The sequence below is a fragment of the Lactobacillus corticis genome, assembly GCF_018327645.1.
Classification (GTDB): domain Bacteria; phylum Bacillota; class Bacilli; order Lactobacillales; family Lactobacillaceae; genus Lactobacillus; species Lactobacillus corticis.
On the sequence record NZ_BMAY01000001.1, the window covers coordinates 1 to 57,671 of the forward strand.

A 57,671-nucleotide genomic window follows, 5' to 3' on the forward strand; every position below is an offset into this window, starting at 1 on the left:
AGTCCATTTGTGACCTCCAATAGATGTTTTTGTGGTCATTAACATTCTATCAAACAGGTCCAAATGGACTTTTTTATTTTTCTAAAGTGTTCAATTTGATTTTACAATCGGCGCAAATTTTTCTTTATTTCTATAAAAAGATCTTCCTGATTATAAATGCGCTTCTCTAATCCATCTTTACTCTTAGGCTTAGGCTTAGGCTTAGGCTTAGCATTAGACTTAAGCTTTGCGGGATTACGATATCTATTACGTACATATAAATCATATAGAGCCTGGAGTGCCTTAGCTTTTTCTCGATTTTTATGATTTCTAATTACTTTTTTTAATAACTTAAGGTCATCACCATGGTCATTATATTTTTCAACCATATATTCTGAAATTGATTTGCCACCAGGGACTATCTCGTCTAACACGATTGCACTATATAATCGCATTATTTCTTCTACAACCCTGCCTTGGCGAACTGACAAATTTAGATTATCAATCTTCTTATCAAAATCAGGGTCAGAAAAACGTATCTTTTGATCCTTGTCTGACAAATTTAGTAACTTACTTAAATTTGTCATGCGCCCCATGATAGCGTTTACAATTTGAGTAGACAGGTCTTTATTGGTCTTTTTTAACTCCTTATCCCCGTCTACTGATAGCAACTTAATAATTTCTTTTATCTTGTCAGCTTTTAGTGTAGCTTTATCTTTGATCACATCTTCAATTTCTTTTGAATGGTTAAGATTTATTTGAACACCATTATCAAAAATAAATTCTAACTGCGAAGAAATTTCTCTTAAAGTTTTTTCTACTTCGATCTTTCCACTCGAAAAGTTTTTAGCTGCGCCCTCGTGTAAGAAGTTTCCTCGGTATTTTACCATGTGATGAACTGCTAAATATATTTCTCTAAGATCGTGTTTTTGATTATCTGTCATCAATGCTTTGCGTAAATGATAGATAGTTGGATAGTTAGTATAAAAAGCATTTTCTTCTTCTTTGGTTGGAAATATAATATGCGAATATTTCTTACGGCTGTCTTTTGGAGAAAGATCTGATTCCTTCAGACAAGCAAAAAATGTAGGATCTATTTTTGATATTTCAGGATCAAAAATTTCCTCTAATAAACCTAGTCTCCATTTTCTTCTCTTGAGACGTCGCCTTTTCGTACGTAAATTGCGACGTTCAGCTGCAGTTTTGCCCTCATCAAATAAATATGCTCCAATAGCTGTCTTACCTTTAATCCTTAAAATACTATTGTCTTTGTCAGTAACAACCCACCCACAAGAGTTGGTACCAATGTCCAGTCCCACTATATATTCCACCATATTCTTGATTGCCCTCCTATAAAATGAATGTATATAATAATAGCGGTTTCATTGCTATACTACCGTAGGATTTATCCTTTTAAATCATAAAAGGTTGCTGTTTCAACTTTTGAGGATTAACAAGTCTCTAAAACCAAGGAACAGAGCCAACGGACTTACGTTTAGTTTCAACTTTTGAGGATTAACAAGTCTCTAAAACCGCCTAAATGATGCAACGTATGCACTAAAAGTTTCAACTTTTGAGGATTAACAAGTCTCTAAAACTATATATTTAGGCAACCCGTATATTTCTGTGTTTCAACTTTTGAGGATTAACAAGTCTCTAAAACCGACTATCTATAATGAATTTCTCAGTTTTAGAAACATTACAATACCTACAGATATTTTAGCATAATGTTTTTTCATTCACTGTCACTTAAAATAATTTACAGATATTCAGATATTGCCGTTTCCTTTTTGGAAGTTAGATGTTATACTTATTTGTGTGGTTAGCTACCACACATGAGGATTTATAACCCTTGTTTCAACTTTTGAGGGTTAACAAGCTTTAAATTTAAAATCAAACAAGGCTTTATGCCAAGTTTACATATCTGTAGCCGTTATCGGCTCTTTTTTTTACCAAAAAAGTGAGCGAATTTTCACGCTCACTTTTCTTTTTTCACTAAATAAAAAGCACCTGCCTAAATGGCAGATGCTTAAAGTCGATTTTTATAAGCCTAACAAGTCTTCAATTGCTTGGTGGTAAGCCTTAGCTTCGGCTTCAGCTGTTTGGTAATCCTTGTTGATGGTACCAACATAAGCTTTAATCACTGGTTCGGTACCTGATGGCCGCAATGCCAACCAAGTTTCGTCATCCAAGAAGTACTTCAAAACGTTGGACTTAGGGAAGCCCTTAAGTTCAGTCGTCTTGCCGTCTTCAACCGCTGTTTGCAGGTCAAAGTCTTCGGTCTTCACAACCTTGTGGCCACGAATTTCAGTTAAGTGATCATTACGCAGCTTGGTCATAACTTCAGCCATGCGCTTTTGACCATCAAGACCAGGCATTTCAATCGCCTTGGTAATTTCGCAGCTCGTACCGTACTTGTCCCAGATTTCGTGCAAACCATCAAAGACACTCATGCCGCGATCAGCATAGTAGGCAGCTACTTCAAAGAACATCAAAGCACCTTGCATTGCGTCCTTGTCCCGGTTGAAGGTCTTGAACAAGTAGCCGTAGCTTTCTTCAAAGCCCATCAAGAACTTGCCAGCATGTTCAGTTTGCAAACGGTCAATTTCTTCACCGATGTACTTAAAGCCAGTCAAAACATACTTGGTTTGGATGCCAAAGCTTTGAGCAATCTTGAATGGCAAAGCACTTGAAACGATTGACGTGATGATTTCATAGTCGCTTGACAATTGACCGGAATCCTTCAGGTTGGTCAACAAGTAGTTGCTGATCAAAGTTGCGATTTGGTTACCGGTCAAAACTTGGAATTCGCCATCAGGACGACGAACGGCAGCACCCAAACGGTCAGCATCAGGGTCGGTTGCAACAATAATGTCGGCCCCTTCTTGATCAGCGATCTTCACGCCTTCATCAAACACATCCCGGTATTCTGGGTTTGGCTTAACAGTAGTTGGAAATTCTGGGTCCAAGATCGCTTGCTTAGGCACAATTGTAAAGTTCTTAAAACCGCCTTGACGAAAGGCCCGGTCGTAGATCATCTTACCAGTACCATGAACCGGCGTGTAAACGATCTTCAACTTGTCAGCGGTTCTGGCAATCAGATCATGGTTGACGTTGATAGTCTTTAATTCCTTTAAGTAGGCTTGGTCAACATCTTCCCCAACTAATTGCAAAGTGTTGTTAGCCCGCAAGTCTTCAATGGCAGCAGTTGGAATGTTCAATTGGTCATCAACTGCTAAAGCTGCTTTTTCAACAATTGCTGCAGCTTCTGGCGGCATTTGACCACCATCAGCGCCGTAAATCTTGTAACCATTGTATTGCTTGGCATTGTGGGAAGCCGTAATCATAATTCCGGCGTAAGTGCCCAGGTAACGAATGGCAAATGACAACTCTGGCGTTGGACGCAAGCTATCAAACAAGTAAACCTTGATGCCGTGACGACCCAAAATTTGGGCAGCCAACTTGGCAAAATCTTCTGAGTGGTAACGGGAGTCAAAGGAAATAACAACCCCTTGCTTTTTAGCCTTGTCGCCTTCTTGCTCCATTAATTGAGCAAGTCCTTCAGTAACCCGGCCAACAGTTACCACATTGATCCGGTTAGTCCCTGGCTCAAGCAATCCGCGCATGCCGGCAGTACCAAAAGCAATGTTGGTACCAAAGGCATCATCAACCCACTTAGGGTCCTTACCCAACTTTACTAATTGATTATGCAAATATGGTGGTAATGATTCAGCATTTACCCATTTTGTATAGTTTTCTTGTGTTTCCATTTAGTTCCTCTACTTTATATTTCTATTCTTTCCTAGACTAAAAAATGCCTAGATCCTATTCTACACTTTTTCAGCATGAATTCGTATGAAAACGCTACAATTTTTGATTTTCAAAGAACTTTCATTGAAATCAGCTAAGCTGCGTTCAAAATTTTGATCGTACGTGCTATTATTAGTTTACATATATAAGGAAGTGATAATGATGACTAAATACGTAGTAACCTTAAGCGAAGAAGATCGCAAAATGATCATGGACTGCCACTCAAAGAATCCTTCAATTATGGCAGCCATGGAAAATGCTAAGAAAGCAGAAGACTAATTATCAAATGAAGCCAAGGATTACTTCCTTGGCCTTTTTTTATGCAAAAAATAAAATGTTGCCTCGCAAAAAAGGAAGCGTTTACATATAATTTCTGGAAGAATATAATTATTGACGTGAGTAGAAGTTATTAAACAAAAAAGAGGTAACATGATGTATCAAGAATCGTTTCAAGCAGCGGCCAATGCTGCGATCAAAAAAGTGAAGCTGTTAAAAAATAATCCAGTTGGCTACCTGCTGTTGGCCCTGTTAGCTGGGATGTATATCGGCTTTGGAATTTTGTTGGCATTTACCATTGGGGCACAATTAGGAAAAAATCCTGCTGCTAACTTAATTAAAGGGCTAGTCTTTGGGGTTGCTTTGAGTTTGGTCATAATCCCTGGAGCAGAGTTGTTTACTGGCAACAATTTTGTGATGGGAGCCGGCTTGTTGGAGAAAAAAATCAAGTTGGGTCAAGCCTTGCTGCTGTGGCTAGTTTGTTGGATCGGTAATTTGCTTGGGGCCGGTTTATTAGCTTGGATGTATGTCAAGTCAGGTCTTGACCTCCCAGCCATTGCTGGAGCTTTTACTAAAGCTGCGGCAGCAAAAATGGCGGCACCGGCTGGTCAGCTTTTCCTTCGAGGAATACTCTGTAATATTTTAGTTTGTTTGGCTGTATGGTCCGGTTTTCAAAGCAAAAACGACGCAGCTAAATTAATCATGGTTTTCTGGTGTTTGTTAGCCTTCTTCTCCACCGGCTTTGAACACAGTGTCGCCAACATGACCACACTTGTAGTAGCCCTTATGGCACCGGCTGGAAGAGGGGTTTCGCTTGGCGGACTGGGTTACAACTTGCTTTGGGTAACCTTAGGCAACATGGTTGGCGGAATTTGCTTCGTCGCTTTGCCGTACTGGTTGGCAGCTAGAGACAAGCAGTAGGAAAGCAAAATATAAATACCAAGTCCTTGTTTGACTATAGCTCAAACAAGGACTTTTTTTATGCAAAAAAACAGGCCTGATCGAGGATCTGGCCTGCCCTAACTCCGCATGCGCGGAGAACACTTAGTCTTATCATAACTTTTAGGATCACCCTCCGCTATTCGGAGGAACACTAATGGTAAGTTTACTACAAAAAGCAGCATATTTCACTGATCAATTTAGTTAAGGCGTTTTTCCCAGTCAATAATGCCATTTTTGTATGCTTCCGGTCGCAGCAATTGCGACAATTTAAATTGGTCCAGCTTTTGGTTAAAAGCGGCAAATCCCCGATCAAAGGCCGCCAAGATTAGTTGTTCGCTAGCCTGAACGTGTGCTGGGTCATCGGGGAAAACGCTATTGGCTAAATGACTCAATTCCGGAACCGTGGCCGGGTCAAGTGCTTCAACGACATCTTTTAAGCTAATGGCAGTAATTGGTCTAGCTAATTGATAGCCGCCATTTTTGCTGACATCAGAAGTAATGATGCCAGCATTTTTCATGGTCATTAAGAGCTTTTTCAAAAATGAGTCGGAAACGCCCAAAACACCGCTGAGCACCCGACTTTTTACCGGTCGGTGGTCTTTTTCCAAGGCCAAAATCAAGAGCACATAAATGCCCTGTTCAATACTTTTATTCAGCTTCATTTATCCAATAATTTCGTTAGTAATTCATCAGCCACGCTATCAGCAGTTACCGGACGGAATTTCTTTGAAAAGATCCCGAAGAACTTCAAGAGCGGTACCAGTTTGGTCATCGAATCATTACGCCCTGATCCATAAACCAACGTCGGATTTACCACTGCCGTTTTGATTCCGCTGGCTTCAAGTCTAGCGGCAATCTTAGCTTTGCCAGTTACAAAAGCCTTGTCGCCCAGAATTCCACCGATAAAGCCCATGGCCTTAACTTGATATTTTTGAGCTAATTTTAGCATAACTTCAGCTGGAAGGTCGTTTATTTGGTGAAAAGCTTGTGGATCTTTTTCAGGCCGACCAACAAAATCAATTATATAGTCGACCTGCTCAGGCAAAACCTGTTCAACTGCTGCATAGTCCGTCACATCAGCTTTTAAATTAATAATCCGGTCATTGATAAGTTGGTTTTTACCTGAACGCGAAACAACATAAAGTTCAATTGTTGGGTCTTGTTTGAGCCAATGGTCTGATACAACGCGTCCTAGATAACCGTTGCCCCCTAAGAGTACTGCTTTTGTCAATTTGCTTACCTGCTTTCTAATTCGTTTTAGGATATTTTATATCCTAGGATAATTTTTGTCAAAGAATAAAGCCTTAGGATTCATAAGCCCACGAAAATAAAACATTTTTTGCAAGTAAGTACTTGCATGCTTTTAAAATTGGTGCTAGTATTTGATCCCGAACAGCAAAAGGAGGCAATTATGAAATTAAAAAAGTATTTCACCAGTCGTGGGCCAATAATTGGAACTCTGTTGGCAATTATTTTTGGTATCCTCGTATTTCTAATTTATTTTGAAGGCTACAGTGGGATGCCCACCAAAATCGATCGACTGCCGGTAACCATTGTCAATGAAGATAAACAGGCAAAGAGCCTAAATAAGCAGCTGAAGACGGCTTTAAAGAAGGAATTCAAGCACGTCAAAACCACAACCAACCTAGCTAGTGCCAAAAGTGAACTCAATGGTCGGCAGACTTATTTGATCATTGACATCCCCAAAAATTTCACTAAAAAAGTCAGTCAAAACAAATCTACTGAATTGAATTTTTACATTAACAATTCCAACCAAAGCTCGGTTGTCTCGGGCATGAAACAGGTTGCGCTCACCATCGGCAATTCTGTATCGCAAAAGATTATCATCAAAAAAGGTCAGGCAATTTTGGCAACTTCAGCAAGCCAAAAACTAAAGAAGCAGTTGGCTAGTGCCAAAGCTAAGCTTGCCAAAGAAGTTGCCACCCTCGCCCAAACTTCGCCAACTGCCGCCAAAGCAGCCAAAGAAAGCGGCAGCAAAAAAATAGCCGCAGCTAAACAAAGTGGCGAAAAACAAATAAAGCAGCAAGTTGCCAAAGCCTACCAGAACATGGACGAGAGCGTCAAAGTAAAAATCCACAACGTCAATCATGTTCACCAAGGCATTAATTATGCAATGGCACCATTTTTTGCCAATTTAGCCTTATACCTAGGTACAGTTTTAGGCGCCATGGTAATGTACGGCACTTTTGCTAAATTTGCCAAGGAAGACGGCCGGATGATGGCATTTGGCAGCATGCAGTTGGTTTTTGTCTGCGTCTCAATCATCGCCAGCCTTATCGATGCTTGGGCAGTTAAAGCCCTTGTCGGCGTTGATTTGAACTTTAGCAAATTATGGTTGAATTTCGCCATGGTTCTCTTCAGCGGCTACGAGTTGAACTCGCTAGTCATGTACCTGATCGGGCAAATCGGTACCAGTCTCAACATTTTCCTGACAATGGTGCAGGTGGTTTCGGGCGCCGGGATGCTGCCGGTTATCACCATGAATTCATTTTTCCAAACTATTCACTATATCTCTCCCCTATATTACGCAACCCAGATCAACTTCAACTTAATGTACGGCGGCAGCGGCACCAATGCCCTCTTCCTGCAATATGCCGGTTTAATTCTGGCACTTATTGTTATAAACTCTTTAATAGTAAGCTTACAAAAGCACCAACGTTTGTTAGATCTAAGCAAGCTCAGTTAAGGAGTGAGGGCATATCGTCAAGACTGCAACTAATAAAAAAATACTCAATGCTTTTGAGCAGATTATCATTATTGATGGCTATGCCGGGGCAACCACCAAACGGATTGCCCAAGCAGCCGGAATCAACGAAAGTACCCTATTTCGTCACTATCCATCTAAGTCAGCCTTGCTGGATGCTTTATTGAAAAGCAATCAAGCTGATATTGAAAAAGCCGTCGCTGACTTCACCCCCAGCGGAAAACCAGTGGACGATTTGCTAACGGCCGCAAGGCAATATTTTGCATATGTTGAAAATCATAAAGCGGTCTTTTTACTAGGACTCCGCGATCCTGCTGCCTATCGAGCAGCACAAGAGGAGTATGCTCCCGCAGCAGAATTATTCAATCAATTATTGTATAAAAAGGTGCTCCAGGAGTATGCGATCAGGGATGAAACCAAAGTAAAGCTTAAGCTGCAGAATTTCTTCACTGTGTTGTATGGACGCGAAGCACTGAAGTTCAATTTTCCCCAATCGACCGACTTAAGCAAAAGCGATACCCAATTTATCAACGAAAATATGCGGCTATTAGCTGAAGAAGTTTTTGCAGATATGAATGGGTAAAAAATTGTTTTAGCAGAAATTGACCCATTAACAATTTTTGACTATTAAATAAACAGAAAATCCTACTATTTCCTGGTTTTAATACCAAGATTTAGTAGGATTTTTGTTTTGCGCCAAAGTCAGCTTTTCTATCAGGCCCCTTTGCCAATGAATGCTGCAATTACAAACATGAGCTCCCCTCCACTCACGTGGAGAACATTTGTCGCACCCTGCAGGAGGTACGTGGATTGAAAGAATCACCTCCGCTCACGCGGAGAACACAAGTCCCAAATATGACGGCGCGTGGTGGCTGAAGGATCACCTCCGCTTGCGCGGAGAACACCGCGCGGCCGCCCGGAGGCGTTTTCTATACGCGGGATCACCTCCGCATACGCGGAGAACACCAGCTCACGGTGCCAAAAAACGCTCGAAGCAAAGGATCACCTCCGCTTACGCGGAGAACACTTCAACTCCTTCAGCGACTTTAAGTCGTCCCAGGGATCACCTCCGCATACGCGGAGAACACCTTTTAGTAAGTAGTCACGGCCGCTTTTGTCGGGGATCACCTCCGCATACGCGGAGAACACTTTTCGGGTATATCAACCAAAGAATTACCGGTAGGATCACCTCCGCTTACGCGGAGAACACTCTTAGTTGAGTCAAGCACTAAGTCACGCGTAAGGATCACTTCCGCTTACGCGGAGAACACTTAATTGGTAAAACATTAACCATTTTGTGACTGGGATCACCTCCGCATACGCGGAGAACACTTTTGCATACTAATCACGTCAATTTTTTTCTGGGATCACCTCCGCATACGCGGAGAACACTTTTGCATACTAATCACGTCAATTTTTTTTCTGGGATCACCTCCGCATACGCGGAGAACACTTATCCACTTTGAGCTTGGAAGCATCTGGACTAGGATCACCTCCGCTCACGCGGAGAACACTCAAATATTGTTTGCAAAACGTTGGCTGGTCAAGGATCACCTCCGCATACGCGGAGAACACAGCTTCCGTTGAGGGTCACGATGATTTGACTGGGGATCACCTCCGCATACGCGGAGAACACCTGGCAACGCTGCCAAGACCTTGCTTAAGATCGGGATCACCTCCGCATACGCGGAGAACACCGATTTGACTACATGACTACACCTTTTCCAACAGGATCACCTCCGCATACGCGGAGAACACATAGTGCACGATTAGCTCGAAAGCTATGCTTAGGGATCACCTCCGCATACGCGGAGAACACACTAAAAGATCCCTTTATAATCAAGCTTCCTCAGGACGCCAAAGCAATAATTCCATTACTTTTGATTTTACGCTAGATTTTAAACCTTTACTAGTCGAATATTCCACAAAAAACACTATATTCGAAGATACCCCATATCTATCATTTTTTCAGCTAGTGCCATTGTTGCCCGGGCATCAGACAATGCATTATGGGGTTGTTGGTTTTCAATTCCATAATTCTGAAGAACTGTTTCTAAATGATAATTAGCTAAAAATATATCTTTCTTTTTTATTATTGGTAGCAAATCAATAAATCTATTTTTTAGCGCATCCCTGCCTGTTTTATGAAATGCATCATCTAAAAAATTACTGTCAAAAGCAATATTATAACCAACCAACGGTTCCTCACCAACAAAAGTTGCAAACTCTTCCAAAACGGTGTCCAGGTTTTCACCTTTCTCTTGCAGCACCGAATTGCTTATGCCTGTTAATTTCACAATCTTGTCTGGAATACTTGTCTGAATTTTGATCAACTTATAGAATGTATCCCGTTTTTCAGATTTAACCGCACCAATTGAAATAATATCTGAATTAGCAGGATATAGCCCTGTCGTTTCTAGATCAATTGAAACAAAGTTTGCTCTTTTTTTGCCCGTTACAGCTAAATGGGTGAATTTCCTAGCTTTTTGTCTTTTGGCTGCCAAACTAAAACCATAAGGAACTGCCAAATTCTCACTTTGAATTGACATCATCAAAGGAATTCCGTCAAAATCCACAACTTTATGATCTTTTCTAGTAGTTTTGAAATCATACCCTATTTCATTCCTGGCATTCCAGACTATTGTCGCTTCGCCATTTCCAATATTTTCTAGAATTCTTGACCACAAAAGTTCTCTGATTTTAACATTCACATTGCCAACGTAAACACCGGTTTGAATCTCTTGGCACCATTTAGTTAAATCTCCTCGCAAAGATGTAGGCACTTTGCTTAAAGTAATTACTATCATGATCCTTTATCCCCTGTCATGATACTGTACTCCAAATTTTTGCAGCCCAACCTTGTCGTCCCACAAGCTTAGTACTTCTGCTTCGGTATCATCGTCTATTTCCAGGAGATATTTTAGATCACTAACCATTTGCGGTAATATTTTTCTTTCAGCAAACAAGTCTCTCATAGCTTTTCTGACATGACGAGAAATATCTTGATTTCCATATTTTGCTGTTTGCTCAAAAGCAACTGGCACTGAATACTTTGTTTTATATAAATCAGCAAAATCATAGACAAAAGCCAAGTCATGCCCAGTATGAACAAAACCTAATCCAGGTGAGGCTCCTAAAGCCACAATTACACTATAGGCTAAACCATAGAGTGCTTGATGAGCGGAAGTCAGTGCTTTATTAATCGGAGTTCCACTTTCAAAATCATCTACTTTATATTCGCGTTTCGTCCATGCTACTCCGGTTCGCTTAGCTTCTTCCAAATAGATACGACGAACCCGAGCACCTTCTTTGCCTCTTAATTGCTGCATGGTAAGTTTGGAAACATCTTGGTCAGGAAAACGCAATAGATACATTTTTCTAGCGACGCGCAAGCGGCTTCGAGTGTTGGATACCAGTCGAGCTTGAGATTCTAAAAATCGAGATGAATGATTTAGCGATCTGCCATGGGCATACATGCGAACCCCTTGCTCACCTACCCACAGCACTGCCATTCCTGATTCTCCCATTAGTTCCATTGCGCGATGAGTTACATCAACTCCAGGGCCTAATAAAATAACGCTGATTAAGGCAGAAGGGACGTTAACCGTCCCTTCTGCTTCAACTATTCTTATGGCGCTATCTTGCCGGTCTATTTTTGCATGCTCCACATAAAGAAATGTGATGCGATCACTAGTTCTTACTAGCTCATTTATTTCCGGCTTTTTTGCACCAGATATTTTAGCCATAATTAGCCTCTATAAGGAATGACTGTTAATAATCCCATACCATAGCTTTTTTCTCGACCAATTCCATTGATCAAAGCTGCTTTGAATTTATTAAGATCAGTAATTTCTAGCATCCCTTCAAAGGAAACGCAGCTCAGTTTAACGGGCCTACTATTATGGTGTCTAAGCATGACCTTTTGCCGGTTTACAACATTAAATTCGTGCAGCTTAAAACCGTTTAATTCAGACCTGTCAGACAACCATTCCATTTGTTGGGCAACCGTTACATGAGGATAGGTTTTGCTGCGGCCACCATCTGCTGGGGCTACCCGATGGACAGGATTACCGGTAAATCTAAATTGGTAAGGCATTCCTGTAGTTAAATTATCCAAAAATTTACTGTAGTCTTTGGTCATCGCAGTGCCTGGAACACCGTATTTTTCCATTTGTCTCAAATCAGGTTTATTTTCGCTAAGCACTAGAAGATAACGTTCACCTGACAAGTAATCAATTCGCCATAAGTGCCGCAATCTTTTCTGCTGTTCAATTTCCTCTGGAAAACAATGTTCGACCCAGTTATGATAAGCGCCCGCATGATTTAAATCCTTTAGCAAGCGGCGATTTTGGTCATTGATTTTTACTCTCGATAAATACATTGTGCCACCTACCTTATAATGCAGACATAATATCATGATTTGAACTATTCTGTGGAACTGGCAAGCTAACGACAGTTTTGGCGATTGCTCGGTATCCATGCTGCCGATTCCGTTGATCGAAACTAATTGCCGCATCTTTCATAAATTCAGGTTTTACCCCTGGTAAAAGACTGGCATCGGCAATGATCCTTGCTCGATAGGTGTCAGAAGTTTGTTTCTTAATATACCAGTTCGCAGCTTGCCATGGACTATCTTTCAAAACGGTCAGCGGATCCAAATTATCATAGGCTTTAATTCGTAACACACCAGCTGGCGGATCAGAGCGTCTGCCTAAAAATAAAGCATATGCTGGATGCAGCAAAGCAAAATTAATGTTATCAATTAATTCTGAATCTTCGCTTCCCAAAGCTACAAGATAAACGGCATCTTGCACATAATCTCGATAAGACAGTTTTTTCGTACCCTTTGATTGATCGTATTCAACGATCTGAAAGTCGGTCATTGTTGATCCCAATTGGTCAACTCGAACAGCAAATTTTAACTGGTTCAGTGCTTCGATTCGCTTATCATCACGATCATATCCCAAAGCAGCTGCTACCATGCCAATAACGCTGCTTTTAGAAGGGTAAGGCCAGCTGGTTCTGCGATTAAAACTAGCTTCATTCCCAAATGACTGCAAAGGTGCAGTCAATTTAATCGTGATCGTTTTCATTGTTTAAGGTCTCCTCTACGGCACCGGCAGTTTGGTTGATCAAATCTGTCAGGTTTTCTGCAAGATCGCTCATCTTACTATCCTTAGTGGTTAAAACTACTGTCTTGACTGGCTGATCAACAAATTTCATTGTTTCGTTGTATTCGTTCTCTAATTTTTCAATCGATTCAGCAACATAACCATTCTTTCCCTTTACCGGATCTTCGAATGCAGATACTAAGTTTACAGGCGTATCAGTTCTGATCGTTGCCATCACATATTGTGGAACTGTCTTGTTTGCAAAAGTGTTTTGCTTACCATCAGGCATGCTCAGTACGAATTCTTTGATAAACAGCTTCAAGCCTTCGATAGTTAAATCCTTACCCACGTTCTTTTGCAAATCGTGCAGATTAATGTTTGCATACCGATAGAGAGTCGATGAATTATATTCGATTGTCCCAATCATTGCTGAGCCAGCTTCATCATCATTTTGGCAATCATCAAGTCCAGTAAAGTAGTCATATTCAGGAGTGATGGCATTAGTAGAAATTGCGTGCGCTACTTGAGCTGAAGCATCAACATTGAGGCTTGGGTCATCGGCAACCATCCGACCAAACAAAGCTAAATCTAATGATTGATCGCTATTTAATACGGCTTTCAATCTATTCTTTACTTCCTTGGCTTTCTTTTTATCATCTTTTTCAGCTAAGTCTTCTTCATGTTCCAAAGCGTATTGAGCCAGTTTAACTAATTGCCCCTTGCTTACAAAAAGCAAAGCTTTAGTCTCATTAGTCTTACTGTCTAACTTAATTCCAGCGGTGGTAAATATCTCAATTGACTTTTCCAAAGCAGCATCATCAGCTAAACTTGAATCTGCTTTTTGGATTTCTTTAGCTAAAAGTTCAACTGCTCTTTTTGTTCTATATGCGTCCAGCCAGTCAGCACCATCACTTTCATGCTTAAAACCTTGACGAATTGCACGTTTCCAGCTTTGAGATGAAACTCGTGAGCGAACTTTGCCACCATAAATAGCTGTTTTTGGTGAACCAGCGTCATCACGGTTAATGTTAGATGATGGGACAGTTTGTAGTACGTGTAAATCTAAGTAAACATTCTTCATTGTTCAATTCCTCCATTACTTGTTAGTTTCTTCTTTGGTTTCAACTTTCATTGAAAAGTATTGTTCGCCCCACTTTAGGCAAACTTGCCGGCTGGCAGCAGGACTAGTTTGATAATAGACGATATCTCTAGCAAAACGAGCAAAATTTATCGGTGGCAGACCAGCTGCTTTTCGATTGCTTTTAAGGATGCTAATTAAATGAATAACATCATTAATCACGCTATTAACTTGCATCTTTGACAATGTAGCCTGGACCCGCCGATCCAAGGCAACGCGTAATTTTTCATCTTTCCGCAGCTGACCAAGTGCTTGAAAAATTTCAAGACTGTCATCGCCAGTAGAAAAAACAAAATTATCAATTCCTTGCTGATAAATTGCATATCCTCTTAGGGCAGCAAAAACTGCAATTTCGCTATAAGTCGGCTTACCATTACTACTAAGTTGATCTGCATCCAATTCATCAAATAACAGCGGCCAGACAGTACTCATCTTATGATCATCAATTGAGCTAGCGTAGCGCAATGCTGCTAGCGATGCCTTATCACGATTACCGTCATTATTTAGCTTGTTAATAATTCTTGAGGTTACGCTCCCAATATTTGAACTCATAAAATCAACTCCTCCCTTAATTTGTTTTATACAGCTTGTTTAAGCCAATTCTGAAGCTTCTCTGAACAGTAAAAATATTTTGAATCTGATCATCGCCGGCCTTACCTTTGATGTCACTTGGTGTGGCAGTTGCCATCAAATCATCCCCAGCCTGCAAAACGATCTGCTTTAATTCATCCTTCCACTTTTTAATTTCAGGATCACGTTCTTCATCATTAGTCAGGCCTGACAACCAAGCTTCAAAAGGTTCATTCAGCCTTTCATACAAAGTCCCTGCCCAGTGGCTGGCGAATTCGGATGATGTATCAATTCCTCGAAGTTCAGCAATTCGACGAGCAAATCCCCAATAAATTGAGCCTGCTTTTTGAGTAAATTCAACAACATCCTCAATTCTTCCTGGCCAATAAGAAGCAGCTTCTGGGTCCTCATCAAAGATAACCCCTGCTCTGATTTCCATGTTGTCATAGAATTCGGCTGCCGGGCTTTGAGAAGTGGCGTTACCATCGCTAATCAGGCCAGCCGCCGTCAAATGAACCATATAGTCAAGCGGCAGCACTCCATGCGCCTTCAACTTGCGGAGCCAGGTAACAATACCAGGTTCATATTCCGCCCCATCACTGTTGACTTTGACGTAAGAACCAAAATTACGCCACATTGCTTTAGGATCTGCTTTTATCCAGCGCATTGCCGGTCTGATTTCTGGCTTTTTCTTGGTTCCAGCTATTTTCCAGGTAGTCATCGGTTCAATAAACGCTTCAATATTTTCCACCTTAGTCAGTCCTGCAGTGAAAATTACTGGCTTGCCATCCTGCCATTTAATGTGTAAAACCCGTGCCCAAAGCGTGTATAGCTCGGCTAGATTATCTGGCTGGACAGCTTTCATTCGCTTAACAATATATTCCTTTATATTGTCATACTCCCAAAATGGGTGCTGAACCCGGTATTCATCTTCACTGTTTGGCGTAAGCAAAGAAAGATTTAGCAATAGCGTTTCAAATAAATTTTTGCCTTCTGCGAAAACGGTATTCAGTCGGTATAACCAGCCTGGTTCAATAGAAAATTTACCTTTGGCATTTACTTTGGTCTTATCAGAAGTACCGGCGTAATTCTGGTAAGTAATGATCCATCTAGCCAACTCATCTAAACTAATATCATCTTTATATTCACCTGCTTTGGGTGAAAAGACGTCTGGTGTATGGGCACTTTCGGAAATCCTCCGATTTATTTGCCGAATTCCCACTGTTCCCTTGCCACTAGCTACACTATTTTTGGCTGGCACCAGACTGTCATAAATTGTTTCAGATACTTGCCAAAATGGTTCTTCCTGACTCAACAGGTCAAATTTATTTTCGTATTTGCTTAAATAATCAAACAAAATTGGCGAAAATCCATTTTGTTTTTTCAAATTTTTCCAGGTATTAAGTAGGTTGTTTTCATCATACTCATCCTGATCAACATCTTGGACCCGCATTTGATTATCAAGTTCAAGCCAGTCATAAGCTTCTCCACTAGCATCATAGCGAGAATAAACCGTAAGAAGCAGACTCAGCAAAAAGCGTAACACTGCTACATCTTGCGCTTTCATTTCTCCAGCAAGTTGAAGATATTCACTGGAATTTTCAAAAAGCTCTTTTAATGAAACTTTTTGAGTTTGATATTCCCGATTCAGGACTTGAATCCAAGGTTGAGTCACTAGATTGAAAGTTTCATCCATCTTCTTCCTCCTTTTCATAACTTAAACCCAATTTACTTGAGTAATTAATTTGCCACTTATCATTGAAGCAAGTTGCATTATTTTTATCTAACAGCAAGACTAAGCTTTGTCTTAGCCAGACACTGTTCTGCCATTCTGGGAATTCTCGATAGGTCAATTCCTCTAATTTGGGGATTACTTCCCTTAATGGTTCAGAAATTGCAACGGGCAGTCTGACCACCTGCTGTGAAATTTCTTTGTTAATTTTTTCGTTGGCAAAGTCTTTTATCGGCTGACCGTTTAGCATAAGATAGCCATCATCTGCTTTTTTAAGCAAAATAACCTCAACTGTTGGCGTAATATCGCGAACAGCAGCTTCTCCCATCTGGTCATCCTTGTCTACGCCAATTTTAGAATCCTTTAACCATCCATGAAGATCGCGCTTTGGTTTAGGCGGCTTTATCTGGAAAGTTTTGGCCTTGCGTTTTTCGACAGCTTGATGATCCTCAAATTCTTCCTTTGCAGTTGTGAGGTCTGCAAATTCAGCATCGGTCTTTGAACTATACACTTGCTGAACTAAATTTGAGATGTCAGTTGGCAAAGTAATAGTGTCAGGCAGAAAATGATCGGTTTTTTGTAAAAGATACTTACTGTAAATCAGTTCATTTGCCCTGCCATATCCATCAGGTTCAATTCCAGTGACAAACAGCTGAGCATTTTCTAAATCAAGCGGACGGTTTATTTTATGACGATGCAGCCTTCCAACCCGCTGCAACAGCAAATCCATTGGTGCAATATCGGTTATTAGAACATCAAAATCGATATCGAGGGACTGTTCCAAAACCTGGGTTCCAACCACGATGAGTTTATCCGGACGACGGCCTTTTTTACCAATTTTCTTGATCAGCTCTTGTTCTTTCTTAGTTCGATCTGTTGCCAGAAAACTGGAATGAAGAATCATGGTCGGGATATCATCGGGAATTTCTGCTGCAATCTTTTGCGCTCGCTTGACTGTGTTAACAATGATGCCGGCACAGCCGCCATGGCGGATCAAATTTACTGCTTTTTTAGCAATAGCTGCTTCATCACCGGCTAACCTGGTAACCGCAACTTTGGTCGTTTTATCAGGAACTGAAAAATCATCTACCTGTATTACTTTTTGTCCATCCAATAAGGTTAACAACGGATAACCTTGATTACTGCTCCAATCTGGATTTTCAGCTTGCAAATCGACTTTGCCATACTTACCACGTGCATAGGCTTCAAGCAACTGCTTACGTTCTTCAGTCGGCAACGTTGCAGATAAAGCAATTACTGGTACATGATAGGCACCAAGCCACTCAAGTGCTTTTTTCAAATAGCTTTGCATGTAAACGTCGTAGGCATGCACCTCGTCAATTACCACAATCTTGCCACTGAATCCGAGATGTTTCAGCACCAAATGCTTTTGCTTCAAACTCATTTGCAACAGGCCATCGATAGTACCTATTGAAAAATCTGCGAGAATCGATTTTTTCCCTGAAAACCAGCCATTTACAGTAACGGATCCACCTTCAGTAATATTTTGAGCCTTAGGCAACTTGGTGTAATTTTCATTAAATTGAGCTTTTCCATGCATCAATTTAATATTGGTCTTCAAGCCCTCTTCTTGAGAAATTGTTTGCAGCCACTCCGTTACCCGGTCAAACATTGCATTCGTGGTTGCCTGAGTTGGCAAGCCAACATACATGCCAGTGCGGCCAGTCTTAAAAGCTAATTGTTGAACAGCTGTTAGCGCTATTTCAGTTTTGCCGATACCCATTGGTGCTTCCACAATAGAAATACCTGGATTAACCATATGACCGATTGCTGAGGACATCTTTTCTTGCGTTGGTCGCGGATCGAAATCCCACATTTGTCGATAATAATCAGCTATATCTGTTATTTTTTCTGGGACCCATTGATCATTTTCAACCCAAGTACTAATAGCAGTACGAAAACGCTGAGTAGTATCGATGTCGTCAACGCCCTTATCAAGAGGAATAAGGGTAAACATTGGCTTGGATCCATCATCATTTAGATAAGTACATGAAGCCAACCAGTCGGCCATAATCAGCAGCCCCTCTAGCAAAACCGCTTGTGGCTGCGTAATTTCAGGTACCTCTTTGACATCGGAATAGCCAGAGCAGCTGAGGATAAAATCACGCAGTTCATCTTGAACTGTTTCCCACGGCTTTTGAATCTCAGCATTTCTGTCAGCTTGCTGATAATTAGCACGATACTCTATAAATTGTTGAATTGGCGGTAGATCACAAGGCTTTCCATGATGTCCTCCAACAAGCGAGGCAACCGAATCATTTAGCCCCCATCGTCTCATTAAAACTTCACCCGCAATTGAATGAGGTGATTTTCCGGGATTAGCCAAAGCTCCTTTGCTGAGCTCAGCAAACCCTTCACGATTGAGGCGTTCAATTAATTCATTGTCCAAACCTTCATTATGATCATACGAACTTTTGGTTTGAAACGCCGGCGTTGCCTTTCCTATATCATGAGCCATGCCTAAGAAACGGATCAGCTTTTGAATTTCGTCCTCTGGCAGGCTGCCTTGGATTATGCTTTTTTGGCCTTCATTCAGCCAATGGTTATAGAGCCAGCAGATAGTATTTCCCGTATCGACCAGGTGGATAACCAATGGCAGCCAAGACTCTTTCCCACTATTGTCTTTTTTACCCCACAACGATTTAGCTAATGGAGATAATTCACTTGCATTCATCTTGCTCCTTTCTAAATTTCATTCATATCTTTTGTTTACAAAAATAATATTACTCGTTTTGTTATAAAAAGCAACAGTTAATTTATTATTTTTTTCAAATTAAGTGGTCCCATTAATCGTAATCAGGTAGCCATTATTTTTCCAAATTTTGGGGTTCACATCAAAGGGAGCTAGTGACTTTTTCAATCCGAGATCATGTAGCACTTAACACCGGTAGTGCAATTGGGCGAATAACCTAAGCTTCAAAATTTTTCTCACCCCTTATATAATTGTAATCGGTTTCATTATTTCCGCTTATATTCTATACTAGAAGTGCTACAAGCAATGCTAATCATTCGAAACTCTTTTGAGGAGAAACACCATGAAAAAGCGAGATCTCAGCGATTTAAAACTTTTCTTTGCCCTATTGGGTTGGCTGATATTACCGACAATTTATACGACTGTTCGTACAGCCGTAGCCGGAAAAACGGGTGGGAACTTAGATATTTTTGGCAGTATGGAGTGGTTTGATCTGATCGACGAAACTATTCAAGCTTTTCTCCTGACGCCGCTTTATTTTCTGCTAAAAGATGTGGGCAAGAGAAAAAAGTTTGGAAAGTACGTAGCACTTTCAGCTTTGCTGGTTTACTGTGCATTCATGGTAATTACCGCCTTTAACATCAGCAAAATTTCGACATTTATGGGCCAAGCTAATGCTGCCTCTTACCTGACTCTCGAGTGCCTTGCCATGATTTTCGGCTTCATGGTTAGTTTGGGTATTTTATGGTGCACCATTTCAGGTTGGAAAAAAGCCATTATTTTTGCAACTATTGCTAAAACCTTTGGCTATGCCGTATCTGATTTAATCTTAATCCCGAAATTTGGTGATCTGGGCTCAGCTTGGGGAGACACCTTAGTAAATGCGGTAATGGCTGCGCTCCTAATCGGATTCTTTTTCACCGCGGAAAAGTCAGCTACAAGAAGACCCGTAAATTTAAACGATTTATGCCACTTCGGCCTTACTTGGGTACGACTGGGTCTCTTTAGCGGGATCAGCGTGCTATTAGATAATTTGGTTTATGCCCTGGCCGTTGTTAGAATAATCTCGCACGTTGGCAACATGGGTGCTTATTGGACCGCCAACAATATTATTTGGGGCTTTTTGCTTCAGCCAATACTGGCAATGGGATTAGTTATTCAGAAGAAAAAACTGACTAAGGTGCCAAAAGCAGCTTGGTTAGGCGTCACTTTAACCGTTATCTGCTGGCTAATCTCTTATCCTACTTGGCAACCCTTTGCCAAATATATCTTATCTTCGCCGACTGCAAGCCAGGTACAGGAAATTCTGACTGCAATTATGCCGTTTTATTTGTGCTATGCTATTTCAGCTATGATTGATGCTGTCTTTATTGCTAATGGAAAAACTTGGAACAGTTTAATAATTAGTCTTGTCGTGAATGTAGTTTACTATGGCATTGCTTATCTAGCTTTTGTTAAAGGCATTTTCTCAGCATCCCTCGGTAACATAATTTTGATGTTCGGGCTCGGCATGACCGTTCACATGTTAGTTTCAATTGCTCTCTACCTAAGGATGCAATACGTTATTAAAAAATCGACTATTAAGGAGGTAGCTTCATGAATCAAAAATTTGTTGCAATTTACCAGAAGAGCCCCAATAATCTCAGGCTCTGTTTTACAAAAGATGGAAAATGGACTGACATCGAGCAATTAGACGATAACCAGAAATTCATTTTCAATTCGAACAATGTCGACACTGTCATTGCGACAATCAAGGAACATTTTGGAATTAATCTTGCTTCGAAGGGCAGCCACCACAAAAAGAGAGAAAATTTATCCATGGTTGCCTTTTCTGGCACTCAGCCTAGCACTCAGCCTCGAAAATTGTATTACCACAAGCAAGATACGCTTACTTATGATTCGCTGATGCTTAAACAGCAATTGTTGCAGTCCCTTTTAGGCAAAAATCAAGTTGATCAAGAATCGCTGATTTCTGCTATCAATACTATAATGTCCTGTCTCGACTCAAATCTCTTGGACCGATATAAACACGCTCAAGACAAATTAGATGGAGTAGTTTTACAAGATTATTTGCACATCCTAGAGTTAGAAAAAGTTGATGGTTTAAGCGATAACCAAAAAAACCAATTGCTTGAACTTGGAAAAGCTGCTCGTGCTGCCCGGCGAGAGGTCAAAAACACTGTCAAACTGCTTGAGATGCTCAACAGGTGCCTAACCCCACAAACGTTAAACGATTTGCAAAACACTGATTTGTTAACAGAAAATCCAGATTATGGATTCCGTAGTGATTGGATGCTGCAGAAATACACCGATATTCTGAAACACCGCTTCGATATGTTGCCTGAACTAATTAAATAGCTTTTGGCTAAAGAAAAAAACGTCGCACTTGCGACGTTTTTGTTTACTAAAATTTTCTAACTCCGTGCTGATAAACTCAGCTCACTTTTCCTTATCAAAGCTGCAAGAGATTTTTGTTAAATATAATACTCACACAAATGATGCTTTGATAAAAATAATTCATTTTAGTAGTATTTTTCATTGTACTCGCATGATATAAAAATCGTTTACATGCATTCCTCACCCTAATGCTTTTCTTCATAAAAACGCCTAAGATTAACCTAGAAATACCAAGGAGGCAGGACGATGACAGATTTACTCGCAATTGACGTCGGCGGAACCAGCATCAAGTTTGCAATCTGGAAAAAGCAAGAATTGCTTGATTTTGGTTCAGTGCAAACGCCAAGGACACTTAACGATTTTTACCAAATCCTGACTGACAAAGCAGCCAGTGCCAAAGAAAAATATCCTACAATCAAGGGCATTGCGATCTCAACGCCTGGAGCTGTAAACAAAAAGACCGGCGTAATTGAAGGAGCCAGTGCCCTGCCCTACATCCACAACTTTAAGATTCAAGATGAACTTGAACAGCGCCTGGGTCTGCCGGTTACGTTAGAAAACGACGCAAATTGTGCCGGCTTGGCAGAACTCCGCTTCGGTGCAGGCAAAGGCTGCAATAGTTTAATTTTTCTAGTAATTGGAACCGGCGTTGGGGGATGCGTGATCATCAACCAGAAGATTTGGCATGGGGCTCACCTGTTTGGCGGCGAATTCGGCTTTATGCTAACCAGCGATGGACAAACGCTCAGTCAGGCAGCTGCCACTATCAGCATGGTCAAGCAGTACAATCAGCGGACTGGGCAAGAGCTCAACGGCAAAGAAATTTTTGACCTGGCTCATCAAGGCGATCAGATTGCTAAGGAGGAACGCGACAAGATGATCCACGCCCTGGCAGTGACCATTTATAACCTGCAGCATGCTTTTGATCCTGAAAAAATCATTATCGGTGGCGGGGTTTCCGCCAATCCTGAACTGCTGGGCCTAATTAAAGCCGAAATTGAAAAAATAAGATCCAGCGTTGATATCACCACACTGGATCCGGTAGTTGACGTATGCCAATATAAAAATCAAGCTAACCTGCTTGGCGCAATCGCAGATTTTGAAGCTAGCCGCTAATAATCCAAAAACAGCATCAGGTCATCCCTGGTGCTGTTATTAGTTATTGACTAGTATGTTATTTGCCTTTTTTATTTCAGAAAAACTGGAGACAACCGCTGTATTTGCCTCAATACCTGTTAACGCAGCTTCTCTGATACTACTTTTGGTCGAGGTTTTACTCCTCGTATCATCTAATAAATATACAAAGGTAGCATCTCTCACTGCTGAAGTTGCCTTTACATCAAAATTGAACACTTTGGCTAAATTTAGATCGTTTGGACGAGCAGATGTTTTTACGAGTTTTTCCTTGCCAGAATTGCTGGGAATCGAAAAGTCAAAGTGAGCTGAAATTCCATCCTGACTTGCGATTTCTATATTTGGGGTGTTATAAATGTTGTTCTCTGCTAAAAACTCAGAAACAATTTCAACAAATGCCTCAGTAATGTTCCCCTTGGTCATGTAAACTAGATCATTAATTCTCATGACACCTTGAAACAGGCGATTCTTGGCCTTAGGAAAGTTTTCCAACGTAGTTCTAATTACCAGAGCTTCATCATCTTGACTTATTCCAAAATTTTTCAAAGTATCATAAAATATCTGGCCTTTCTTTGAACGCTTATTAATTTTGATGCCGGAATCTTCCAGTAATGCTCTGGTGAAGCCAAAATCAGAAATTTCAATGTGTTGTTCATCGATGAATTTGGCATACAAGTTTATATTGTCAAAATTTGAATCAAAAAATGGTGTGCTAATTGCGACATAATTTTGGTTGGCATCTTCAAAAACCAGTTCTTTTTTCAACCATTTGTAGTATTCATTTTCAAGCAAACTTGCTTTAGTCATCGTCAGCACCTCCAATTTTAATATTTGTATATTTGATAAATTTGTTTACTACTTCTCTAATACGATAGAGATTTTTGAATTCCGAAAGATCTGCAATTGGTACTACATTTTTAGGCGAATACTTTCCTGAATCGCTATTGAAATGGGCATGGGAGCCAATTATTACGGTCTCTTGTTCTGTACCAATGTTATTTGTATGTCTAATGTTAGGACCAAAATCGAGCCTAACAAGATGCCGTTTATTTTCTTCAAACATTAAACCGACACTGAAAACAGTATCCAGCGGTGTTTCATGGACTTGTAAATCGTATAATATTTTTCTCTTCTTATCTACTACTTTACACCTGTAGCTATGTGAACTGAAAACCAAATTTTGGTTTACTTGGTCCAAAATGTCTTTGAAGTCTAAAATTGAATTTGGATTTTTTTCAGCCTCAATCAACTCATTAATTTCTTCCATAGTCAATTCGTCATTATTGTTATTCATTTTTACTTCCCCTCAAATATTATGTTTTATTATTATACCTATAAAATCCATCCAAAAACAGCATCAGGTCATCCCTGGTGCTGTTATTCTTTCCTTGCTGCTATCCAACCCTACTGGTCCCATCGGCGTAATTCAATTTCACGCCAGGTTGGACATTAAAGATATAAACATTAAAGTGAACGGTATTTGATCCGACTGATTGGGCTTCCATTTCTACGCCCCGTGCCAGCAATTCATTGCCTCTAAATACTGGCGTCACCCGGTAGCGGACATAATTGCTGCTGCTTTCCTTAATATAATCGGCAACCTCATCTTCATACCGCAGCATATCGGGGTCATTCAACTGTCTTGTACCAGTCATTAAGTTTTTCCAGTTGTTGTTCTGGCCCGTTAGCTGATAACCAATCAAGTGACAACGGTTATATAGCCAGCCACTAGCAATTCGTTTATTGTGCCAGCCCGTCGGATTAATTGTCAGTGGTTCACGCTGCGCCGTCGGCATCAAAGACTTATTAAGCAAAGCATTAGCAGCCGTTACCCGGTTCAGCGAATCCAGATTGCCATACTTTTGCCAAGCTCCGTGACTGGTAGTTAAATCAGCTTGCGTAAAGTTAGGATCGTTGTTATTAACCGTAATTACGTCCTGACCGGAGTAACTTAAACTTGCCAGCTTTTGCTCACTAACCGATTCAACGGCATGAGCCCCCGAATATTTCTTGAGCTTCAGTCGCAGCTTTTTAATCTTTTGATCAAGCTTGCGAATGTGCTGCTCCGTTTCCTTATTCTCCGCCTCGATGGACTTGGCCTTTTTTAACGGAGCCTTGTCGTACTTGATAACGGTCTTGATTTTGGCATCAACGACCTGGGTTAGATTGTAGGTATCGGAAAAAGTCGTCAAGGACAGCAGCACTAAAATGCTTGAAACGATAACTGAAAATTTTCTCTTCATTATCTTAACGCCTTTCTATAACCCGCAGCCTGGGCTTCCTTTTCACTATTGAAGTAGACGGCATTCTTGGAATTCATCCGGTAGCCCGATTGACCAGGCACGTGATAAATCTTGCTGCGAGAATTGCCGACAATCTTCTTACTGTCAGCGGTGTTCATGTTACCACGGTAGTTGTTTGAACGGCTTGTACGCTTGCTGTAAGTAGTATCTGCATTAGCTTTAACCGAACGGCTATAGGCAGCTGCCGCAGCTTTTTGCGATGATTCAGCCTTAGCTTGTTTTTTCTTAGCAGCGACCAAAGCAGCAGCCAGCTTGTCATATTCGCTTTGCTTCTTCGCTTCTTCTTTTTCCAATACTTTCTGCTGCGATTGGGCCTGGCTAAGCCGTTTTTGCCCAACCTTCTTGGTCACATAATGGACCTGGGGCTTGTGGCTGGTTTTGACAGCTTTTTCATCGGAATTGCCGCCGGAATTCCCACCAGAATTGCCCACTATTCCGATCATCATTAAAATGACAAACACAGAGAAAATTGACGACCACAGTACCTTGTGTTTGCTAGTCTTGAAGGCAATTTTCTTGAAGAAATAATATGGGATCAACCAATACCAAAATAGGACCCACTCTAATACCTTCAGGATAGTTTGCCAATTATGCGAATTTGGTTCCATAGCACTCCACCATTTCATTCATCGGTTTATTAGTATATGCATGAATATTATATAATAATGGATTGCTGATCTGAAAGATGGGTAATAACTAAATACATCTTGAGCCGAATTCCTCAAAAGAGTAAAATTTTATGCATGATCATTTTTTACTCAGCTAAAAAGATCATGTTGGAGGAGCTGCATCGACTATGTTGCAGCAAAAAGTAGTTTGTAATAGAAGATCGGGAGTAAGAATATGAAGAAGATCTTTGCGATATTTACCTCTGCCCTTATGCTTTTTTCAACAGGGGCATTTGTTTCGGGTCAAAACACTGACTCAATTGTTGAAGCTAAAGTCATAACTAAGAAAGCGAAAAAAACTAAGCTTTCTAAAAAGAAAAAGTCAACTAAAAAGACTGTAAGCAAGAAGAAGGCTAAGTCAACTAAGAAAGCCAAGAGCACTAAAAAGGTAATTAGCAAGAAAAAGGCTAAGTCTACTAAGAAGGCCAAGAGTGCTAAAAAGGTAACTAGCAAGAAGACTAAGTCAACCAAGAAGGCCAAGAGTGCTAAAAAAGTAACTAGCAAGAAGACTAAGTCAATCAAGAAAGCCAAGAGTGCTAAAAAAGTAAGTAACAAGAAAAAGGTTACGTCAGCCAAGAAGGCTAAGAGCACTAAAAAGGTAACTAGCAAGAAGAAGGCTAAGTCAACCAAGAAAGCTAAGAGTGCTAAAAAAGTAAGTAACAAGAAAACTACTAAGAAAAAGGTTGTTAAAAAGCCTGCCAAGAAAACGGCAGTTGTAAATAAGAAAACTGTAAACAACTCACAAACTAGCAGCACTAACCAAAGCTCAAACACTTCAAGTTCAAGCAAACAATCGTCAGCTGTTTCAAGTTCAGCTAGCTCAAAAAACAGCACTGAAAAGCCAAAGTACACTTCACAAGTTTCAGAAGATGGTACTACTAATTACTACAGCAGCGTCTTGCCTGATGAAGCTGGCATCCCCAATCCAAAAGAAGGCGACGTTTTATTCTATGAAGGTCCAAACAAATATAATGCAATCTACCATTACCAAGACGGAAAATGGAAAATGTCAGTAGATTCCAATTTCGGTAAAAAGGTTAAAGATAATGTTAATCAAGCTGTTAAAGAGTCGCAATCCTCTATCGATAAAGCCGAAGCTGAAGTAGATCAGGCTCAGAAAGATATTGACAAGGCTATGGCAAAAGCTCAACAGGAAGCTGATGAAATGAAGGCAAAGAGCGACAAAGAATTTGATACTTCAAATCCAAACAACTCAACTAATGCTGTATCAGATCATGGACAAACTAAATCAGATTTGACTAACATACAAAATTCAAACTTACCAACTGGCATTTACAGAAACCCGGATGGGGGTTTTACCAGTATTGTCCGTGGATCAGATGGAAGTTTTTCTAGTATTGTTTTTGGATAAAAAGAATATATGGATCAAAATCGGATTGAGTTAAATTTTGACTTCAATTCAAAGCAAAAATCCTATTAAATCAAGGTTTATCAATACCAAGATTTAATAGGATTTTGTTGTTTTGGCATTTTTTCAACTCTTCTTAGCGGTTAATCGCCATCAACAGGATTTGACATCTAAGGCTTTGGACTATTGTTATCTGTTCTTTTTCAGACGTAATATTTTTATTAGAAGACTTTCTTCGCCTTTTTATGCTCAAATTAGCTATTTATACGGTTAGGCCCATCACTATTGCCCCTAAAGTAATAAATATTAAGGCTAAAATCTTTCGTTTTATATCATCTTTATATCTGCTTTCTTTTAATATCATTAACCCGCCTAATGTGGAAATTACTACATTTAATTGTGAAAAGGTGTAACCCACTGCCACGCCATTCACTTCCATTGAAAGTAGAATACTCAAATTTCCTAATTCAAAAAATAAGCCTGTTACCATATTTTTTATTGTAAACCGAGAGAACAGAATATCTTTGTTTTTAAATAATGTGAAGAGCGTGATGAATAAAAATATTGAGACTCCTTGCGGAAAAATCATATCAGAAATATTTAACTTGAATACTGTAGGAATTATGGCATATCCAATAAGTCCCAAGGTCGAAACAAATAAATAAATTAATCCTTGCTTTAGCTCTTTACCAGAATGATTATTATTTTTCCTTTTAGAAATAGTCACTATTCCAATTGAAATTATTACTAATGAAAGAATTCCAAATATCCACTGTTTCCAAGTTGTCCATTCATGGAAGAATATTGCACTGATAATTGCAGTACCTAAGATTTGACCGCCTGTGCTAATAGGCATTGCAGTAGAAATACCTACAAGATCAAAACTTTTTACTTGTAGTAGCATCCCTATAGACCAGAATAATCCGCACAAACTGGAGCCAAATATTAGATTGAAAGAATAATTAGGGGAGTGAACAAACATAGATATGATTGATGCTAGTAAAACAGTCCAGGAAATACCTACAACTTTGTTTTCAAAGCTACCACCAAATATCTGCATCAGAATGGCCTGACTTCCCCAACCTATTGCAGGCAATAATGCAATTAAAAAATTGTTTATAAGCATTTTATTTAAAGAAATCTTTATTTAAGATCGTTAAAACATCATATGGAGAAATTGAACCACAATAATCTATTTGCTTCTCTAAGGCATTTACTGCAACTTGATTTTTATTCAATTTGAATGCAACTGATTTATCCGTCGGATTTTCAACTCTAATTACAAGCGCATTTTGTTCAAAGAATCCCTTATAACAGGCTGAAACAACAACGTTTTCTGGCAATTTAATCAATGACTTTTCAGTAGATAAGGCTTCCTTGTCAACTAAATCATCTTGAAGCTTATTATCTAACCTATTCAAGAACAAATTATATTTTTGTGACTGATAAGCAAGTGGTCTAAATTTCAATTGTTCTGCTATTTTAGCTATAGATTGTTGGTTTAATGTACTTGAAAATACAACAACAAAGTCATAAGTTAGTTTCTTAAGCAATTCCGCTTTAGGAGTAGAAATCATAGAATGTCCCACTTTAGTAGTGTCGCCTGAAGCTCTACCAGGTCTGTAATTCAGATTCGACTTACCTAGTTGACCTGTAGTAGCCAACAATGTAAATAACAATATCCCATCTTTTTGAGCATATTCTTTACATGTGTTTGAATAAACGGTCACGTATTTATTTTGTTTTCCAATGGTAACATTATTATCCAGAGGTGAAATATTTACCGGTTTTTCAGAGTAGTGATTCTGCCAATCATCTGGAATTTTTTGATTTTCTCTTTCTAAGAAACCAAATGGTACAGAAGCAATATTATTATTAAGTTCAGAAAAGCCACTATTTACACATAATCTTATCCTATGATCTAGGACTTTATTTTCAATTTCAATGTGAATATCCAATGTATTGTTAACTACTCTAAGGATTATCTTGATAGGTTCATATTGAGAAGTTATGCCTACTTCTCTCTCTTTCAGATTTTTAGGTAATTTATAATTACTAAAAATCTGCATTTCCTGATAATCATTACCTTTAAATACCTTAGCCTCTTGCATTTTAATAACTATTGGATCAGAACTTACAGGTGAGAAATCGTAGCAATCCCCCTCATTTCCGTCATCAACCAAACTTATCACTTGTTTGATATTTTTTTGCCCCCATTGAAGGTTTACTTGACCATTTTCAAAAGTGATTTTCCAACCTTCACCTTCAATAAAGTTATCTTGAGTTTTCTGTAGTAAAGGTATTTGTTTTGTTTCTTTAAAAGAAAGGACTTTGTAGCCCAAACTAGGTAATTTAGTCTTTACCACATATTCACTTATATAGTAACTAGGTTCTTCCACATCGTGATCACCATCAATTTGTTCCTTCAAAGCATGTGACCTCTTAGGAATATATTCCTGATTTATTAGTATCTGATTTTCAACATCATCAAATTTAACAAATTGTGATTGACTAATAATCTTTACTTTTACATTTGAATACTGCTCTTTAGACAAAGGATTGAAAACCAATACTTGTTTATCTGATAGATCCAATTTTAGCGAGAGCAACTTTTCAACCGTATTTATTATTCCATCGGCTAATTGATTTGCTTGTTTCAATCTATGCAATATATCATCATTTACTGAATCAACCACACTACCTGCAGTACTATCATGAGCTTGGCTTTCAAGCAACTTCTTCCAAGCTTGAATTAACAGACCATTGTCAATGTCTATACCGGTTGATTTTGCAATTGCCATTAATGGTTCAACAAGGTTGATCAATTTTTCTTCTAGTCTTGCCATGGATAATTTAGTATCCATTCGACTGGATCCACATGTCAAGTGAATTCTAGCTAAAATCGGACTTCTAAATTCTCCCTTGTAAGTATATAAATTTTTATAATTAACCTTATCAAAAAAGTCTTGAAAATTGCCAAGTTCATATTGATACATACCCATTTTATTAATTTTATCTATCTTTGAATTAATAGAACGGATAATGTTCATCTGATCATTCCCACTAGGAATTAAAATATTTTTTGGCTTTTCTGGAGAGTTATGCTCAATAAAGTCAATAGCTTTATCCAATCTGTTCTTAACATAGTCGTTAGTAGCATCAAGTTGTTTACCAGTAGAATAGCCTTGAGGCATGTTAGCAACTTCAACAGATGAAGCCCCGCCTAAGCTTTCCCAATTGAAATAAAAGCCATGTGTTTTTTTAAAATCGATACCTCTCCAAAAGATAAAGTTTTTTAATCCTAGTTGATTCAGAATAACTGGTAATTGGCTGTTAAACCCAAAAGTATCAGGTAAATATCCCACCTCCATTCTTTTGCCGATTCTATCGGAAAGAAGTTTACCAATTATTCCGTTTCTGAGTATTGATTCACCTTGTGTATGTAAAGCATCTGACTGAGTATACCAAGGACCGATTTGTAGTTGACCATTATTTACTAGCTTTTCAACCCGACTTTTCATGTCAGGTTCAACTGTTAAAAAATCTGTAAGAATTGAAATTTGTCCATCAAGAGTAAACGTTGCCTGGGGATGAGCCTCTAGTTCATTAATCACGTTTTTAAATAAAATAGCACTCAAAGTTATTGAATCTTGATCAGAAAAATACCATTCTCTATCCCAATGTGTATGATTTACGATTGTAACGTCTGCAACCATTTCTAATTCTCCCAATCATCTTCTGAGAAATAGTTATTATCAGTTTCTTGTTGATCCTCAACCTTATTGTTTTCGGTTTCATCAGAAACTGGCTGTCTAGTCAATAAAGTTAACCCGGTAACAACCAAAGTGCCTACAGCAATAGCAAAAATATACCACCACCAATTTTGAACGGCAAACCATCCGTAAAAGCCCGAGATTGGAGCACGGTTAACTGCACCAAGTCCAACGCCCAATGCAGAACCGATAGCACAACCAATAACGTTAATAGGAATAATTGTTAGAGGCTTTTCAACAGCGAAAGGTATCGCACCTTCACTAACACCAATTAACCCCATTACAAGTGAAGCTTGTCCAGCTTCTCTTAAATCCTTACTAAACTTTTTCTTTTGAATAAATGTAGCTAAACCTAATCCTAGTGGTGGAATGATAATTGAAATTTGAGCAGCAGTATTTGGATCATAGACACCGCTAGTTAATAATGCCATAGCCGTAGTAACGGCAGCCTTGTTAACAGGGCCACCCAAGTCGAAGCCGACCATTCCACCAATAATAGCGGCTAAAAGGATCTTGTTTGTACCAGTTAGGCCCTTTAACCAGTTTGACAAACCTACATTGATTTGAGCAAATGGCACACCAATGACATATTGAATTAACAATAATGTAACTAACGAGCCGACTACTGGCACAATAAAGATTGGTAATACTGACTTAGCAGCTTCCGGAAGATGAATGTATTTTACCAAAAGCTTAACAGTATAACCTGCAATCAAACCAGATGCTAGTGCTCCTAAGAAACCTGCATTCATGTTTGCAACCAAAAGACCACTGACTAAGCCAGGAACAATACCCCCTTTATCCGCAATTGAGTATGAAATATAGGCAGAAATTACTGGAAACATCATACCTAATGCTAGGCTACCCCACCCATCATCAGTATGCAGGAATTGCACAAACCAGTTGTTAGCGGTTGCCCATTTTGCATCCCAAATATTATTAATTCCAAAGAATGATGCTCCTACACGACTTATAGCCATCAAGACAGCACCAGTAATGATTAATGGAATCATATAAGAAATCCCTGTCATAATATGCTTTTCAAGAGTCTTACCTATTTTTTTTGCATCCATGATAATTCCTCTTTCTATTTTCCATCTACCATTGCTAAGGCTTTATTAATAACTTTTTTAGCATCTTTAATTGGATCACTAACGCCTACCTGTAAAATCTTCTTTCCTTTAAATCTATCTCTTTCTCTAACTTGTGTATCTGTGGCAAAAATCACTGCTTCACCAATTTGACAATCTTTAGGGGTTAATTTGTGTCCAATCCCAGTAGCTCCTTGAGTTTCAACTTTAATCAAAACTCCCATTTCTTTAGCTGCATTTATCAAAGCTTTTTCCGCCATGTATGTGTGTGCTACACCAGTTGTACAAGCCGTTACTGCAATTAATTTTCTAGCCATAATTCTTACTCCTTACTCTTTAATCAAACAAAGTTAATAAATCTTCAGCACTTTTTGCTTTTCGAAGTCGTTCTCTAACCTTGCCATCCATTAAATCTCCAGCTACCTCTGATAAAATTTTCAAATGTTCCTTACTCCCTCCTTCAGGTATTGCCAATAAGAAAACAAATTTTACTGGTTTGCCATCTAAAGAATTCCATTCTACAGAATGCCTTAGTTCCGCTATAGCTATTGAGGACTTCGTTACGGTATTCGTTTGTCCATGAGGAATTGCTATACCGTCTCCTACACCTGTTGTTCCTTGCATTTCTCTAAATTCGACAGAATCTAAATATTTGTTTTTATCTCTTACGATTCCTCTAGTGACGTATAAATCAGCTAATTGATTTATCACATCCTTTCTATCTTTAGCATCTAGATCAAACTTAATCAGTTTTTTGTCCAAATTAATTGCCATTTTTCACATACCTTTCTATTTCAGCGACTATGTCTGCTGAATTGTTTAATTGAACTAATTTTTTTAATTCACTTTCATTTGAAACAAGGTTATAAAACGCATCAAAAACATTTTCGATACTCTCCTGCTTTATTCGTTTGCTCATCGCTAAAAAGAAAACAATTGAAGTTAGACTCTGTCCCCAAACGATTGGCTTATCTAGAGTACAGATAGCAATAGCACTTTTTTTAACTAAAGACGGTGCAGCATGAGGGATTGCGTAATTTTTATAGCTTGTAAATGAAACTTTTTCTCGTTTCAATGAACTGGCAACGATCCCTTCATTAGCAAAGCCATGCAATATTAGCAAGTTTCCAAGTTGTTCAATAACTTGCTTCGGAGTTTCAGCATTAGAATGAGTAAGTATTATTTGAGGATTAATCAAACTTAAAAAGTCTCTATTCTTCTTTTCGTTATTGTCCCGTATATTGGAAATCTTCTTTTTAATTCGTCTTATATCCGAATCATCAATAATAGGGGGTACAACTACGATATTGACATCTTTTATCTCAATATTGATAGTTGAGATAATTAGATCAATATCCCTTAAATCTGCTTCTTCAACTTCTTCCGCGGAAAGAACTGCTTCAATTTTTATATCTGGGAATTTTTTTCTAAGTATTGCCGCTAACAATTGAGCGGAGCCTAACCCAGTTGTACAAACTATGATGACCTTTGTTTTACCTTTTAGTTGTCTTTGTCTTTCAATAAAGGCCTCAAAATGCAATGCAATATAAGCAACTTCATCTTGATTGAACTTTATTTTGTATTTCTTCTCGTAAAAATTACAGATTACTAACGCTTGTTCAAAAGCTCTCGGATAATTCTTCTTTATTTCCGCGGTGTAGGGATTATAAATTCCAACATGAACTTTTAGTCTTTTAATAGCCGAAGAAAGATGAACATGTAAACCTTCAAGCAAAGCACTGTCATAGCCAAAATCTTTTACTAGACTTTTTAACTCTTTAAATTGTGGATAATCAGAGCGGTTACTACTTAGCTTTATTCCAGTAGTCGAGGCCGCAATCAAATGCATTTGAATAAATTTGATTTCATCATGAGGAACCTTTACTCCGACACCCTTTTCAACTAGATTGGCGAGTGCCTTTGCTTGATCTAAATTTTTATTTCCAATTTTCTTCAAGAAACTGTCATGCTTGTCCTGAATATAGTGACCAGATTTGATTCTTTCAACTGCAATAACTAGGTGAACAAGTAGTGATTGAAAATTATAATAATTAAGCTTTAAACCATATTGCTGTTCAAATTCTTTCAGAGTAGAGTTAATCTGCACGACTAAGGAATAATCTATAAACTTGTTATTCAATAGTCTATTGTTAAATTCCCAGTTATCTAAAAAGGAATAACTATTATTTAAAGAGTTATTTATTAACTTAAATAGTTCTCTTCTTTTTGCAACCTCACTTCCTTTTATTCTGAGTCCTTTACTAGGAACTCGATCAACTTTCAGTCCTGACTCTTTCAACTTCATATCTATGGAATCTAAATTCCTTATTATGGTTTTGGGACTGATATACAATTCTGCTGCAATTTGGTCCACCGAAATAAATCCTTTTTCAGTAATAAGCTTTACTAGAATATATTGTTCCCTTTCATGATTATTATTTGGAATACTTGAGTTTTTTGAATTCAATCCTGTAAAGAATTTTTCGGTATCTAGACCATTAGCGTTAACTTTTATGCCTTTTCTAGGTTGGACTGAAATTGCTATATTATTTTGTTTTAGATATGGTTCTAGATGCTTAAGATCTTTATATATGGTCTTAGTAGAAACCGATAAACAGTCGGCTAACTTCTTGGCGGTGGTATTGGATGTTCCTAAAAGTAATTTTATTAATTGAATTTGTCTTGAATTAATATCCATCTATACACCTCCTATTCCTCTTACAATTCTTATCATAGGCAAACGTCCTTCCGATGACAACGCTTTCATTGTCTACATTATTGTGGAAATTTTAGGTATAACTCTTTTTACTACACCCATTAATGTTTTAATTTCTTTGATTTCTAATAACAAAACAATTGATATTGTATACGAATTTTGTCATTCTTGATCAAGCGCTCAAAAAAGTAATCAAAAAGGCATCCACACCTATGGTTTATTGAGGATACCTTTTCAATAATCTTTATTATTTAGTTGTGACTTTATAGTAAGAAATACAATCTTAATCATGATTTGCAAAAAGCCCAACTTCAAGACTTGCACTAGTAAGCTTGCCGATAACATCAGAATATATTTTCTCTATACGTACAGTTATCTTAGGAGGGGATGTATTAGCTTCAGATTTAAACTAAATTTCAAGTGGCTTCAGATTCATATTGTACTTTTCTTCTTGTTAATTTAGACCGATACTGTTCATACTGGCACTGCAATTGGTATTTTTAACTTTTAAGAGTTATCATGCTCAATCGTTTATTCGAATAGGTGTTACTTTTTTATTGTTAAATTCGCAACAATCGTTCCTAGAAATAGCCAAGTCGAACCCACTTAAGTGGGAACCAGACCATCAAGATCTCCTAAGAAGATGAATTTCACCTAGACTAAAATATCATCAAGGACAGAAAAATCGCATAGAGTTTTAGCTCTATACGATTCTTAGCGGTTAATCGCCATCAACAGGATTTGACAGTGAGCCACACTTATTCAGTAGGATGACGATCACCTAGTTGAAAATCTTTTTCATGTTCAAACATATATTTGACTGTTATTTGATGATGACCAGTCAATTTTACAAAGTCACTAACAGGGACATCTAAATACCCTTCTCTTACTGTTGTTCCAAAGGTAACCATACCTTCTGACGTTGCCTTAATAGGACTCTTAGAAAAGTCTCCATCAGTATTTCTTGGAACACCAATACTGTCAAAATATTCGTAAAGTTCATCGTCAGTCTTTCGCACATAGCTGATCTTGTTTCCAGTGACTTCATTTGCTACATCAAGAAAATCTTGGTAGGTAAAAGGTTCACATCCATTAATATTTAACACTGATCGGTGAAGTAAATCATTATTAAGTGCACATGCCGCACTTAAAGCAGCATCTCTACGAGAAATAAACCATACTCGTCCGTCTCCCATATTCTTTTCAATACTACTTTCATTACCTTCCACTGCTCTAAAGTAATCAGTAATAAAAGCTTCAGCAAACAGAGAGTTCCTTAAAATGATATAATCCAAATCAGTATTTTGAATGATTGCTTCAGTATAACCATGGTCAGCATTTTCAATACTTGGATTAAACGGATTTCCTGCAGATAAAACTGATGTATAAATTACTTGTCCAACATGAGCTTTAACACATGCGTCAACAAAGTTCTTGTGTGCACGTCTTCTTTTTTCGCCAACAAAAGGCATCGATATCAATAAAACTTTATCGGCATTTTGATAAATATCCACCAGATTTTTTGGTGAGTTAAAATCTGCTACTGCTGTCTCAATACCCATTCTTTTGTATTTTTCAAGACGATCAGCTCGTGGAGCCGTGAATATCAATTCTTCTTTTGGAACTAACTTTAAAACGTTCTCGACAACAAGTTTTCCAAAATTACCATCAACACCGTTTACTACAATTTTCTTCATAATCCTATTTCCTTATTCATCTAAAGAATGGCGATCACCAATTTGATAATCTTCACTATGTTCAAACATATATTCAACAGAAATTGGTTCTGAACCGGTCAGTTTCTTAAAATCTTCAGTATGCATACTCATCTTATTTTCTCTTATTGCTTGTCCAAAAGTAACCATGCCTTCTGAACTAAAAGGAGCTTCTGAGTGTTTTTGAAATTTTCCTTCTGTCGTTCTTGGTACACCCATCTTATCAAAAATTGCGTAGTCTTCTTCATCAGTTACTTCTTTGTAAGTGACATGATTACCAGTAGCCTTATTACCGATTTCAATAAATTGAGAAATAGTCATTAAGTCTTTACCGTTAATATTCAAAACTTGATAATGAAGATCATCTGCCAACAAAGCATACGCAACAGCTTTAGCACAGTCTTTTCGTGAGATATAGGCCATTTTTCCATCGCCCTGATTATTCATTAGGACACCACCATTTTTGACGAACGTAAAATAATTAGTAATCATTGCTTCTGCATATTGAGAATTACGAAGGAAAATAAAGTCGAGACCACTGGACTTAATATAGTTTTCCGTAAAAGCATGATCTATTTTCTCTTTACTAGGATTGGTTGAGTCTCCTGCATTTACCAATGAAGTGTATATTATTTTCTTCACTCCTGCAGCTTTAGCAGCATCAATTACATTTTTATGTGCTTTTTGTCGTTTTTCACCAACAAATGGCATTGATACCAAAGCTAGTACATCACCATCTGCAAACTTCTCAGCTAATCCCTCTATATGATTAAAATCTGCTTGACGTGTATCTATACCCATCTCGGTATACTTTTTAAGATTTTCACTTGAATACCCGCAAAAAATCAAATTGGATTTGTCAGTTAACTTAATTAAATCTAATGCTGCTTGACTTCCTAAATTTCCATCCACGCCTGTTAAAATATATTTCGTCATAATAAGTGCCTCCATCCTTATTAAATATTTCACTATCTATCACAATAGTAAATGAAAGCGCTTATCTTGTTAAACATGGATAACCTCTTAGCTCATTGGTTAAACCTATCACAAGCAACTTTTTTTATCTTAGTTAGTAATTTTTCAGTTTTTTTCGTATGCTTTCGATTGTATGCTAACGCAATCTCATATTTATGAGGGGAATTATTTATCTTTACTAGTTTAAGATTTGGATTTTCAAGACTTATAGGAAAGCCTTCCGGGAAAAAGCCAATATATTGCTTTTGTTGAATTAAAAATAATTCGCTTTCAACATTATCAGCAAATTCAGCAATTTTAAAATCTTGTGATTCGTCTTTAAATCTATCTACCATTAATTGATATGATTTTCCTAAACTACCTGGATTAATCATTACTATTGGATATTCGCAAACCTGACTAAGGTCTACACTAACATGCTCAGCCAACGGATGATCTTTTCTCATTCCCACCATATAGTAACCAGACACAATGGGAATTGTATTAATATCCGGGTCATCAATAAATTCGGAATCAAAGCTAATCGCTAGATCATATACTCCGCTTCTTAAACCGGGAGTTAAATTACTCATTACATCTTTAGTTACCTCAATTTTATCTTGATATTCAGGAATTTCTGCAAATATGGCATTTAAATACCCCAAGTCTTGAAAAGAAGTATAGGCAATTTGTAAATTTTCATGTTTTAGTTCTTCCATTTGCTGATCAAGTTGGCCAAGATCGCTCATTACTATTTTCGCCCATTGATAAAAAATTCGACCTGCTCTAGTTACTGAGATCGGTGATGACTTTCTGTTAATCAATTCAAAATTATATATATCTTCTAATTCTTTTATTTGTTGACTAACGCTAGTCTGAGCAACATGATTCTTTTTGGCAGCTTTTGTAAAGCTTTTTTGTTCAACTACATCAATAAAATATTTCAATTTTTGCAATGATATCATAAGCAACCCCATCATTTTCTTCTACTACCATCATTGTAAAGTAAAATAATTAAATACGAAAAAAAGCCGATAAAATTATCGACTTTAAAAAATTTACTGTTTTCTGTATTAGCTACTGTAGGCTTTGAACAAACCAACGTTCAAATTCCTCTACATCCACCGCTGTAGCAACTGTGACATTTGGAGAGAAATCTCCCAAATATTTATTAAAGTCAAACAAAGAAGCTCCAGCAGTGTATTTCCCTTTAGTTTCGATCTCTAAATAGGTGTCCTTTGTCGTAAACATTTCAGGTTTTAATAGCATCCCCATCGCCAAAGCGTCATAGATATGCAGTCCAGTTGCAAATGATCCACCCCGATACTTCTTAAACAAAGCGTAAAACATCTCACCATATTTGCTATTCCTTCGAATTTTCTCAGAAATATTTGGCAAGACTCTGGCTTGGCGTCCAACTTCCATTGGTGCAATTTTTATCTTCAACCCACTATGTACTACAATCGAAGCCGCTTCCGGATCACACCCAAAATTAAACTCAGATAAAACCCCGAAATTGCCTCTACCCAAACAACCTCCCATTAGAATAAGTTCCTCAACTTTTTCTAAATCAGCCGGATAGTTATGAATAAATAAGGCTATATCTGTTAATGGCCCAATACCTATTAAGGTTACCTTTTCAGTACTGTTTGCTACAACTCGATGCATTGCCTCAACAGCAAAGCCCTTTTGCACTCCAATCGTTGGCTTTGGAAAAGCAAAACCTTCCATCCCTGTTTCACCATGAACATTCGCAGCAAATTTCAGCTTTCTAATTAATGGATGTGCACTCCCTTTAACAACTGGTACTGTTTTTCCTAAAAATGTAAGTAACTTAAGAGTATTTTGGGTTGTATTCTCCAAAGAAACATTTCCACCTAGGGGACAAATTAATTTTACATCTACCTCAGGACTATTTAATGCAATGGTTAATGCCACTGCATCATCAATACCAGGATCTGTACTAATAATGACTGGAATTTTTTTCATAAACGACTCCTAGGACTATTTTCTAAAAAGTAATGGAACTTTCTCTTGATCTTTGACTGTGAAAATACCCTTATCGGAAATTTTCAATGACGGCGAAACCAACAAGGATAGAGTCGAAAATGACATAATTTCGTTAGTATTTTTATACCCTAATTTTTGCAAGGTCTTTCTAACATCAGCAATCTTCTCGCCTAAAACCGAAATAGGTTCCCGGCTAACTACGCCACCAACCGGTAAAGATGTACCAGATACGATCTCTTCGCCAATTGCAGCATAATATCCGCCCTGTTCATCAATCAATTTGTGCTGAATCTTTAACATGGCTTGCAAATTAGTGCCCATAACCATTAAATTGTGATGATCATGGCACCAAGTTGCTCCGACAGCGCCATCACCTATAATTGCTCGATCGACTAAGCCAAAACTAATGCCACCATCTGCATCGTATCGATTTTGAACAAAAATCAAAGCTAAACCGGCTTCTTTCCAGCAGACTTGACCATTTTTAACCTTTATTTTACGAGTTATATGATTTGTAAAAGTCCCCACTTCATTGAGTTGAATGATATTGGCATTTACGGTTCCATCCGTAACCAAGTCAGTTTTTAACTCTAAATCTTTAAGTCGGAGTTTTCTAGCTTTAACCGAATTATTTAAATTGTCGGAGAATTCGTACTGATCAGTTTCTTTTGGAAAATCATGAACTTTATGACCATTTTTATATACTGAGTCAATTGAAAAAGAATTTAAGTCAGATAATATTATAAAATCAGCAACCCGTCCTGGAGCAATTGCACCGCGGTCCCATAACCCCATATGTCTGGCTGGAGTGTAGGTAGAAATATATATTGCATCTTCAGGACGCATCCCCATTCTAATTGCGTCCCTTACCAATTGATTTAAATGTCCTTCCATGAGAGTATCTGGCATCGAATCATCCGTAACAAGGGCAACATGCTCAAAATATTCATTTGAAATAATTGTTTCCATCACATCTTGATGCATTGATTTTTTCTGAATTTCAACAAACATACCGTTGCGAACTTTTTCATCAACTAGTTGAGCCGTCTGTTGAGTATGATCCGTTGTGACCCCTGCAAACAAAACTTTGGCTAGGTCCTCATCATGATAGGCAGGTATATGTCCTTCTAAGGGAAGAGTAGGACGCTCTTTTCGACAAGTAGCAATGATCCTTTTTATAAGCGTATCCTGACTACTAGTCATGTCCTTAAAATTCATGACCTCGCCCAAGCAAACAATTCTCGGATCTTTTAAAAGCTCTTTTACTTCAGCAACACCAATTACCCCGCCAGTGGTTTCCATTTCTTTGTTGGTTGACGGAACAGAAGAAGGAATACCAAAAAATATATCAACAGGTGAAGGTTCATTGATAAATTTTTTCAAGCCTCTCAAACCTGCAACATTTGCTATTTCATGGTCATCTGCAATGATAGTTGTTGTACCAAATTTCAAAATAGCTTCCCCCATATTTTTCGGAGTAGTCATTGAACTATCAATGTGCATATGGGCATCCACTAATCCAGGAGTAATATACTTGCCGGACATGTCAATAATACGTTTGGCAGTCACCTCATTTAGATTTGGTTTAACCCAATAGAATTTTCCATCCTTAACACTGATATCTTCTTTAATGAACTTACGCAAAAATACATTATATACATTAGCATTTTTGATCAATAAATCTACTTGAGTCATCTTTTTCTCCTATAAAAATGAGCCTAATAATTAGGCTCACCAATACGTTATTATTGATTCATTATCTTGTTCCACTTAGTAATCCACTTTGAAATGTGATTATTTACATAGAAGAAATTAATAGTTTTGGCACGTTTAGCAACAGAACCGTAAGTCTTGTTTGCAGCTTCTTCTGAAGATAATTTTACTTGGCTATTTACCGGAGCATTATTTAAAGAATTAGCACCAGCCACTTTCTTTTGAACTGATTTACTCAACCGGTAGTCAATATACTTGTAGGCTGCTTCTGTATTCTTACTATTCTTCAAAATAGAAACATTGTCGTAGTTTGCATATGTTCCTGAGTTTGGTACAAAATATTTCAATCCTTTGTTGGTACTTTGGAGCATGCCTACAGCATAGTCACCAACCACGGCAACAGAAATTTCACCAGTCTTAAACATATTGCTTAAATCTGAACTTTGAGTATAGGTCTTTACTACATTTGGTTTTAATTGCTTTAAGGCCTTAAACGCAACCGTCCCGCCATCTTTGGTAACAGCTGTACCAGCGTAATCACCAGCGATATACAACATAGCTGGACCAAAAGTTGTTGTGATGTCTGGGATAGCAATCTTCCCCTTTAATTTTGAAGACCATAAGTCCTTCCAATCATTAATTTTTACCTTTTTCGGATTATAAATTATGCCCAGACTGTTAACAGTATAAGGGATAGAATTGGTTTCCTTGGCTAATTTCTTTTCTGAAGCGGAAAGGTATTTATAATTTTTCAGCTTTGAAAAGTCAAGTTTCTTAAACAATCCCTTCTTTTGTCCCGTAACAGCATTATTTTGGGCTAATTCAACGACATCAACACCAGAATTTGAATTATGTTCAATTTGGGTTAATCGCGTTGAACTATCGCCAAATTGAGTTTTAACCTTAACATCGTTCTTTTTAGCAAAAGGATTGAGTACGTCCCTTCTCATTTGTTTGGTTGAAAGGCCAAAAGTTGATACTGTCAAATTTGATGAAGACGAATTCGAACAAGCCGCTAATAATGATACAGATGCCAAAACACCGATTGCTAAAGTTGTTATTTTCTTAAAACGCATTTTTTCTCCTCATTATCTATACAAAACATGTAAATGCTTGACTGGAAGCTCCAAAACAATTTGATCATTTTCAGATCTCGGAGCATGTCTTGCTTCTTCCACATAAATATTTCCAATAACAGTTCTTACCAGGTAACTAAAACTTTGTCCTAAATATTCACTCGAAATTATTTCACCCCTTAATGTATTTTCTCTATCAGGTTCATCTACAATTTGCACATTTTCTGGACGTATTGTAGTTACTTCCGCCTGTCTAAGTTCTTCGTTTGTTTTCAAGATAAGGTCATTAGTCTTGAAAGTCCGCTCATCAACCTTTTCTCCAATATTGATAAAGTTTTCATAGCCAATAAAGTTGGCTACAAATTTACTTTTTGGATGATGAAAGATATTTTCTGGAGTATCAAATTGTTCAATTTTTCCAGCATTCATAATTAAGACTCTGTCTGAGATAGCAAAACATTCCTGCTGATCATGGGTTACAAAAACAACTGTTAATTTAAGTTGCTTTTGTAAACGACGTATTTCTTCCCGCATTTTCACTCGCAGTTTTGCATCTAGGTTACTCAGAGGCTCATCCATTAACAGTAACCGTGGTTTAGTCACAAGTGCTCTTGCTAAGGATACTCTTTGTTGTTGCCCTCCTGATAATTCTGCTGGATATCTTTGAGCCAGTTCACCTAGACCTGTTAAATTAAGGATCTCCTTCACTCGCTCATTTATTTCATTTGTAGCCAGTTTTCTCATCTTCAAGCCGAAAGCTACATTCTGGAATACCGTTAAGTGTGGGAAAAGAGCGTAGCTTTGAAAAACCATGCCGAAATTTCTCTTATGGACAGGGACCTTGCTAATATCCTGTCCATCTATAATAACTTGACCAGAGGTTTGATCTAGTAATCCAGCAATAATTCTTAAAGTAGTAGTTTTCCCACACCCTGAGGATCCTAAAATTGAAACGAATTCACCATCCTTAATTGTGAAAGAAATATCTTTCAACACCTTGGCCTTACCATCAAAACTCTTGGAAAGTTGTTTAACTTCTAATTCCGCCATAAATTATTTTCCACCTGTCAATTCATTAACCCCAATAAACTTTTCAACCAGTATCATTAATACCCCTGTAAATACCATCAGGACCACAGAAATTGCTGAAACAGTAGGGTCATAGTTATTTTGTAAGTAATTCATAATGGCTTGTGGCAAAAGCGTTAACTCTGGCCCATTCATAAATAAGGAAATTGGAATATTGTTAAATGAATTAATAAAACACATCATGAACGCTGCTATAATGCTTGCTTTAATATTGGGTAAAACCACTAAAAAGAAAGTCTTTTTTGCTGAACAACCAGATATCCAGGCAGCCTCTTCAATGTGTCGATCCAACATAAGCATTCCTGCCGTAACCAGTCTAATTACATAAGGCAAACACAGTAAAAAGTGACCTATTATCAAGCCAATAAAAACTGGTAAATGAAGACCAACAATCACTGACTGATAAAGCGCAAACCCAATTACTATTTCAGGAATCAGCGTTGGACTCAAAAAGAATGACTGAAAAGCACTTGTGTGATGAATGTTTGAACGAGTTAATCCGTATACAGCTAATACTCCAACTACCAGTGCTAATAAACTAGCTATTATGGCAACTTCTAAACTCGCAATAAAGCCATCAATAAAGTCTGGTTGACTAAGTATGTTTTTATACCAATTCAAAGTAAAACCTTGAATCGGTAGGGATATGGAATTTGCAGTATTGAATGAAGTAACAACAACTAAAACTAGAGGAAGCATGAGCAAGATCAAGAAAATGATCGCAATGCATGTTAAAACTTTATTCTTACTAGTTAGCATTATCTGGCCTCCTATCAAGCAGTTTTACTCCCTTTTTCATAAGAATCATTGATAGTGCTGATACCAAGATCAAAATTAAAGCTATTGCACTAGCAGAATTCCAATTACCCAAGGTCATTGCCTGCTGATATATAAGAGTAGACATCACTAAATGTTTATTCCCTCCTAATATCTGTGGAGTGGTATATGCCGTCATTGTACCAGCAAATACCAGTATGGCTCCTGTCAGTAACCCAGTGGTTAATTGTGGTAATATTACCCGAATTAGGGTGCTAAATGGATTGCTACCTAAAACTGCAGCAGCTTCTTCTACCTCAATATTCAACTCGGATATGCTACCAATCAAAGAGGTAATCATTATTGGCAAGAACAGATAAACAGAACCAATAACAATCGAAGTATTTGTATATAAAATTGAAGCAGGTTTAGAAATAATTCCGATTGCCATTAATAGTTTGTTTACTATCCCGTCACGGCCTAAGATAATAATCCAAGCAAAGTTCCGAACCACCGCATTAGTCAGCATCGGAAATAGAATCAAAATGCTCAAAACTTGTCTCAAATTCTTCTTTTGTCGTGCTATCCACAAACTTACAGGTAATCCAATCAGCAACACAATAAATGTAGTAATTACCGCAATAAGGAAGGTTCTTCCTAAAACGCGAACATTATAGGTGCTGGTAAAGAAACTGCCATATAGGTCCTTAAAAGTGCTAAAATCCTTTATTGTCGGTAGTGCAATTTGAATGATTGGATAAAAGGTAAATAAAGCAACACTAATCAGTGCTGGTAATAATAAATATTTGCCATTATTTGCCCTCATTAATATCTTCTCCTTAAATCATCTCACCAACGTTTCTATTAGATGATATCGTAAACGTTCGTATTATGTCAATAGAAAATGCGAATATTTTCATTTGCCAGAAATTGTTTCATTCGTTTTTTCTTTAAATTTGTAACAAAAAACCGCCCAGGCCAAATCCCTGAGCGGTTTTCTTTAACTATTCTATTGGTTCCAGTCCTTATCGAATTGGTTCTTACCTTGTTGAATCAAGCTCTTCAAACTCTTCTTCTTAACTTGCGACAGGATATTTTCCATAATCGCACTCGTGTCTCTGAAAGTATATTCTGAGTTCTTCGTAGCCGGAATCGTGTACATGTGCTTCATCGCTTCGCCAACAATGGCTGGTGACTTCACGCTTGTACTCTTAGTGTACTTAGGATCCTTTAAAGCATCCTCGTTAACTGGCACATAACCAGTTGCCGTAGCCCACTTCAATTGTGAAGACTTAGAAACTAAGAACTTCATGTACTTGAAGGCAGCTGCTTTTTGCATCGCCGTAGCATTCTTGAACATGTAGATGTCGGCCCCTCTTGGCATGTTGTACTTCGAAGGACGGTTGGCAATGCCGTACTCAAACTTCTTGTTCAAGCCTTGCTTAACGTAGCTTTCGCCTGCACTAGATGAAACATACATTGCCACCTTGCCACTAGCAAAAGGCACTGACAAATACTTCTGAGATCCGGCAATCATGAAGTAGCCGCTCTTAATCCCAGTAGCATAGTAATTAATCAAGTTCGTAGAAGCCTTGCCGGAGAAGTTGATCTTTTGGTTAAATTCATATCCAGCATCCCGCATACCGTTTGCGTAGTAAGCAGACAAGTTATCAAAACCAGCCCCCACAACCTTGTGGTTAGTCTTTTGGTAAATCTTTTGCGCAACTGACTTCAATTGTGCCATCGTCTTTGGCACTGGCAAGTTGTACTTCTTCAATAAAGTCTTGTTGTAGTACAAAACTTCAACTGACTTGTTGAAAGGCAGCCCGTATTGCTTGCCTTCTACTTGCGCACCCTTGAGCAAAACTGGATTGATCTTAGCATTCTTCACGCTACCCCAACCAACCTTGGAGTTCTTGATGTAAGGGGTCAAATCTTGCAAGTAGCCACCAGTAGCTGGAGTGTACATGTAGCCAGCGTATGACTGAGCGATCGTCGGCAGATCCTTTGGTGATTGCAAAGTGCTCAATACCTTAGATCTGATATCTTCATAAGTTCCTTGGTATTGGAGCTTAACTTGGATGTTAGGATTTTCCTTTTCGAATTCCTTAGTTAAGCTCTTCAATTCCGTTTGCAACGGGCCAACCATCCCGTTCCAAAAAGTGATTGTGGTCTTCTTGGTAATCTTGGTTGGAATCTTAGTTGAGCTTTCACTCTGACCGTTTGAGCAACCTGCTAACAGCACGGCTAACCCAGCTGCAGCAAGTACGCCCATCATTTTCTTGATACGCATATTTTCCTCCTTAAACACACACTTATTGTATTTTATCATGTTTAATTTCGCTAAGGGAAGAAAAGGTTGTGCGGCAAGAAAGAAAAAATATCACGGTATTGCTCAACCGGTTATTGGCACATAACCGCAAAAAAACACATGGTTATTAGCCGTGTGTTTTGAGTATTCTGAATAAAAAAAGCCAGCTCTCGCCGGCATAGTCGTTAGGGTATTTAAACATGAAAAATCCCTATTAGTAGTATAACGTATTTGCAAACATATTTCTTCAATAAAATGCAATAAAAATAGACAGCACACTAATGAAGCTGTCTATTCTGTATGAGTAGGATAAAAAATGAGTTTCAACGAATTAAGTTACTTCTTTAATTCGTCAAAGAAGCCTTGCTTCTTCAAAATTTCCAAGTAGCGACGTACTGCGTCTGACCAAGTTGGAAGTGGCTTGAAGCCCTTTTCTTCCAACTTGCTCTTGTCAAGACGTGAATTAAATGGTCTCACTGCCTTTGACAAGCCATACTCAGCAGTCGTAACTGGAGTAACCTTAGTCTTGTAACCAGCTTGACGATAGATTTCCTTGGTAAAGTCATACCAAGAAATGTAACCAGTCTTAGTACCATTTTCGTCATAGCCGGTTGAAGTTTCTGGCAATTCTGCATTAGTTGCATGGTAGTAACCATACTTATCAGTTTCAATCATATCAACTAAGAGTCTTGCCAGGTCAAAAGTATAGGTTGGCGTCCCGACTTGGTCGTTAACAACCTTAACTTCATCATGGCTGGCACCAACTTTGAGCATTGTCTTAATAAAGTTGGAACCATTAACACCAAACACCCAGGCAATTCTGACAATGAAATACTTGTCTAAAGTCTCGGCAACAGCTTTTTCACCACCGAGCTTAGTTTCTCCATATACATTCAAAGGCTTGTAACCCTTGAAGTCAGGTTCCCATGGCTTAGTACCTTGACCATCGAAGACATAATCAGTTGACAAGTAAACCATTGGTACGTCAAGTTCCTTAGCAACATTGGCAATATTTTGGGTACCACCAACATTAACTCTGCGTACAGCTGCTACTTTATCATCATCTTCTGCCATATCAACGGCAGTCCAAGCAGCACAGTGGACGATAACATCTGGATTGACTTCCTTAATCGCCATTTTTACCGCTTCTGCATCAGTAATATCCAGACCTACGTATGGTGCCTTAGTAACAGCACTACCATCAGCTACGCCAGCATATTCAGGTTTTAAGTCGGAACCGACGCCCTCATAGCCTCGTCTATCCAGTTCATTCATCACGTCATGGCCTAATTGACCATTAACGCCAGTAACAAAAACCTTCATCAGTTTACCTCACAATTTAAAACTTGAAAGTATCCTTTAAACCTAACCATTTTTGGTCACGGTCAGATAAAGTAAGCTTAGTACCGTCGTCTAAAGCATAACCACTAGCGTCGGCATTGCCAGGGTATGAACCAGTAACATGTGGCCACTTAATACCAATTTCAGGGTCATTCCAAGCCATGCCTCCTTCATCGTTAGGGTGCCAGAAGTCGTTTACCTTGTAGCAGAATTCCGCTTCATCACTCAATACTAAGAACCCATGAGCAAAGCCTTCTGGAATCAAGAATTGCTTCTTGTTTTCTGCCGTCAATTCCACACCATACCACTTGCCGTAAGTCTTTGAGTCACTTCTAAGGTCTACTGCAACGTCAAAAACGTCACCACGCACTGCACGAACTAACTTGCATTGTGGGAAGTGCTTTTGGAAGTGCAAACCACGCAGAACACCCTTAGTTGAACTAGATTGGTTATCTTGTACGAAGTTAATGTCGAAGCCGGCTTCCTTCATGTCATTTTCGTTGTAGGTTTCCATGAAGTAACCACGGTCATCCCCGTGAACAGTTGGCGTAATAACTGCCAAACCTTCGATACCGCCGACATTCTTTTCAACTTTAATTTGTCCCATTGTTATCTTCTTCCTAACAAAACTAATTAATAGCGCAACTTACCTTCAGCAACAGACTTCAGATGCTTGCCGTAAGGACTCTTACCGTATTTCTTAGCAGCCTCCAGCAATTGCTCCTTATCAATCCAATTATGAATAAAGGCAATCTCTTCTGGTGCAGAAACTGAAACGCCTTGACGCTCTTCGACCATCTTTACGTAATTTGAAGCATCTACCAAGCTTTGCATCGTACCAGTGTCAAGCCATGCATAGCCACGTCCTAATAATTGTACGCCCAAATTGCCATCTTGTAAGTACATGTCGTTCAAAGTCGTAATTTCGACTTCACCACGAGCACTTGGCTTAACTTGTGCAGCCTTTTCGCTGACACCAGCTGGGTAAAAGTATAAACCAGTTACAGCATAGTTGCTCTTTGGATGTTCAGGCTTTTCTTCAATTGAAACAGCATTGCCATCCTGATCAAAGTCAACCACACCAAAACGTTCTGGGTCATTTACGTAGTAACCAAAGACAGTGGCCTTCCCCTTTTGTGCATCTTCAGCAGCATTCTTAAGAAGATCCGTCAAACCGTTACCGTAGTAAATGTTATCACCCAAGATCATGGCACATGGCTCACCGTTAATAAAGTCTTCGCCCAAAGTGAATGCTTGAGCCAAACCATCTGGGGATGGTTGAACCTTATAGCTTAACTTAATGCCGAATTGAGAACCATCACCAAGCAACTCCTTAAATCTTGGAGTGTCAGCTGGTGTTGAGATAACTAAAATGTCCTTAATACCAGCCAGCATCAAGGTTGACAATGGGTAGTAAATCATTGGTTTGTCGTAAACTGGCAATAATTGCTTACTTGTAACCAGAGTTAATGGATAAAGGCGAGTACCTGACCCACCTGCTAAGATAATACCCTTCATGTTCGATTAGTCCTTGTCTAAAACTTTCTTGTTACCATACATTTCTTCATAGTAATTTTGGTAATCGCCAGAAATAATGTTTTCCCACCATTCCTTGTTATCCAAGTACCATTGAATGGTCTTCTTGATACCATCTTTAAACATTGTTTCTGGAAGCCAGCCAAGTTCACTGTGAATCTTGTCAGGATCGATAGCGTAACGACGGTCGTGACCCTTACGGTCAGTTACGTGTTCGATCAATGAGTAAGGCTTATCTAAGTAGTCACAAATCAACTTAACGATGTCGATGTTGTGCATTTCGTTGTGACCACCAATGTTGTAAACTTCACCAGGTTTACCATTTTCAAGGATTAAATCAATTGCCTTGCAGTGGTCTTCAACGTACAACCAGTCACGTACGTTCTTACCGTCACCGTAAACTGGCAGCTTTTCATCATTTAATGCTCGTTGAATCATCAAAGGAATAAGCTTTTCAGGGAATTGGTAAGGACCGTAGTTGTTTGAGCAACGTGAAATAGTAACTGGCAAGTTGTAAGTTCTGCCGTAAGCACCAACCAACAAGTCGGCACTAGCCTTGCTTGATGAGTAAGGACTTGAGGTATGAAGAGGCGTGTCTTCGTGGAAGTACAAATCTGGACGGTCCAATGGCAAGTCTCCATAAACTTCGTCAGTTGAAACTTGGTGGAAACGTTTGATACCGTATTTGCGACATGCATCCATCAATACTGAAGTACCGATAATGTTAATTTCTAAGAAAATTTCTGGATTTTCGATAGAACGGTCAACGTGACTTTCAGCAGCAAAGTTAACTACAACGTCAGGCTTTTCTTCTTCAAATAACTTGTAAACACCTTCACGGTCGCAGATGTCTAACTTAACAAACTTAAAGTTAGGCTTGTCCATAACGTCCTTAAGAGTTGACAAGTTGCCTGCATAAGTCAATTTATCCAAACAAATAATTTGGTAATCTGGGTGCTTCTTGAGCATGTAGAATACAAAGTTGGAGCCGATAAAGCCGGCACCACCGGTAACAATAACCTTCATAATAACCTCCGCTTAATTAAACATTCTTTATTAGAGTACAACATTACGTAACGTCACTTTCAAGAGAAAATAAAAACTATTTTGTTTCAAAAAGCAAAATAGTTTAATTAAATAAAATTCTCCCCTAAATCAGTATAATTGAGCCACAAATTGCCAACCGTAGATTTATATGTCACTAATTACCCTAATGTAGATGGACCGATAATCTTAAATTCACACTTTTAATCATTAAAATTTGTGAAACTAACATTCTCTTCTAATAACATAGAAAAGAAGCAATTGACATAATCTTCATTTTGTTTTCTTTCGCCACACTTTGACTTGCTCATAAAAAAGTCGTAATTCATAGTCTTTTTCTTCTTTCCCCTATAGTATTGATTAATATCTGTTTTAAAAATGTTGTTCGTTCTGTACCTATACAATATTTCATATCTTAATAACCAATGTTCTGAAATAAAACTTTTCTTTGTTTCAGATACGGCTAGCAAATTATCTACCATATCAAAAAACGATTCTTATCTTTAACACTCAATTCTGGTTCCAGCCTTATAAAATCATTTACAAAGAACAGTAAAGTGAAGTCATCCAAGGAAAGATCGTTATCTGCATTTTCTATCAATTCATATATTTTGTTTCGGATATTATTCGATAGTCTGATATCTAATTTAGCGAATAATAACAAAAGTGAATAAGCTTCTTGATGTAAATTATTCTTTATATCGAAGTACAATTTTTGTTGTAGTAAATTATCTTTATTATTGGACGTTCCAAGACCTAGATTTTCTATATACCATTTAAGATAATTTGTTACTAAATTATCTTCAAGTTGATTCTCCTTTTTTTGAATTACATCCAACAATTGAATAAATGGGAGCATCAATCTAGAATCAGAAATGGCAAGCTGCAACATCTTATCTATGAAGCTACCTTGTATTTCATTATTGATTTTATCGTCCTTTTCAATTAAAGCATATAACACTTTATACAATGGATCATCTAACTTATTCCTAAAGGATTGATTGTTTTTGACGTTATCAATAAAAAACATGAGGACCCGAAAAGATAATTTGGCAGCTCCTTTTTTCTCGGTTAAGATTTCATTGTTAAGAGTAATGTAAAATTTTTCATATTCGTCCTTGATATCATACTTATTAACTTTAAAAAGCAAATCTAATAAGGTATCGGAAACATCCCCTTCTTCTTTTAAAGCATACTTCTGTTGATCTAACAAAATAGATTTACTCAAATCATCAAAAAAGCCTATTAAATTTGAATTTTCATTAATTTTGGCAAAAGTTGTTTCACTAGTTTTTTTATCATTAAGATAAAAACCATATTTTTGGGCTATCTTCTGCATAACCTTATTTATCTTCACTAGTTCTTCCTTTTTTTCATAACCAAATGTAATATCGTCAACATATCTGTTGAAAGTTACATTAGTATCAGCAAGTGCTTTCCTTATTTCACCATCAACTTTTGACATGCAATATTCTACAATTATTCTAGTTAACAAACTCCCAGTTGGAAGTCCATGAGTTTCATCATTCTGCTGACTCCTTATTGCATGATCTAATAAATTGGCAAATCTTTGCCCATCGTTTCTGAAATCCTTCGCATCTTTTTTCCCCAACAAGATCCATGGAATTGCATGAGTATAAAAAGTATGATAAAAGTTAGCAAAATCCATTTTAAAAAAGAATTTATGTCCTATTAATAGTCTATCCGCAATTGACTTGGTATTTTGATAGGCATAAGGTGAATATCCAAAAAACCTAGACGTACTTTCTTTATCTGAAATCAAGGCATCAATAATAGCTTCTTTATTACACATAACTACTTTGATCAATAGACAATATGAGTATAGATTAGCAAATTTCAGCGGACGTCTAGCATTGTCATCTTTTGGGATTGTGAACAAAATAGGGGTAGTTCCTGAAAATTTGAAGTTCCTTTTAGAAGCATCATTAAACACGTTTGTCTTGATTGCACCACTACCCTCAAAAAACTCAAAATCTGATTCAATTTTATTTAAGAGGTCTCGATTATTTACCAAATTTTTCAAGTTAAAATATCCAGGATATATTACATCCGTTTTGCCATAAGAATCGTCATATTTATATACGTGATTAAATTCCTGAAAATCAAAATATCCCATTTTTAACAAGTTTGTCCAAGTGATAATATTATTGTAAAACTCCTTTTCATCTATTGGAGTATGGTCATTCATTATCTATTTCCTCCCGACAAAATACCCTGCATCTTTTGTTATGTGGAATCCATTCTTCACTTTACCTTCCACAAATTGCTTGAACTCTTGATAGTGGTTCAACAAAACCTCATTCTGATTTCCATGACACGAAAGAATATATGAAATAATTGGTGCCGCTTCTGAAATCTCAATCGCATCGTGATATTTACAACAATGGATATCATCGAAAAATGGGGTAAGTATCTTTTCACCGTTATCTAGCCCAAAGCGTTCATACAAATTGACTGAGGAAAGTACAATATTAGAATCAAAACTTTGAACTAAATCAGTAATTTCATGCATGTGCTCCTTAGAATATGTGCTGCAGAAAAAAGCTGCCCCAGGTTTAAGCACGCGCTGCACTTCTTTCAAAGTTTTCGTCAGATCCTCACAGTAAAAGAGCATGTGATTCGCAATTACTAAATCAAAAGTATTATCTGAAAAAGGAATATTTTGCGCATCAAAAACGGAATATTGAAATCCAGGATGAGAACCAATGTCTTTCTTCGCATCAAGCAAAATACCTTTTGATATATCAGAAAGAATTACCGTGGTGTTCTCAGGCACCTTATTTAGATTCTGAGACCATAAAGTCCCGCTACCAGCGCCTAGTTCTAGAATCTTCATCCCTGGTTTTAAATTCAAATGTCGGAACAACCAATTAAACCAGCCTTCTTTATTGACCGAATAATCCCTATGAAGTTTGATTCTTGCCGAAATGTTAGTAGCATTTTTATATTGCAAACTGAGTGATTGATCCATTGCAGTTAAGTGAATCAAGTCCATCATCTTGCTCCAATCGACTTTCTTTTCGTGCTCTAAGGCCTCACTAGTTGAGTCAATCGCTGTGATAACATTTTTCATCCGCTCAACTCGTTCTTCAACTAATCTCTTCTGCATCTGAAGCGAGTTTAACAGGAACTGGGTATCCCCTGAGGCAATAGTCATTTCTCTGATGTCTTTCAAGGAAAAACCCAGATATTTTAACAATAAAATTTGCTGCAATTTTGCAAAATCTTGTTCTGAGTAGCGACGATCTCCGCCCTCAGTCCGCACTGTTGGTTTTAAAATCTCTTTTTGATCGTAATATCGAATGGTTCGAATTGAAACGTGTGCTTTTTCAGCGAACTGGCCACTAGTATAAAATTTATTCAAAAGGTGCCTCTATCAATATAAATACCACACTAACCATCTTGAATCGGTATAACAAAAAAGAGCAGATATCAAGAATAAACTTTTTGGTCTGCTCGCTATGTTTATTTTGTGGTTTAAATTTCACTTTCGATTTTATCTAAAGCTGAAATTATCATTTCGCCTTTACGTAATTTTTTGGCTAACTCAACAGTATTTTCTTTCATTTCTTTATATTCTTTTTCCGAAATCGCATCTATTGCTTGTGGTAACTCGGATAAGCTTGAAATTGTTAAGCCAAGATTATTATCCTTAATATATTTTGCTATAGCTGCTTTATCCCATACAACGACTGGGATTCCAGAACTTAAATAAAGGGAGGCCTTGTGTGGATCATTATACTTTAAGTATTCGCCTAAAACTCCATTACAAGTGTCGATGCTAGTACCATCCCAAATCAGCCCAAAATTATAATCCAGATACTTTGGCAATTCTTCAGGAGTATGAACTCCCTCATACTTCACGGCTTTTCCAAAATTATCCTTTGGATTTGGTCCAAAAACATGCAGAGATAAATCTTCCCAGTTTACCTTACTTAAAAAGTCAGCTTTAAAAAGATTACCAGCAAAACAAACTGATTTCTCGTATTGATATTTTTCATTGATTGGTTGAGGATTCAGATAATCAAATACTCCTAATGATACTATCGGTGTCGTAACACCATTATCCTCCATCCATTTTTTCATGGAATCATTATGAGCAATAATCCCATCAGCAGAATTGAAATATCCGATCTCTTTCTTGTAAAATTCGGTATCACCCCGAAATGTACGTAGAGACTCGACATCGTGAATCACATAAATAATTTTCCCATCTTTATTTGTTTTTCGGTATTCAGATAAAAGCTTGGAAAAGATTTTTTGTGAGTTGATCGGGTATTGAATAATTAGTTCATCAATTTGCTTGCCTTTAAATAATTTGGGCAAAACAAAGAGTGTATGCTTAAGTTTATCTATTTTAGAATCCAAGTTTAAATTTACTCGAATTTCATTAACAGCTTTATCGTTTTTTAAGAAATAAACAACATCCTCTTTTGCCTTAGGTCCAGCAGTATTCTTTACAGAACTTATGTAGGTTACTATATATTTTCCCATTTTCATCCACTTATCTAATAATAATCAATATTAATCTTACTTACCTTTTTCCATTAAAGCATGGTAAATCTCTTCAAGTCTCTTAGACGAGGCTTTTAAATCATATCCAGCATTCCTAATGAGATCAGATGCTTCTATTGATGCTTGCTCCCTATCAAAGTTAGAAGCGTTTTTTACATCAGCAAAATACTGAGACCATTTTGCTTTTGCTACATTGCTGTCCTCTATTGGAAAAACCCTAACCAATTTAGTTTGATTCACCTTTTTTGGAATTTTATTTGAAATAGCCGTAGGAAGTCCTGCAACTTGAGACTCCAAAGCCGAAATACCAAATCCCTCAAATTTAGATGGAAAGGCAAAACAATCAAACGCTTGCAGTAATTCAGGAACGTCATCTCTATTCCCTAGAAACATAACTTTATCCTCTAATCCCAAAGATCTAACTCGATCTCTTAGGTTTCCTTCATAAGGACCTGAACCAACTAAGATCAGCACTGAATCAGAATCTATTTTTTGAAAATCGCTAAAAGCCTCTATTAAAAGGGTTTGATTTTTTTGATCAACTAAACGAGCTACATCTCCAATTACAAATTTGTGCTTAAGTTGAAGTTCCTTCCGCTTATTTAAACGGATCTTTTCGTCATACTGATATTTTTCAAGATCTATGCCATCATTTATTATTGATACTGACTTAACACTAGCTTTACCAAACATATATGCTGCTGCATCAGCAGAAACAGCAATTTTCTTATCAGCTAGCAAATTAACAACAGGTCTTAGTAGGCAAATCGCAGCTTTCTTTAAAATACTAAAATTAACAGGACCAGCAACATGTCCATGGACTATCAGTTTGGCCTTACTACCGGCTCTCTTAATTCTAATAATGCTTTTTATTGCTTCATAAGAATTGTCAGCATGTATATGAACAATCGAATAATTATTATTTTTAAAATACTCTATCGTATTTTTATCCATATCCCCGCCTAAATAAACAATTCTACCTCTCTTTTCGATATCTGTAGTTACAGACGTTTTTTCAAACTTACTATAAGAAATAAAATCATTTTCAATTTCATGGGGCATATATTTAGTTAGTCCGTAAGCAATTACAGACCGGCCACCATAACCAAAGTTCTCCGCACCAATTTGGGCAACCTTTATTCTCTTCAAATCCTTCTCCTTAATTCCAAGTCTACAGAAAATTTAACAATTAAATTATCTTCTCTTTGGTTAACATATCTGCACTAATCATAAATAATGGCATCATTAGATTAATTCCATAATTTATAAATGAATCCTCCGTCAAGCCATTAATCATAACAATTAATAGCACGCACCAGAACTTAAATGACTTACTACTGTACAATTGTTTTATCAATCTGATTAGCAGATACATAAACCAACTGAAATATAGGACTCCCCCCATATAAATGATTCTTACAAAGGAACTATCAATATAAAAGTAATTTCTAACTGAACTTGTAGTTCTGCCCAAACCTTGCTGGAAAATATTCTGTCCTAACAATTTTATATTGTAATAACTGGACAACGTATTCTGCAAATCTAAACGATTGCTCAGCAACTTGTTTAAGATAGCATATACATTAGAATCGTAGCTGAACATTTGTGTTGCAAATATAACGATAAAAATAAGTGCAAATATTAAAATTGAGCCTATTGGAAGAATAACTCGAAAGAATTTTGAATGCTCAGCGCCCGATAGTAGACTTACCAAAGACAGTAAAATCATACCAATAAAGTCATTTCTAGCTCCAGTAAGTTTAAAAACAAAAATACCACTTATCATAATTATAAATGCTAAAACAATCCGCATTCTGCGAGTATCTGTAAGAATTACAAGACCTGCAAATATATAAAAAACATAACTGGCAAATATTAATGGGTAAATTGTCCCTAGAGACTGTCTCATCACGCCGTCCCTATAGAAGGTCAGGTTTGAAATCAATCCTATTTTTGAAGAAATTGCAACCATAAACAGAGGCAAAGCTGTGGCAATAATTCCCACTTTCAAAATTTTCCTTGGTGATATACCAGAATAGGCAAAGATCAACAGAACAACATATAGAAATCCTTTATCTGCACCTCCAACCTTAATTGAAAGTACGCTAAAAATTATACCGATAATCGCCAGAAAAAATTTTTCTATCCTGAAGGAGGAGAATAAAAGCGTTATCAATGCAGCCGAGACAATGAGAAATGTTCGTAAATGTAATAGTGTTGAATTTCCATTATTAAACATTGAAAGCGAATAAACATTAATTAACGTGACTATTCCATATAACGAAAGTAGGAAATTTTCAAATTTCGCATTTTTCGTAAAGCTTTCTTCATTAATATCTACGTCTTTATATGGCATATTAACCTCGTTTGCGTTAAACAGCAAAATTCTCCCCCCCAATATTACCTTAGCTGGTTAAACAACCTTTATTTTTCAAAGGAACATTTCTCTGGCAGAAGTTTTTCCATTACCTGGACAAATTCACTGTTTACTTTATCAGCATCTACCTTAAAACCGTCATTTACACAAACTATTTTATACTTTTGAGATAAAATAAGATTCCAAAGGCCGGATCCGGCATCATCCAAACTCACTAGAGTACCTAAATGATAATCTCCTACCGAATAAGTTCCCCTGGCAATTTCCCAATATTTAAATAGCCAATTACTAACATCTGATGCTTGGCGAAAACGATGTGAGGAGGTTGAATCAAGGGTATCTTTTTCTTCTTTCCAAACTTCCTGAAAAGTACTCTTTCTCAACGGGTACGGAAGATGCGTTTCATAAAAGCCACAAATGAACTTACTTCTACTATAAATCAAACTCTTTATAAATAATTTTAAGCCTTGATGTATATTGAAAAAATGCCCCTTATCAATAATTTCTTTCTTTGAAAAGTGATCATTAATTATTTCCATTATGTTTACTTGAAAATTTGCCGTGCCACCTGACTGAGGAATAATTGGTGACAAAGCAGTGTTATATACTGGTAATCCATTATTATCAAAGAAGTCAGTGGGAGTTACTGACCTTGTCAAATACATATCGTCATTAAATAATACGAAATGTTCACTTAAATTAGGGATTTTATATACGTTTGGTTCAATCGCATTAGCGTTAAAAACTGGTAAGTATTTGTTATCAA

The 57,671-nt window shown here is 37.8% G+C and carries 49 protein-coding genes, 1 pseudogene and 1 CRISPR repeat array (1 of these 51 running past the window's edge); of the genes and pseudogenes, 8 read left to right on the forward strand and 42 right to left on the reverse strand.

What is annotated here, in order from left to right; genetic code table 11:
- Positions 1-101 precede the first annotated feature (101 nt).
- Positions 102-1,313, reverse strand: coding sequence for a type II CRISPR RNA-guided endonuclease Cas9 (gene cas9 / locus KI210_RS00005; RefSeq protein WP_212779839.1), 1,212 nt, complete (start codon positions 1,311-1,313; stop codon positions 102-104).
- Positions 1,314-2,021: 708 nt separating this feature from the next.
- On the reverse strand, positions 2,022-3,749 hold the full coding sequence (locus tag KI210_RS00010) for a phospho-sugar mutase (protein WP_212779840.1): 1,728 nt from the start codon (positions 3,747-3,749) through the stop codon (positions 2,022-2,024).
- Between the two features lie 472 nt (positions 3,750-4,221).
- On the opposite strand from KI210_RS00010, the gene KI210_RS00015 reads away from it, so the two are divergent.
- Positions 4,222-4,986: a formate/nitrite transporter family protein gene (locus KI210_RS00015; RefSeq protein WP_212779841.1), complete on the forward strand. Its 765-nt coding sequence runs from the start codon at positions 4,222-4,224 to the stop codon at positions 4,984-4,986.
- A 218-nt stretch (positions 4,987-5,204) separates the two neighbouring features.
- Here KI210_RS00015 and KI210_RS00020 read toward each other — a convergent pair whose 3' ends face one another.
- Positions 5,205-5,669, reverse strand: coding sequence for an RrF2 family transcriptional regulator (locus KI210_RS00020; protein WP_212779842.1), 465 nt, complete (start codon positions 5,667-5,669; stop codon positions 5,205-5,207).
- Positions 5,666-6,238, reverse strand: a complete 573-nt coding sequence (locus KI210_RS00025; RefSeq protein WP_212779843.1) for an NAD-dependent epimerase/dehydratase family protein — start codon at positions 6,236-6,238, stop codon at positions 5,666-5,668. Before KI210_RS00025 ends, KI210_RS00020 begins: the two co-directional genes overlap by 4 nt.
- A 180-nt stretch (positions 6,239-6,418) precedes the next feature.
- On the opposite strand from KI210_RS00025, the gene KI210_RS00030 reads away from it, so the two are divergent.
- The 3 genes and pseudogenes from KI210_RS00030 (at position 6,419) to KI210_RS00035 (ending at position 8,315) form a co-directional block, all read left to right on the forward strand.
- Positions 6,419-7,714: a YhgE/Pip domain-containing protein gene (locus KI210_RS00030; protein WP_212779844.1), complete on the forward strand. Its 1,296-nt coding sequence runs from the start codon at positions 6,419-6,421 to the stop codon at positions 7,712-7,714.
- Positions 7,715-7,754: 40 nt separating this feature from the next.
- Positions 7,755-7,883: pseudogene (locus tag KI210_RS09135) on the forward strand (TetR/AcrR family transcriptional regulator); the annotation flags it as partial.
- Positions 7,884-7,895: 12 nt separating this feature from the next.
- Positions 7,896-8,315 (forward strand): hypothetical protein, encoded by a 420-nt coding sequence (locus KI210_RS00035; protein WP_246487287.1) that lies wholly within the window; start codon positions 7,896-7,898, stop codon positions 8,313-8,315.
- Positions 8,316-8,548: 233 nt separating this feature from the next.
- Positions 8,549-9,551: a CRISPR direct-repeat array (repeat unit 28 nt; unit sequence GGATCACCTCCGCATACGCGGAGAACAC).
- Positions 9,552-9,666: 115 nt separating this feature from the next.
- On the opposite strand, the gene cas2e is transcribed toward KI210_RS00035, so the two are convergent.
- The 8 genes from cas2e to cas3 are packed head-to-tail and all read right to left on the reverse strand — an operon-like array spanning position 9,667 to position 18,978.
- Positions 9,667-10,539, reverse strand: a complete 873-nt coding sequence (cas2e, locus tag KI210_RS00040; protein WP_212779845.1) for a type I-E CRISPR-associated endoribonuclease Cas2e — start codon at positions 10,537-10,539, stop codon at positions 9,667-9,669.
- Positions 10,540-10,545: 6 nt separating this feature from the next.
- Positions 10,546-11,478: a type I-E CRISPR-associated endonuclease Cas1e gene (cas1e, locus tag KI210_RS00045; RefSeq protein ID WP_212779846.1), complete on the reverse strand. Its 933-nt coding sequence runs from the start codon at positions 11,476-11,478 to the stop codon at positions 10,546-10,548.
- 2 nt (positions 11,479-11,480) lie between these two features.
- Positions 11,481-12,113, reverse strand: coding sequence for a type I-E CRISPR-associated protein Cas6/Cse3/CasE (cas6e, locus tag KI210_RS00050; RefSeq protein WP_212779847.1), 633 nt, complete (start codon positions 12,111-12,113; stop codon positions 11,481-11,483).
- Between the two features lie 13 nt (positions 12,114-12,126).
- The gene (gene cas5e / locus KI210_RS00055) at positions 12,127-12,825 is read right to left on the reverse strand and encodes a type I-E CRISPR-associated protein Cas5/CasD (RefSeq protein WP_212779848.1); all 699 of its coding nucleotides are present in this window, start codon (positions 12,823-12,825) and stop codon (positions 12,127-12,129) included.
- Positions 12,806-13,924: a type I-E CRISPR-associated protein Cas7/Cse4/CasC gene (gene cas7e / locus KI210_RS00060; protein ID WP_212779849.1), complete on the reverse strand. Its 1,119-nt coding sequence runs from the start codon at positions 13,922-13,924 to the stop codon at positions 12,806-12,808. Before cas7e ends, cas5e begins: the two co-directional genes overlap by 20 nt.
- Before the next feature lie 15 nt (positions 13,925-13,939).
- Positions 13,940-14,533, reverse strand: coding sequence for a type I-E CRISPR-associated protein Cse2/CasB (casB, locus tag KI210_RS00065; protein WP_212779850.1), 594 nt, complete (start codon positions 14,531-14,533; stop codon positions 13,940-13,942).
- Between the two features lie 16 nt (positions 14,534-14,549).
- The gene (locus KI210_RS00070) at positions 14,550-16,247 is read right to left on the reverse strand and encodes a type I-E CRISPR-associated protein Cse1/CasA (protein WP_246487288.1); all 1,698 of its coding nucleotides are present in this window, start codon (positions 16,245-16,247) and stop codon (positions 14,550-14,552) included.
- On the reverse strand, positions 16,240-18,978 hold the full coding sequence (cas3, locus tag KI210_RS00075; protein WP_212779852.1) for a CRISPR-associated helicase Cas3': 2,739 nt from the start codon (positions 18,976-18,978) through the stop codon (positions 16,240-16,242). Before cas3 ends, KI210_RS00070 begins: the two co-directional genes overlap by 8 nt.
- 361 nt (positions 18,979-19,339) lie before the next feature.
- On the opposite strand from cas3, the gene KI210_RS00080 reads away from it, so the two are divergent.
- The 3 genes from KI210_RS00080 to KI210_RS00090 all read left to right on the forward strand — a co-directional run bounded on the left by KI210_RS00080 (position 19,340) and on the right by KI210_RS00090 (position 22,509).
- Positions 19,340-20,596: a hypothetical protein gene (locus KI210_RS00080; RefSeq protein ID WP_212779853.1), complete on the forward strand. Its 1,257-nt coding sequence runs from the start codon at positions 19,340-19,342 to the stop codon at positions 20,594-20,596.
- A complete protein-coding gene (locus KI210_RS00085) occupies positions 20,593-21,354 on the forward strand; it encodes a hypothetical protein (protein WP_212779854.1) in 762 nt (253 codons plus the stop codon). The genes KI210_RS00080 and KI210_RS00085 overlap by 4 nt, the downstream gene beginning before the upstream one ends.
- Positions 21,355-21,639: 285 nt before the next feature.
- Positions 21,640-22,509, forward strand: a complete 870-nt coding sequence (locus KI210_RS00090; protein WP_212779855.1) for an ROK family protein — start codon at positions 21,640-21,642, stop codon at positions 22,507-22,509.
- Between the two features lie 39 nt (positions 22,510-22,548).
- Here KI210_RS00090 and KI210_RS00095 read toward each other — a convergent pair whose 3' ends face one another.
- From KI210_RS00095 to KI210_RS00110, 4 genes are all read right to left on the reverse strand, one after another.
- Entirely contained in the window at positions 22,549-23,334 is a 786-nt protein-coding gene (locus tag KI210_RS00095; protein WP_212779856.1) for a DUF1828 domain-containing protein, read from the reverse strand.
- The gene (locus KI210_RS09035; protein ID WP_246487289.1) at positions 23,327-23,821 is read right to left on the reverse strand and encodes a DUF6978 family protein; all 495 of its coding nucleotides are present in this window, start codon (positions 23,819-23,821) and stop codon (positions 23,327-23,329) included. Before KI210_RS09035 ends, KI210_RS00095 begins: the two co-directional genes overlap by 8 nt.
- Positions 23,822-23,921: 100 nt before the next feature.
- Complete coding sequence (locus KI210_RS00105) at positions 23,922-24,770, reverse strand: DNA/RNA non-specific endonuclease (RefSeq protein ID WP_212779857.1); 849 nt, start codon at positions 24,768-24,770, stop codon at positions 23,922-23,924.
- A complete protein-coding gene (locus tag KI210_RS00110) occupies positions 24,770-25,438 on the reverse strand; it encodes a sunset domain-containing protein (RefSeq protein ID WP_212779858.1) in 669 nt (222 codons plus the stop codon). The genes KI210_RS00105 and KI210_RS00110 overlap by 1 nt, the downstream gene beginning before the upstream one ends.
- A 235-nt stretch (positions 25,439-25,673) precedes the next feature.
- Here KI210_RS00110 and KI210_RS00115 point away from each other — a divergent pair, with 235 nt between their 5' ends.
- A complete protein-coding gene (locus KI210_RS00115) occupies positions 25,674-26,870 on the forward strand; it encodes an ATP synthase subunit B family protein (RefSeq protein WP_212779859.1) in 1,197 nt (398 codons plus the stop codon).
- A gap of 259 nt (positions 26,871-27,129) precedes the next feature.
- Here KI210_RS00115 and KI210_RS00120 read toward each other — a convergent pair whose 3' ends face one another.
- The 26 genes from KI210_RS00120 to KI210_RS00245 all read right to left on the reverse strand — a co-directional run.
- A complete protein-coding gene (locus KI210_RS00120) occupies positions 27,130-27,993 on the reverse strand; it encodes a GRP family sugar transporter (RefSeq protein WP_212779860.1) in 864 nt (287 codons plus the stop codon).
- 1 nt (position 27,994) lies between these two features.
- The gene (locus KI210_RS00125; protein WP_212779861.1) at positions 27,995-30,583 is read right to left on the reverse strand and encodes a glycoside hydrolase family 38 N-terminal domain-containing protein; all 2,589 of its coding nucleotides are present in this window, start codon (positions 30,581-30,583) and stop codon (positions 27,995-27,997) included.
- A 2-nt stretch (positions 30,584-30,585) separates the two neighbouring features.
- The gene (locus KI210_RS00130; protein WP_212779862.1) at positions 30,586-31,713 is read right to left on the reverse strand and encodes a PTS fructose transporter subunit IIC; all 1,128 of its coding nucleotides are present in this window, start codon (positions 31,711-31,713) and stop codon (positions 30,586-30,588) included.
- A gap of 14 nt (positions 31,714-31,727) precedes the next feature.
- The gene (locus tag KI210_RS00135) at positions 31,728-32,048 is read right to left on the reverse strand and encodes a PTS fructose transporter subunit IIB (protein ID WP_212779863.1); all 321 of its coding nucleotides are present in this window, start codon (positions 32,046-32,048) and stop codon (positions 31,728-31,730) included.
- A gap of 19 nt (positions 32,049-32,067) precedes the next feature.
- On the reverse strand, positions 32,068-32,505 hold the full coding sequence (locus tag KI210_RS00140; RefSeq protein ID WP_212779864.1) for a PTS sugar transporter subunit IIA: 438 nt from the start codon (positions 32,503-32,505) through the stop codon (positions 32,068-32,070).
- A complete protein-coding gene (locus tag KI210_RS00145; protein WP_212779865.1) occupies positions 32,495-34,429 on the reverse strand; it encodes a BglG family transcription antiterminator in 1,935 nt (644 codons plus the stop codon). The genes KI210_RS00140 and KI210_RS00145 overlap by 11 nt, the downstream gene beginning before the upstream one ends.
- Before the next feature lie 776 nt (positions 34,430-35,205).
- Complete coding sequence (locus KI210_RS00150; protein ID WP_212779866.1) at positions 35,206-36,144, reverse strand: NAD(P)H-binding protein; 939 nt, start codon at positions 36,142-36,144, stop codon at positions 35,206-35,208.
- 12 nt (positions 36,145-36,156) lie between these two features.
- Positions 36,157-37,098, reverse strand: coding sequence for an NmrA family NAD(P)-binding protein (locus KI210_RS00155; protein WP_212779867.1), 942 nt, complete (start codon positions 37,096-37,098; stop codon positions 36,157-36,159).
- A gap of 92 nt (positions 37,099-37,190) precedes the next feature.
- A complete protein-coding gene (locus KI210_RS00160) occupies positions 37,191-38,081 on the reverse strand; it encodes a LysR family transcriptional regulator (RefSeq protein ID WP_212779868.1) in 891 nt (296 codons plus the stop codon).
- A 112-nt stretch (positions 38,082-38,193) separates the two neighbouring features.
- The gene (locus KI210_RS00165; RefSeq protein ID WP_212779869.1) at positions 38,194-39,105 is read right to left on the reverse strand and encodes a nucleoside hydrolase; all 912 of its coding nucleotides are present in this window, start codon (positions 39,103-39,105) and stop codon (positions 38,194-38,196) included.
- A gap of 15 nt (positions 39,106-39,120) precedes the next feature.
- On the reverse strand, positions 39,121-40,821 hold the full coding sequence (locus tag KI210_RS00170; RefSeq protein WP_212779870.1) for an adenine deaminase C-terminal domain-containing protein: 1,701 nt from the start codon (positions 40,819-40,821) through the stop codon (positions 39,121-39,123).
- A gap of 50 nt (positions 40,822-40,871) precedes the next feature.
- Positions 40,872-41,915: an ABC transporter substrate-binding protein gene (locus KI210_RS00175; protein ID WP_212779871.1), complete on the reverse strand. Its 1,044-nt coding sequence runs from the start codon at positions 41,913-41,915 to the stop codon at positions 40,872-40,874.
- 12 nt (positions 41,916-41,927) lie between these two features.
- A complete protein-coding gene (locus tag KI210_RS00180) occupies positions 41,928-42,965 on the reverse strand; it encodes an ABC transporter ATP-binding protein (RefSeq protein ID WP_212779872.1) in 1,038 nt (345 codons plus the stop codon).
- 3 nt (positions 42,966-42,968) lie between these two features.
- Entirely contained in the window at positions 42,969-43,763 is a 795-nt protein-coding gene (locus KI210_RS00185) for an ABC transporter permease (protein ID WP_212779873.1), read from the reverse strand.
- A complete protein-coding gene (locus KI210_RS00190) occupies positions 43,753-44,586 on the reverse strand; it encodes an ABC transporter permease (protein WP_212779874.1) in 834 nt (277 codons plus the stop codon). The genes KI210_RS00185 and KI210_RS00190 overlap by 11 nt, the downstream gene beginning before the upstream one ends.
- Positions 44,587-44,769: 183 nt before the next feature.
- Positions 44,770-46,053, reverse strand: a complete 1,284-nt coding sequence (locus KI210_RS00195; RefSeq protein ID WP_212779875.1) for an extracellular solute-binding protein — start codon at positions 46,051-46,053, stop codon at positions 44,770-44,772.
- A 354-nt stretch (positions 46,054-46,407) separates the two neighbouring features.
- Complete coding sequence (rfbD, locus tag KI210_RS00200; protein ID WP_212779876.1) at positions 46,408-47,394, reverse strand: dTDP-4-dehydrorhamnose reductase; 987 nt, start codon at positions 47,392-47,394, stop codon at positions 46,408-46,410.
- 16 nt (positions 47,395-47,410) lie between these two features.
- Entirely contained in the window at positions 47,411-48,019 is a 609-nt protein-coding gene (rfbC, locus tag KI210_RS00205; protein ID WP_212779877.1) for a dTDP-4-dehydrorhamnose 3,5-epimerase, read from the reverse strand.
- 26 nt (positions 48,020-48,045) lie between these two features.
- Entirely contained in the window at positions 48,046-48,930 is an 885-nt protein-coding gene (gene rfbA, locus KI210_RS00210; protein WP_212779878.1) for a glucose-1-phosphate thymidylyltransferase RfbA, read from the reverse strand.
- Between the two features lie 6 nt (positions 48,931-48,936).
- On the reverse strand, positions 48,937-49,974 hold the full coding sequence (gene rfbB / locus KI210_RS00215; RefSeq protein ID WP_212779879.1) for a dTDP-glucose 4,6-dehydratase: 1,038 nt from the start codon (positions 49,972-49,974) through the stop codon (positions 48,937-48,939).
- A 493-nt stretch (positions 49,975-50,467) separates the two neighbouring features.
- The gene (locus KI210_RS00220; protein ID WP_212779880.1) at positions 50,468-52,201 is read right to left on the reverse strand and encodes an RNA-directed DNA polymerase; all 1,734 of its coding nucleotides are present in this window, start codon (positions 52,199-52,201) and stop codon (positions 50,468-50,470) included.
- Positions 52,202-52,204: 3 nt separating this feature from the next.
- Positions 52,205-53,377, reverse strand: coding sequence for a MerR family transcriptional regulator (locus KI210_RS00225; protein WP_212779881.1), 1,173 nt, complete (start codon positions 53,375-53,377; stop codon positions 52,205-52,207).
- A gap of 113 nt (positions 53,378-53,490) precedes the next feature.
- Positions 53,491-54,507, reverse strand: a complete 1,017-nt coding sequence (locus KI210_RS00230; RefSeq protein WP_212779882.1) for a glycosyltransferase — start codon at positions 54,505-54,507, stop codon at positions 53,491-53,493.
- 36 nt (positions 54,508-54,543) lie between these two features.
- Positions 54,544-55,677, reverse strand: a complete 1,134-nt coding sequence (locus KI210_RS00235; RefSeq protein ID WP_212779883.1) for a glycosyltransferase — start codon at positions 55,675-55,677, stop codon at positions 54,544-54,546.
- Positions 55,678-55,717: 40 nt separating this feature from the next.
- Positions 55,718-56,884, reverse strand: coding sequence for a hypothetical protein (locus KI210_RS00240; RefSeq protein ID WP_212779884.1), 1,167 nt, complete (start codon positions 56,882-56,884; stop codon positions 55,718-55,720).
- Between the two features lie 68 nt (positions 56,885-56,952).
- Positions 56,953-57,671 carry the 3' portion of a stealth family protein gene (locus tag KI210_RS00245; protein ID WP_212779885.1) on the reverse strand. Its footprint extends 283 nt past the window's final position, so only the last 719 of its 1,002 coding nucleotides appear in the window; its start codon lies off the right edge, out of view; the stop codon is at positions 56,953-56,955.

Coding starts and splice junctions, on each gene's coding strand:
- KI210_RS00160 (WP_212779868.1), bottom strand. CDS start 38,081: ATGATATCATTGCAAAAATTGAAATATTTTATTGATGTAGTTGAACAA.
- rfbD (WP_212779876.1), bottom strand. CDS start 47,394: ATGAAGGTTTTTGTTACTGGCGTTAATGGTCAATTAGGCCATGACGTG.
- KI210_RS00070 (WP_246487288.1), bottom strand. CDS start 16,247: ATGGATGAAACTTTCAATCTAGTGACTCAACCTTGGATTCAAGTCCTG.
- rfbC (WP_212779877.1), bottom strand. CDS start 48,019: ATGGGACAAATTAAAGTTGAAAAGAATGTCGGCGGTATCGAAGGTTTG.
- KI210_RS00015 (WP_212779841.1), top strand. CDS start 4,222: ATGTATCAAGAATCGTTTCAAGCAGCGGCCAATGCTGCGATCAAAAAA.
- KI210_RS00115 (WP_212779859.1), top strand. CDS start 25,674: ATGAAGAAGATCTTTGCGATATTTACCTCTGCCCTTATGCTTTTTTCA.
- KI210_RS00150 (WP_212779866.1), bottom strand. CDS start 36,144: ATGAAGAAAATTGTAGTAAACGGTGTTGATGGTAATTTTGGAAAACTT.
- KI210_RS00180 (WP_212779872.1), bottom strand. CDS start 42,965: ATGGCGGAATTAGAAGTTAAACAACTTTCCAAGAGTTTTGATGGTAAG.
- KI210_RS00080 (WP_212779853.1), top strand. CDS start 19,340: ATGAAAAAGCGAGATCTCAGCGATTTAAAACTTTTCTTTGCCCTATTG.
- KI210_RS00090 (WP_212779855.1), top strand. CDS start 21,640: ATGACAGATTTACTCGCAATTGACGTCGGCGGAACCAGCATCAAGTTT.
- KI210_RS00240 (WP_212779884.1), bottom strand. CDS start 56,884: ATGCCATATAAAGACGTAGATATTAATGAAGAAAGCTTTACGAAAAAT.
- KI210_RS00030 (WP_212779844.1), top strand. CDS start 6,419: ATGAAATTAAAAAAGTATTTCACCAGTCGTGGGCCAATAATTGGAACT.
- KI210_RS00165 (WP_212779869.1), bottom strand. CDS start 39,105: ATGAAAAAAATTCCAGTCATTATTAGTACAGATCCTGGTATTGATGAT.
- cas3 (WP_212779852.1), bottom strand. CDS start 18,978: ATGAATGCAAGTGAATTATCTCCATTAGCTAAATCGTTGTGGGGTAAA.
- rfbA (WP_212779878.1), bottom strand. CDS start 48,930: ATGAAGGGTATTATCTTAGCAGGTGGGTCAGGTACTCGCCTTTATCCA.
- KI210_RS00020 (WP_212779842.1), bottom strand. CDS start 5,669: ATGAAGCTGAATAAAAGTATTGAACAGGGCATTTATGTGCTCTTGATT.
- KI210_RS00105 (WP_212779857.1), bottom strand. CDS start 24,770: ATGAAGAGAAAATTTTCAGTTATCGTTTCAAGCATTTTAGTGCTGCTG.
- KI210_RS00230 (WP_212779882.1), bottom strand. CDS start 54,507: ATGGGAAAATATATAGTAACCTACATAAGTTCTGTAAAGAATACTGCT.
- KI210_RS00195 (WP_212779875.1), bottom strand. CDS start 46,053: ATGCGTATCAAGAAAATGATGGGCGTACTTGCTGCAGCTGGGTTAGCC.
- KI210_RS00175 (WP_212779871.1), bottom strand. CDS start 41,915: ATGCGTTTTAAGAAAATAACAACTTTAGCAATCGGTGTTTTGGCATCT.
- KI210_RS00155 (WP_212779867.1), bottom strand. CDS start 37,098: ATGACGAAATATATTTTAACAGGCGTGGATGGAAATTTAGGAAGTCAA.
- cas9 (WP_212779839.1), bottom strand. CDS start 1,313: ATGGTGGAATATATAGTGGGACTGGACATTGGTACCAACTCTTGTGGG.
- KI210_RS00130 (WP_212779862.1), bottom strand. CDS start 31,713: ATGGATGCAAAAAAAATAGGTAAGACTCTTGAAAAGCATATTATGACA.
- KI210_RS00120 (WP_212779860.1), bottom strand. CDS start 27,993: ATGCTTATAAACAATTTTTTAATTGCATTATTGCCTGCAATAGGTTGG.
- KI210_RS00095 (WP_212779856.1), bottom strand. CDS start 23,334: ATGACTAAAGCAAGTTTGCTTGAAAATGAATACTACAAATGGTTGAAA.
- casB (WP_212779850.1), bottom strand. CDS start 14,533: ATGAGTTCAAATATTGGGAGCGTAACCTCAAGAATTATTAACAAGCTA.
- cas2e (WP_212779845.1), bottom strand. CDS start 10,539: ATGATAGTAATTACTTTAAGCAAAGTGCCTACATCTTTGCGAGGAGAT.
- KI210_RS00190 (WP_212779874.1), bottom strand. CDS start 44,586: ATGAGGGCAAATAATGGCAAATATTTATTATTACCAGCACTGATTAGT.
- KI210_RS00135 (WP_212779863.1), bottom strand. CDS start 32,048: ATGGCTAGAAAATTAATTGCAGTAACGGCTTGTACAACTGGTGTAGCA.
- KI210_RS00125 (WP_212779861.1), bottom strand. CDS start 30,583: ATGGTTGCAGACGTTACAATCGTAAATCATACACATTGGGATAGAGAA.
- KI210_RS00140 (WP_212779864.1), bottom strand. CDS start 32,505: ATGGCAATTAATTTGGACAAAAAACTGATTAAGTTTGATCTAGATGCT.
- cas1e (WP_212779846.1), bottom strand. CDS start 11,478: ATGGCTAAAATATCTGGTGCAAAAAAGCCGGAAATAAATGAGCTAGTA.
- cas7e (WP_212779849.1), bottom strand. CDS start 13,924: ATGAAGAATGTTTACTTAGATTTACACGTACTACAAACTGTCCCATCA.
- KI210_RS00220 (WP_212779880.1), bottom strand. CDS start 52,201: ATGAATGACCATACTCCAATAGATGAAAAGGAGTTTTACAATAATATT.
- KI210_RS00170 (WP_212779870.1), bottom strand. CDS start 40,821: ATGACTCAAGTAGATTTATTGATCAAAAATGCTAATGTATATAATGTA.
- KI210_RS00085 (WP_212779854.1), top strand. CDS start 20,593: ATGAATCAAAAATTTGTTGCAATTTACCAGAAGAGCCCCAATAATCTC.
- KI210_RS09035 (WP_246487289.1), bottom strand. CDS start 23,821: ATGAATAACAATAATGACGAATTGACTATGGAAGAAATTAATGAGTTG.
- KI210_RS00010 (WP_212779840.1), bottom strand. CDS start 3,749: ATGGAAACACAAGAAAACTATACAAAATGGGTAAATGCTGAATCATTA.
- cas6e (WP_212779847.1), bottom strand. CDS start 12,113: ATGTATTTATCGAGAGTAAAAATCAATGACCAAAATCGCCGCTTGCTA.
- KI210_RS00185 (WP_212779873.1), bottom strand. CDS start 43,763: ATGCTAACTAGTAAGAATAAAGTTTTAACATGCATTGCGATCATTTTC.
- cas5e (WP_212779848.1), bottom strand. CDS start 12,825: ATGAAAACGATCACGATTAAATTGACTGCACCTTTGCAGTCATTTGGG.
- KI210_RS00145 (WP_212779865.1), bottom strand. CDS start 34,429: ATGGATATTAATTCAAGACAAATTCAATTAATAAAATTACTTTTAGGA.
- rfbB (WP_212779879.1), bottom strand. CDS start 49,974: ATGAAGGTTATTGTTACCGGTGGTGCCGGCTTTATCGGCTCCAACTTT.
- KI210_RS00110 (WP_212779858.1), bottom strand. CDS start 25,438: ATGGAACCAAATTCGCATAATTGGCAAACTATCCTGAAGGTATTAGAG.